At 69.0% G+C, this 54,860-nt stretch carries 58 protein-coding genes (2 of these 58 cut by a window edge); 16 read left to right on the forward strand and 42 right to left on the reverse strand.

All coding sequences use genetic code 11. The features are described from left to right. From bglX to AC3A57_RS04260, 6 genes are all read right to left on the reverse strand, one after another. Nucleotides 1-584: the beginning of a beta-glucosidase BglX gene (gene bglX, locus AC3A57_RS04235; RefSeq protein ID WP_487577751.1), read on the reverse strand. It extends 1,597 nt beyond the left edge of the window; 584 of the gene's 2,181 nt are visible here — the first part of the coding sequence; the start codon lies at nt 582-584; its stop codon lies off the left edge, out of view. 347 nt (nt 585-931) lie between these two features. Continuing rightward, nucleotides 932-1,477, reverse strand: a complete 546-nt coding sequence (locus AC3A57_RS04240; RefSeq protein ID WP_487577752.1) for a DUF2867 domain-containing protein — start codon at nt 1,475-1,477, stop codon at nt 932-934. Nucleotides 1,478-1,610: 133 nt separating this feature from the next. Next, entirely contained in the window at nt 1,611-1,910 is a 300-nt protein-coding gene (locus AC3A57_RS04245; protein WP_221672694.1) for a hypothetical protein, read from the reverse strand. Nucleotides 1,911-2,036: 126 nt separating this feature from the next. Next, the gene (locus AC3A57_RS04250; protein ID WP_487577753.1) at nt 2,037-4,631 is read right to left on the reverse strand and encodes a prealbumin-like fold domain-containing protein; all 2,595 of its coding nucleotides are present in this window, start codon (nt 4,629-4,631) and stop codon (nt 2,037-2,039) included. Nucleotides 4,632-4,928: 297 nt separating this feature from the next. Next, a complete protein-coding gene (locus tag AC3A57_RS04255) occupies nt 4,929-7,505 on the reverse strand; it encodes a beta strand repeat-containing protein (RefSeq protein ID WP_487577754.1) in 2,577 nt (858 codons plus the stop codon). Nucleotides 7,506-8,002: 497 nt separating this feature from the next. Then, nucleotides 8,003-8,917, reverse strand: coding sequence for a LysR family transcriptional regulator (locus AC3A57_RS04260; protein WP_487577755.1), 915 nt, complete (start codon nt 8,915-8,917; stop codon nt 8,003-8,005). Nucleotides 8,918-9,038: 121 nt separating this feature from the next. Here AC3A57_RS04260 and AC3A57_RS04265 point away from each other — a divergent pair, with 121 nt between their 5' ends. The 3 genes from AC3A57_RS04265 (at nt 9,039) to AC3A57_RS04275 (ending at nt 11,466) form a co-directional block, all read left to right on the forward strand. Continuing rightward, nucleotides 9,039-9,740: a pirin family protein gene (locus tag AC3A57_RS04265; RefSeq protein ID WP_487577756.1), complete on the forward strand. Its 702-nt coding sequence runs from the start codon at nt 9,039-9,041 to the stop codon at nt 9,738-9,740. A gap of 121 nt (nt 9,741-9,861) precedes the next feature. After that, nucleotides 9,862-10,461 (forward strand): NAD(P)H:quinone oxidoreductase, encoded by a 600-nt coding sequence (wrbA, locus tag AC3A57_RS04270; protein ID WP_487577757.1) that lies wholly within the window; start codon nt 9,862-9,864, stop codon nt 10,459-10,461. A gap of 174 nt (nt 10,462-10,635) precedes the next feature. After that, the gene (locus AC3A57_RS04275) at nt 10,636-11,466 is read left to right on the forward strand and encodes an alpha/beta fold hydrolase (protein ID WP_487577758.1); all 831 of its coding nucleotides are present in this window, start codon (nt 10,636-10,638) and stop codon (nt 11,464-11,466) included. 247 nt (nt 11,467-11,713) lie between these two features. On the opposite strand, the gene AC3A57_RS04280 is transcribed toward AC3A57_RS04275, so the two are convergent. Beyond that, the gene (locus AC3A57_RS04280; protein WP_487577759.1) at nt 11,714-13,042 is read right to left on the reverse strand and encodes an MFS transporter; all 1,329 of its coding nucleotides are present in this window, start codon (nt 13,040-13,042) and stop codon (nt 11,714-11,716) included. A gap of 326 nt (nt 13,043-13,368) precedes the next feature. Here AC3A57_RS04280 and cyoA point away from each other — a divergent pair, with 326 nt between their 5' ends. The 7 genes from cyoA to AC3A57_RS04315 all read left to right on the forward strand — a co-directional run bounded on the left by cyoA (nt 13,369) and on the right by AC3A57_RS04315 (nt 20,429). Further along, a complete protein-coding gene (gene cyoA / locus AC3A57_RS04285; protein ID WP_221672681.1) occupies nt 13,369-14,421 on the forward strand; it encodes a ubiquinol oxidase subunit II in 1,053 nt (350 codons plus the stop codon). Nucleotides 14,422-14,537: 116 nt separating this feature from the next. Further along, a complete protein-coding gene (gene cyoB / locus AC3A57_RS04290) occupies nt 14,538-16,514 on the forward strand; it encodes a cytochrome o ubiquinol oxidase subunit I (RefSeq protein WP_221673678.1) in 1,977 nt (658 codons plus the stop codon). After that, nucleotides 16,507-17,136: a cytochrome o ubiquinol oxidase subunit III gene (gene cyoC, locus AC3A57_RS04295; protein WP_487577760.1), complete on the forward strand. Its 630-nt coding sequence runs from the start codon at nt 16,507-16,509 to the stop codon at nt 17,134-17,136. The genes cyoB and cyoC overlap by 8 nt, the downstream gene beginning before the upstream one ends. Continuing rightward, on the forward strand, nt 17,133-17,567 hold the full coding sequence (cyoD, locus tag AC3A57_RS04300) for a cytochrome o ubiquinol oxidase subunit IV (RefSeq protein WP_487577761.1): 435 nt from the start codon (nt 17,133-17,135) through the stop codon (nt 17,565-17,567). The genes cyoC and cyoD overlap by 4 nt, the downstream gene beginning before the upstream one ends. 182 nt (nt 17,568-17,749) lie before the next feature. Then, on the forward strand, nt 17,750-18,514 hold the full coding sequence (locus AC3A57_RS04305; protein ID WP_487577762.1) for an SURF1 family protein: 765 nt from the start codon (nt 17,750-17,752) through the stop codon (nt 18,512-18,514). An 84-nt stretch (nt 18,515-18,598) separates the two neighbouring features. Next, nucleotides 18,599-19,891: an ATP-binding protein gene (locus AC3A57_RS04310; RefSeq protein ID WP_487577763.1), complete on the forward strand. Its 1,293-nt coding sequence runs from the start codon at nt 18,599-18,601 to the stop codon at nt 19,889-19,891. Continuing rightward, nucleotides 19,884-20,429 (forward strand): response regulator transcription factor, encoded by a 546-nt coding sequence (locus AC3A57_RS04315; RefSeq protein ID WP_487577764.1) that lies wholly within the window; start codon nt 19,884-19,886, stop codon nt 20,427-20,429. Before AC3A57_RS04310 ends, AC3A57_RS04315 begins: the two co-directional genes overlap by 8 nt. 199 nt (nt 20,430-20,628) lie before the next feature. On the opposite strand, the gene AC3A57_RS04320 is transcribed toward AC3A57_RS04315, so the two are convergent. The 30 genes from AC3A57_RS04320 to AC3A57_RS04465 form a co-directional block, all read right to left on the reverse strand. Next, nucleotides 20,629-21,066: a hypothetical protein gene (locus AC3A57_RS04320; RefSeq protein WP_487577765.1), complete on the reverse strand. Its 438-nt coding sequence runs from the start codon at nt 21,064-21,066 to the stop codon at nt 20,629-20,631. 7 nt (nt 21,067-21,073) lie between these two features. Further along, nucleotides 21,074-22,492, reverse strand: a complete 1,419-nt coding sequence (locus AC3A57_RS04325) for a hypothetical protein (RefSeq protein WP_487577766.1) — start codon at nt 22,490-22,492, stop codon at nt 21,074-21,076. Nucleotides 22,493-22,660: 168 nt separating this feature from the next. Next, nucleotides 22,661-23,347, reverse strand: coding sequence for a sigma-70 family RNA polymerase sigma factor (locus AC3A57_RS04330; RefSeq protein WP_487577767.1), 687 nt, complete (start codon nt 23,345-23,347; stop codon nt 22,661-22,663). 4 nt (nt 23,348-23,351) lie between these two features. Continuing rightward, nucleotides 23,352-24,122 carry a flagellar type III secretion system pore protein FliP gene (gene fliP / locus AC3A57_RS04335; protein WP_487577768.1) on the reverse strand — a complete coding sequence of 257 codons (771 nt, stop codon included), beginning with the start codon at nt 24,120-24,122 and terminating at the stop codon, nt 23,352-23,354. After that, complete coding sequence (locus tag AC3A57_RS04340) at nt 24,115-24,573, reverse strand: hypothetical protein (protein ID WP_487577769.1); 459 nt, start codon at nt 24,571-24,573, stop codon at nt 24,115-24,117. Before AC3A57_RS04340 ends, fliP begins: the two co-directional genes overlap by 8 nt. Continuing rightward, complete coding sequence (locus AC3A57_RS04345) at nt 24,570-24,863, reverse strand: FliM/FliN family flagellar motor switch protein (protein ID WP_487577770.1); 294 nt, start codon at nt 24,861-24,863, stop codon at nt 24,570-24,572. The genes AC3A57_RS04340 and AC3A57_RS04345 overlap by 4 nt, the downstream gene beginning before the upstream one ends. 13 nt (nt 24,864-24,876) lie before the next feature. Then, the gene (locus AC3A57_RS04350) at nt 24,877-25,638 is read right to left on the reverse strand and encodes a hypothetical protein (RefSeq protein ID WP_487577771.1); all 762 of its coding nucleotides are present in this window, start codon (nt 25,636-25,638) and stop codon (nt 24,877-24,879) included. Then, nucleotides 25,638-26,792, reverse strand: coding sequence for a flagellar hook-basal body complex protein (locus tag AC3A57_RS04355; RefSeq protein WP_487577772.1), 1,155 nt, complete (start codon nt 26,790-26,792; stop codon nt 25,638-25,640). The genes AC3A57_RS04350 and AC3A57_RS04355 overlap by 1 nt, the downstream gene beginning before the upstream one ends. 12 nt (nt 26,793-26,804) lie before the next feature. Next, nucleotides 26,805-27,230 (reverse strand): flagellar hook assembly protein FlgD, encoded by a 426-nt coding sequence (locus tag AC3A57_RS04360; RefSeq protein WP_487577773.1) that lies wholly within the window; start codon nt 27,228-27,230, stop codon nt 26,805-26,807. Then, the gene (locus tag AC3A57_RS04365) at nt 27,230-27,985 is read right to left on the reverse strand and encodes a hypothetical protein (protein WP_487577774.1); all 756 of its coding nucleotides are present in this window, start codon (nt 27,983-27,985) and stop codon (nt 27,230-27,232) included. Before AC3A57_RS04365 ends, AC3A57_RS04360 begins: the two co-directional genes overlap by 1 nt. Continuing rightward, nucleotides 27,982-28,431, reverse strand: a complete 450-nt coding sequence (locus AC3A57_RS04370) for a hypothetical protein (protein ID WP_487577775.1) — start codon at nt 28,429-28,431, stop codon at nt 27,982-27,984. The genes AC3A57_RS04365 and AC3A57_RS04370 overlap by 4 nt, the downstream gene beginning before the upstream one ends. Then, nucleotides 28,428-29,774 (reverse strand): FliI/YscN family ATPase, encoded by a 1,347-nt coding sequence (locus tag AC3A57_RS04375; RefSeq protein WP_487577776.1) that lies wholly within the window; start codon nt 29,772-29,774, stop codon nt 28,428-28,430. Before AC3A57_RS04375 ends, AC3A57_RS04370 begins: the two co-directional genes overlap by 4 nt. After that, nucleotides 29,771-30,466, reverse strand: a complete 696-nt coding sequence (locus AC3A57_RS04380) for a FliH/SctL family protein (RefSeq protein ID WP_487577777.1) — start codon at nt 30,464-30,466, stop codon at nt 29,771-29,773. The genes AC3A57_RS04375 and AC3A57_RS04380 overlap by 4 nt, the downstream gene beginning before the upstream one ends. Beyond that, a complete protein-coding gene (locus tag AC3A57_RS04385; RefSeq protein ID WP_487577778.1) occupies nt 30,466-30,912 on the reverse strand; it encodes a hypothetical protein in 447 nt (148 codons plus the stop codon). Before AC3A57_RS04385 ends, AC3A57_RS04380 begins: the two co-directional genes overlap by 1 nt. Next, nucleotides 30,909-32,303, reverse strand: coding sequence for a flagellar basal-body MS-ring/collar protein FliF (gene fliF, locus AC3A57_RS04390; protein ID WP_487577779.1), 1,395 nt, complete (start codon nt 32,301-32,303; stop codon nt 30,909-30,911). The genes AC3A57_RS04385 and fliF overlap by 4 nt, the downstream gene beginning before the upstream one ends. 43 nt (nt 32,304-32,346) lie before the next feature. Further along, a complete protein-coding gene (gene fliE / locus AC3A57_RS04395; protein ID WP_487578394.1) occupies nt 32,347-32,685 on the reverse strand; it encodes a flagellar hook-basal body complex protein FliE in 339 nt (112 codons plus the stop codon). Next, a complete protein-coding gene (locus AC3A57_RS04400) occupies nt 32,685-33,074 on the reverse strand; it encodes a flagellar basal body rod protein FlgC (protein WP_487577780.1) in 390 nt (129 codons plus the stop codon). Before AC3A57_RS04400 ends, fliE begins: the two co-directional genes overlap by 1 nt. A gap of 2 nt (nt 33,075-33,076) precedes the next feature. Next, nucleotides 33,077-33,445, reverse strand: coding sequence for a hypothetical protein (locus tag AC3A57_RS04405; RefSeq protein ID WP_487577781.1), 369 nt, complete (start codon nt 33,443-33,445; stop codon nt 33,077-33,079). 46 nt (nt 33,446-33,491) lie between these two features. Beyond that, nucleotides 33,492-34,634 carry a flagellar basal body P-ring protein FlgI gene (locus tag AC3A57_RS04410; RefSeq protein WP_487577782.1) on the reverse strand — a complete coding sequence of 381 codons (1,143 nt, stop codon included), beginning with the start codon at nt 34,632-34,634 and terminating at the stop codon, nt 33,492-33,494. Between the two features lie 2 nt (nt 34,635-34,636). Then, complete coding sequence (locus tag AC3A57_RS04415; RefSeq protein WP_487577783.1) at nt 34,637-35,245, reverse strand: flagellar basal body L-ring protein FlgH; 609 nt, start codon at nt 35,243-35,245, stop codon at nt 34,637-34,639. Then, nucleotides 35,238-35,924 carry a flagella basal body P-ring formation protein FlgA gene (locus tag AC3A57_RS04420; protein WP_487577784.1) on the reverse strand — a complete coding sequence of 229 codons (687 nt, stop codon included), beginning with the start codon at nt 35,922-35,924 and terminating at the stop codon, nt 35,238-35,240. Before AC3A57_RS04420 ends, AC3A57_RS04415 begins: the two co-directional genes overlap by 8 nt. 8 nt (nt 35,925-35,932) lie before the next feature. Beyond that, nucleotides 35,933-36,721 carry a flagellar hook-basal body protein gene (locus tag AC3A57_RS04425; protein ID WP_487577785.1) on the reverse strand — a complete coding sequence of 263 codons (789 nt, stop codon included), beginning with the start codon at nt 36,719-36,721 and terminating at the stop codon, nt 35,933-35,935. A 17-nt stretch (nt 36,722-36,738) separates the two neighbouring features. Further along, nucleotides 36,739-37,428 (reverse strand): flagellar hook-basal body protein, encoded by a 690-nt coding sequence (locus AC3A57_RS04430; RefSeq protein WP_487577786.1) that lies wholly within the window; start codon nt 37,426-37,428, stop codon nt 36,739-36,741. A 21-nt stretch (nt 37,429-37,449) separates the two neighbouring features. After that, a complete protein-coding gene (locus tag AC3A57_RS04435; protein WP_487577787.1) occupies nt 37,450-39,513 on the reverse strand; it encodes a flagellar biosynthesis protein FlhA in 2,064 nt (687 codons plus the stop codon). Then, complete coding sequence (locus AC3A57_RS04440) at nt 39,510-40,583, reverse strand: EscU/YscU/HrcU family type III secretion system export apparatus switch protein (protein ID WP_487577788.1); 1,074 nt, start codon at nt 40,581-40,583, stop codon at nt 39,510-39,512. The genes AC3A57_RS04435 and AC3A57_RS04440 overlap by 4 nt, the downstream gene beginning before the upstream one ends. A 2-nt stretch (nt 40,584-40,585) precedes the next feature. Continuing rightward, nucleotides 40,586-41,353, reverse strand: coding sequence for a flagellar biosynthetic protein FliR (locus tag AC3A57_RS04445; protein WP_487577789.1), 768 nt, complete (start codon nt 41,351-41,353; stop codon nt 40,586-40,588). 2 nt (nt 41,354-41,355) lie between these two features. Further along, on the reverse strand, nt 41,356-41,619 hold the full coding sequence (locus AC3A57_RS04450; RefSeq protein ID WP_487577790.1) for a flagellar biosynthetic protein FliQ: 264 nt from the start codon (nt 41,617-41,619) through the stop codon (nt 41,356-41,358). Between the two features lie 15 nt (nt 41,620-41,634). Next, complete coding sequence (locus tag AC3A57_RS04455; RefSeq protein ID WP_487577791.1) at nt 41,635-42,783, reverse strand: tetratricopeptide repeat protein; 1,149 nt, start codon at nt 42,781-42,783, stop codon at nt 41,635-41,637. Nucleotides 42,784-43,015: 232 nt separating this feature from the next. Then, nucleotides 43,016-43,396: a hypothetical protein gene (locus tag AC3A57_RS04460; protein ID WP_487577792.1), complete on the reverse strand. Its 381-nt coding sequence runs from the start codon at nt 43,394-43,396 to the stop codon at nt 43,016-43,018. 5 nt (nt 43,397-43,401) lie between these two features. After that, nucleotides 43,402-43,944 (reverse strand): hypothetical protein, encoded by a 543-nt coding sequence (locus AC3A57_RS04465; RefSeq protein ID WP_487577793.1) that lies wholly within the window; start codon nt 43,942-43,944, stop codon nt 43,402-43,404. Between the two features lie 361 nt (nt 43,945-44,305). Between AC3A57_RS04465 and AC3A57_RS04470 the strand changes: the two genes are divergently transcribed. After that, nucleotides 44,306-46,639: a glycogen debranching protein gene (locus AC3A57_RS04470; RefSeq protein ID WP_487577794.1), complete on the forward strand. Its 2,334-nt coding sequence runs from the start codon at nt 44,306-44,308 to the stop codon at nt 46,637-46,639. 145 nt (nt 46,640-46,784) lie between these two features. Further along, nucleotides 46,785-48,017: a hypothetical protein gene (locus AC3A57_RS04475; protein ID WP_487577795.1), complete on the forward strand. Its 1,233-nt coding sequence runs from the start codon at nt 46,785-46,787 to the stop codon at nt 48,015-48,017. On the opposite strand, the gene AC3A57_RS04480 is transcribed toward AC3A57_RS04475, so the two are convergent. After that, nucleotides 47,992-48,879: a helix-turn-helix transcriptional regulator gene (locus AC3A57_RS04480; RefSeq protein ID WP_487577796.1), complete on the reverse strand. Its 888-nt coding sequence runs from the start codon at nt 48,877-48,879 to the stop codon at nt 47,992-47,994. The two genes, AC3A57_RS04475 and AC3A57_RS04480, sit on opposite strands and share 26 nt — an antisense overlap. Nucleotides 48,880-48,961: 82 nt before the next feature. On the opposite strand from AC3A57_RS04480, the gene AC3A57_RS04485 reads away from it, so the two are divergent. Together AC3A57_RS04485 and AC3A57_RS04490 are read left to right on the forward strand one after the other, a co-directional pair. Beyond that, nucleotides 48,962-49,141, forward strand: a complete 180-nt coding sequence (locus AC3A57_RS04485; RefSeq protein ID WP_487577797.1) for a hypothetical protein — start codon at nt 48,962-48,964, stop codon at nt 49,139-49,141. Between the two features lie 200 nt (nt 49,142-49,341). Continuing rightward, entirely contained in the window at nt 49,342-50,028 is a 687-nt protein-coding gene (locus tag AC3A57_RS04490; RefSeq protein ID WP_487577798.1) for an alpha/beta hydrolase, read from the forward strand. 424 nt (nt 50,029-50,452) lie between these two features. Here AC3A57_RS04490 and AC3A57_RS04495 read toward each other — a convergent pair whose 3' ends face one another. Beyond that, entirely contained in the window at nt 50,453-51,226 is a 774-nt protein-coding gene (locus tag AC3A57_RS04495; protein ID WP_487577799.1) for an AraC family transcriptional regulator, read from the reverse strand. 297 nt (nt 51,227-51,523) lie between these two features. Between AC3A57_RS04495 and AC3A57_RS04500 the strand changes: the two genes are divergently transcribed. After that, nucleotides 51,524-52,666, forward strand: a complete 1,143-nt coding sequence (locus AC3A57_RS04500) for an MFS transporter (protein ID WP_487578395.1) — start codon at nt 51,524-51,526, stop codon at nt 52,664-52,666. Between the two features lie 27 nt (nt 52,667-52,693). Here AC3A57_RS04500 and AC3A57_RS04505 read toward each other — a convergent pair whose 3' ends face one another. After that, nucleotides 52,694-53,680, reverse strand: coding sequence for a mechanosensitive ion channel family protein (locus tag AC3A57_RS04505; protein ID WP_487577800.1), 987 nt, complete (start codon nt 53,678-53,680; stop codon nt 52,694-52,696). 104 nt (nt 53,681-53,784) lie between these two features. Beyond that, nucleotides 53,785-54,003, reverse strand: a complete 219-nt coding sequence (locus AC3A57_RS04510; RefSeq protein ID WP_487577801.1) for a hypothetical protein — start codon at nt 54,001-54,003, stop codon at nt 53,785-53,787. Between the two features lie 182 nt (nt 54,004-54,185). Between AC3A57_RS04510 and AC3A57_RS04515 the strand changes: the two genes are divergently transcribed. Further along, a complete protein-coding gene (locus AC3A57_RS04515) occupies nt 54,186-54,764 on the forward strand; it encodes an alpha-ketoglutarate-dependent dioxygenase AlkB family protein (RefSeq protein WP_487577802.1) in 579 nt (192 codons plus the stop codon). Nucleotides 54,765-54,857: 93 nt separating this feature from the next. Here AC3A57_RS04515 and AC3A57_RS04520 read toward each other — a convergent pair whose 3' ends face one another. Then, a protein-coding gene (locus AC3A57_RS04520; RefSeq protein WP_064750196.1) for a hypothetical protein crosses the window boundary here: on the reverse strand, nt 54,858-54,860 show its 3' end. Its footprint extends 189 nt past the window's final position; the window shows 3 of its 192 coding nt (coding positions 190-192); the start codon falls outside the window, past its right edge; its stop codon occupies nt 54,858-54,860.

The following is a 54,860-nucleotide window of genomic DNA, read 5'->3' on the forward strand; positions in this document are numbered from 1 at the left end:
CCGTAGGCGGCGAAGTGCTTGAGCGTGGCCAGCAGCGAGTCGTCGGCGGTCAGGTCTTCGCCCTGGAAGCCGCGCACCCGCGCGCGGGCGAACTCGCACGACAGATAAGTGTCTTCGCCGCTGGTTTCGGCGACCCGGCCCCAGCGCTGATCGCGGGCCACGTCGACCACCGGAGCGAAGGTCCAGTGCAGGCCCTCGCGGGTGGCCTCGATCGCGGCCGCGCGGGCGGTGCGCTCGGCCAGTTCCGGCTCGAAGCTGGCCGACTCGCCGAGCGGAATCGGAAACACGGTGCGCATGCCGTGGATGACGTCGGCGCCGAGCAGCAAGGGAATGCCGAGCCGGCTCTCTTCGACCGCGACGCGCTGCAGTTCGCGCCCCTCGGCCGCGCCGACGCCGTTGAACAAGGCGCCGACCTGGCCGGCGCGGATCATCTCGCGGGTGCGCTCCGGCCCCCATTGGAACGAGTCGGGATTGACGTCGAACGCGAAGGGGCGGATCGAGTCGGCGAGCACCGACAGCTGACCGATTTTTTCCTCCAGCGTCATGCGCTGGAGCAGCGCATCGACATCAACGCGGCCAGTCATTACGGCTTGCACCCTAGCGTGAAATTATCGTTCAGCATCATATGTAACCGGTTACATGCGTGTCAATGCGAGGTTTCGCTCGCGGCATGCGGGCCGGCGACGCGCACCTGTGCGAACCCGCACCGCGTCCGATACGCATTATGAGGCTTCACCCGACCGGCCCTTGCCGGCGCGATCGCCGGCGATACGCCGATGGGACGCCAAGGTGTGACGGCGCACTCATCCGGGAAACAACAGCCCTCTCCCGTAAGGGCTCGTCCGCCGGGTCGACGCGGCTGCAGTGGGTGGCCGCGAAGCGAGCGTTTCGCCGCTCCGCCCCAAACCGCATTGCGCCGCTCAGCGCATCGTCAACCGGCTGCGGCCGCCGGCCAGCCGATCCGCGCCGCACGACGCAGGCAGGCGCGGACGATGCGGCGATGGAACGGCGCGATCACGAAGATGTAGGCGCGACCGAGCCGATTATGGCAATGCACCACCGTCGACAGGGTCAGGCGCCGTCCGCGCGGGGTCGCCGTCGACGGCGAGCACAGCATCGACAGGCGGAAGTCGAGGTGCTTGTCGTCTTCGCCGAGCACGATCTCGTCGGCGCGGCGGGTATAGATCCTGAAGAAGCCGACCCGCTCCACCGCCTGCGCGGGCGTCGTCGCGGTCAGTTGCGCTCCGGTCTTGAGGCCGAGCCCGGCGACCAGCAGGTCGCGCAGACCCATCAGGGCGCGCGACCAGCCCGGTACGTGGGCGAATACGAAACGGGCCAGCTCCTCCGGATTTTGCGAGGTTCCGGGCGGCAGTTCGATCGAATAAGCATCGGCCAGATCGGGATGCGGATAGCGGTCGGCCACGCTGCATTCGCGCGGCAAGGGCACGGCGTGGACGGTATGGCTGGGCAACGGCATGTTCGCTCCTGGCGGGCCACGCCCCATGCGTGGCGTCGGGCGCGGCGTCGGCGGCGCCCGACACCAGTCTGCGCCGGGCCGGCCGGTGCCGGCTGCGACCGAAGCGCGCAGGCGCCGTCGCCGCGGTCCCGCCCTACTTCGCCGGCGACGGGAAGCGTCGCGCCAGTTCCTTGGCGATCTTCCAGCCCAGTTGCTGTGCGGTGCGTTCGCTGACCGCATCCGGGTTCGCCGCCAGCCAGGCCAGGGCCTGGCACAGGATGCCGGTCTCGGCGCCGGCCGGGTCGCTCCAGGCCGCATCGAAACGATCGGCCTTGCGTCGCCGATAGCGGCGGGCGCGTTCGGCCGGAGTCAGCGCGCTGGTGTACAGCGTCGGCCGGCCGCGTTTCTTGGGCAGATCCAGTTCCAGGGTGCCGGGGTCGTCAGCGTGCTTCATGGCGGCGGGCGGGCTACGCGGCGCGCTATGGTGATGCGTCACGAAGCGTCTATGAAGACTTGAAATAAAACACCAGATCTGCCTCGATCGGACCCTGCCATAGCGAGCGGCGACGGCCACTGCCGGCTAGGGAATATTGCATTGGAACACCAGGGTCAGCCGATTGCTTCCCGCAGTGGCCGGCAAGGTCCCGAGGGTAAGGCCGCTGGTCAGCCCGGCGACGGTCAAAGGTCCGGCCGGACAGGCGCCGGCCGGCCCGTTGCAGGTCACCGCGTTTCCAGCCGGGCAGACGATGCCGGCGCCGGGCGTGTCGCGCACCACCGCACCGGTGACCGGGTCGGGGCCGAGATTGGTGATCGCGATGGTGTAGGTGGTAGTGGTGCCGCGGACTACGGTGTCGTTGGCCTGGTCGGCATCGCCCGCGCCCGGCGTATTGGTCTTGGCGATCGTCAGGTCGGCCTGCTGGCGGGTATTGACGATGGTGCAGACGATCGCGGTATCGGCGCTGCCGACCGTCAACGTGCTGCCGGACAGTCCGCCGGTGCCGGTGCAGGACCAGGCGCTGGGGTTGTACAAGCCGACGTTGCCCGCCCCCAGGGTCTCGGACAGGATCAGCACCGCGCCGGCATCGACCACGACCGCCGTGCCGGTGTCGGTCTCGTTGGCGCTGTTGGCGATCGACGCCAGGCTCGGGTTGGTCGTCGCGCCGGTCGCGCTCAGGTTCGCCGTGTCGTTGACGACCGCGCCGACCCAGGTCTTGGCCAAGGCCACCGTGGCGGTGCGGATATTGGTGAAGCCGCAGATGAAGTCGGTACCCGGCAGGACATCGCCGGCGGCGATCGTATAGGTACTGCCGCTCAGGCTGCCGACCGTAGTCGTGCCGTTGCTGCAGGTCGCGCTGCCGAGCCGGTAGTTGGCCGCCAGCGTCGATTCCTGGATCGTGATCGCCGTGTTCGGCGCGACGGTGCCGAACGGCTGCACCCCGGCCGCCGCCGCATTGCCGTCCACCTGTGCCGTGCCCGAGGCCGGCGTGGTCACCGAGGCGGACGTCAGGGCGGTATTGGTCAGAGTGAAGCCGAACGTGGCGGCGGCCGCTGGGCTGGTGGTCTTGCTCAGCGTCACGCAGCCGGGATCCACGACCGCGGTCGCGGTGTTGTTGGCGCTGCCGCCCGGCACCGGCGTGACGAAGCCGGCCTGCGCGCTGGTGCCTTCCTGCATCGGCGCGGTCACCGTCACCGTGCTGGTGTTGGTCGTCGCCGCGCACTGCGCCGGGTCGAGCGTGCCGGTGACGGTGTAGGTCAAGGTGCCGCCGGCGGTGGCGTTGCCGGCCGGCAATGTCGCCGTCGCGTTGACCGCACCGGTGCCGCTGGCGGCCGGGCACGTCGGCGCTGGCGTACCGCTGGCGGCGCAGGTCCACGAGAACGCGGTGAAACCGGTCGGCAAGGCGTCGGCGAGCGTGGCCGGCGCATCGTGCACGTTCAGGTCGGCGCCGGTCCCCACGGTCGGCCGCGCGGTGTTGTTCTGGTAAGTCACCGTGAACACGGTGTTGCCGCCGGGCACCGGGTTGGCGTTGCTGACCGTCTTGGTCGTGCGCAGGTCGACGTCGTTGTCGAGAATGGTATAGGTCGAGGTCGGTATCGAAGGCGGGCCGCAGGTGGTGGTGCTGGCGATGGTGTAGGCCGACGGGTTGGGCTGCACCGTCATCGCGATCGTTTCGTTGTTCTCGATCACCGTATCGTTAATGACGACGATGCCGGTGGCGAACTGGCTGCCCGCGCCGCCGTCGTAGTTGCCGGCCGGGATGCTCATGGTGAAAGTGTTGCTGCCCGACGGCGTGGTGTAGTCGCTGCCCAGGGTCGCAGTGCTGGCGGCCGAGACCTGGATCGTCACGGTGATGGCCGTCGCCAGGGTGCCGGAAACCGAAATGGTCGGGCCGGCGCCGGCGCCCACCGATTCGGATCCCGAACTGGAGGAGGTCCTGAACTCCAGGTAGGGGGTCAGGAAGATCTGGATCTCATCGAGCAGATTGCCCGCGCTGTTGTTGCCGGTCGAGGTGCTGATCGCCTCGAAGCCGAAATTGTGCACGCCGGACGTGCCGTTCCAGGTAAAAGTGCCGGTGTAGTCGGCCCAGGTATTGGTCGTGGTCGGCGCCGCGCAGCTGGCGCTGCCGACCAGCCCGCCGCCGCAGGCCTGTACCGTGCCGCCGCCGGCGGTATTGGTCGCGAACAGGCCGACCTGGTTGGCCGCGGAGTCGATGTTGAACGACATCACGTCGATACCGGTGCCGAAAGGCTCTCGGGCGCGATGGCTCAACTGCCAACGCACCTGCTCGCCTGCGGCCAGGCACACGCCCTGGAACAGCCGCGATGCCTGTTGGGCGTTGAGTTCGGCGAAATTGCTGCCCGCACGCGACGGCGTGCCATTGAAGCCGTTGCTCCACAGCTCGATCAGAGGCCCGGCTTCGCCGCTCGGCGGACTGACGCAGGTGCCGTTGGAGATGGCGCTGAAGTGGGTGGTGGTCCAGCCGGTCACCCGCGAATCGATGGTCTGCTTGAAGCAGCCCAGCGGCGACAGCACCGGTTCTTCGAAGCCCAGATTGATGAAGCTGCGCTGGATCTGCGCGGCGGCCGGCCCTGCCAGCAGCGACAGCAGCAGCGCCGATCCCAATGCGAGCCCGCGGCCGACGCGCGCACCGCGGACCCCGTTTCGACGATCGTTCAACAAGCAGCCCCCTTCGCGCAAAAGAATCGTCGAGGATGGCTGCGGGGCGATACGCTCCCGTGCCGCGAAATCGCTGGCCCTGCCCTTCGCTCCGCGGCCCGGACCATCGCTGCGCACCACCGGAACGAATGCCCCAGCAATACGCTTTCCTCGATTACTGGGGCACATTACTGGCTTCGTGTCGGGCTGGCGTGAATATCGCGCCGCGGGCTCGGCCGCGGTCGTGCCGGGACAGCCGCGGGGCCTATGCGCCGCGGCGGCGCATGATACGAGCCCGGACCTCGCGTGCGCCGGTCGCTATGGAACGGCGCACTGGAAAACGAACCGCACCTGATTGCCGCCCGCCGTCGCCGGCAAGGTTCCCAGGATGACCCCAGCCGCCAGGTCGCCAAAGGTCAAGGCCCCAGCGGGACAGGCCCCGGTCGGGCCGGCGCAGCTCACCGCGTTCGCGGCCGGACAGACGATGCCGGGGCCGGCCGTATCGCGGACCAACGCATTGGTCACCGTATCCGGGCCCAGGTTGGTCACCGTAACGGTGTAGGTCGTGCTCGCTCCGCGCGTCACGGTGTCGTTGGCCTGGTCGACATCGCCATTCACGCCCGGGGTATTGGTCTTGGTGATCTGCAGGTCGGCCCGTCGGCGGGTATTGGCGATGGTGCAGACGATCGCGCTATCGGTCGCGCCCACCGTCAGCGTATTGCCGGACAGGCCGCCGGTGCCGCTGCAGGACCAGGCGCTGGGGTTGTACAGCCCGGCGTTGCCCGCGCCCAAGACCTCGGACAGGGTCAGCACCGTTCCGGCATCGACGGCGACCGCGGTGCCGGTGTCGGTCTCGTTGGCCGCATTGGCGACCGAAGCCAGGCTCGGGTTCGTGGTGGCGCCGGTCGCGCTGAGGTTCGCCGTGTCGTTGAGCGCGGCGCCGGCCCAAGTCTTGGCCAGCGCCACCGTGGCGGTGCGGATATTGGTGAAGCCGCAGGTGAAATCGGTGCCCGGCAGGACGTCGCCCGCGGCGATCGTGAACGTGGTGCCGCTCAGGCTGCCGACGTTGCCCGTGCCGTTGCTGCACACCACGCTGCCGAGCCGGTAGTTGGCCGCCAGCGTCGACTCCTGGATCGTGATCGCCGCGTTCGGCGCGACGATGCCGAACGGCTGCACGCCGGCCGCGGCGGCGTTGCCGTCGACCTGTGCCGTGCCCGAGGCCGGCGTGGTCACCGAGGCCGATGCCAGCGCGGTATTGGTCAAAGTGAAGCCGAACGTGGCGGCCGCGGCCGGGCTGGTGGTCTTGCTCAGGGTCAGGCAGCCGGGGTTCACCGCAGCCGACGCGCTGTTGTTGGCGCTGCCGCCCGGCACCGGCGTGACGAAGCCGGCCTGGGCGCTGCTGCCCTCCTGGATCGGCGCCACCACCGTCACCGTGCTGGTGTTCGTCGTCGCCGCGCATTGCGCCGGGTCGAGCGTGCCGGTGACGGTATAGGTCAGGGTCCCGCCCGCGGTGGCGTTGCCGGCCGGCAACGTCGCCGTCGCGTTGATCGCACCGGTGCCGCTGGCCGCCGGGCAAACCGGCGTCGGCGTGCCGCTGGCGGCGCAGGTCCACGAGAACGCGGTGAAACCGGTCGGCAAGGCATCGGCCAGCGCGGCCGAGGCGTCGTGCACGTTGAGGTCGGTGCCGGTGCCCAGGATCGGCCGCGCGGTGTTGTTCTGGTAAGTCACCGTGAACACGGTGGTGCCGCCGGGCACCGGGTTGGCGTTGCCGACCGTCTTGGTCGTGCGCAGGTCGACGTCGTTGTCGAGAATGGTGTAGGTGACGATCGGCGTGCTTGCGGCCGCGCAAGTGGTGGTGCTGGCGATGGTGTAATCGGTAGGGCGCGGCACCACGCTCATCACTATCGTTTCGTTGTTCTCGACGATCGTGTCGTTGACGACGGTGATGCCGGTGGCGAATTCGCTACCCGCACCGCCGTCGTAGTTGCCGGCCGGAATGGTCAAGGAAAAGCTGCTGCCGCCACCTGGCGTGGTGTAGTCGGTGCCCAGCTCCGCTGTACTGGCAACCGCGTTGACCTGGATCGTCACGGTCACTGCGATGGCCAGAGTGCCGGACACCGCGACGACGGGCCCCGCACCGGTGCCTACCGCCTCCGACGCCGAATTGGAAGCGGTGCTGGAGGAGGTTCTCAGTTCCAGATACGGGGTCAGGAAGATCTGAATTTCGTCGAGGAAGTTACCGAAGCTGTTGTTTAGGCTGCCCGTGCTGATCGCCTCGAAACCGAAATCCTGATTGCCCGAGGGGCCACCCCAGACGAAGGTGCCGGTGTAGTCGGCCCAGGTATTGGTCGTGGTCGGCGCCGCGCAGATCGAACTGGCGATCGCTCCACCGCTTCCGCCGCAGGTTACGACCGATCCGGCTCCCGTTATCGAGGTCTCGAATCGGCCGATCTCGTTGGCGACGCTGCCGATGTTGAAGGACATCCTGTCGCTCCCGAGATTCGATCGCCCCCGGTGACTGAGCTGCCATCGGACTTGCTCGCCGGTCACCAGGCACACGGACTGATACAGCCGCGACGCCTGCTGGGCATTGAGCTCGGCGAAATTGTTCCCGGCGCGCGATGGCACCACGAAGGCAGGGCCGCTTCCGCCGTCGAACCCGCTGCGCCACAGTTCGATCAAACGCCCCGACTCATTGGTCGGCGGCAGTTGGCAAGTGCCGTTGGAGGTCGCGACAGCATGGGTTGTGGTCCAGCCATCGACCCTCGTGTCTATGGTCTGCGTATGGCAGGCCGTCGCCGGCGCGAGCGGGACCAGCGCCGGCACCTCGAAACCGAGATTGATGAAACTACGCTGGATCTGCGCCGCCGCCGGCATTGCGGTCAACGACAACATCGCCAACGCCGCAGCCCAGGCGAGTCTCCCGGCGCGACATGCCGGGCTGCGACCTTGCCGATGGAGAGCGACGAACATGCGACACCTCTTGCGCAGATCATTCAATGCATTCGGCACCGAGCAGCTAGACGCTCCCTTGCCCGATGCGCGAGTTCCCGAACAACGCTGCGGCGCCCCCAGCGGGCTCTGCTCTTGGTTGGCGGCTCGCCCCCCGGCATCCCTACCTGGAATTTTGTGACTTATATACCAAAAATAAACGCCCCTCAATCAGCGCAGCCGAGCCCTTAGGCAAGGCCTTGTTTAGCCCGAAAAACGGCGGGCAAGAGACGAAATAACTGATCACCGAGGCACACTAATCAAGCGATGAGCGCGGATCGATCGCACGCGCCGCCGCCCTGCTTCCGTCGAAGACTCCGAGCAGTCGCCGCCGATCCATGCAAGCGGACCGCTGCGATCGCCGCGTCTATGCCGCCGGCGCCGCGACGCCAACCGCGAATCTAGGGCTCCGCCCAAGGCGCCTTCTCGAACTTGCGCACCAGATAGTCGATCAACGCCTGCACCCGCGCCGGCCGCACCCGGCCGGGCGGCGTGACCACGTGCAACGCGATCGGCGGCGGCGCCCACTCGGTCATCGTCGCTTCCAGTTTGCCGCTGCGCAGCTCGCGCCAGACCAGGAATTCGGGTTGCAGCGCCAGGCCGAGGCCGGCGATCAAGGCCGGATTCAAGGCTTCGGCGTTGTTGACCCGCAGCGGCGACGGCACGGCGATGGAGAAGTCGCCGTGGCGCTTGTGCTGGAAGCGCCAAGCGCTGCCGAAACGCGAATAGGTGTAGGACAGGCCGTGATGCGCGGACAGTTCGCGCGGGTGGCGAGGACGGCCGTGGCGTTCGAAATAGGCCGGCGCACCGACCAGCAGGACGCGCACGCCGCACAGGCGCCGCGCCAACAGGCTGGAATCGGCCAGGGCCGAGATCCGCAACGCCAGATCGTAGCCGCCGCCGACCAGGTCGGTGACGCCGTCGTCGAAGGCGATCTCCAGGGCGATGTCCGGGTACTTGGCCATGAACTCCGGCAGCAGCGGCGACAGGTGGGCGACGCCGAACGACATCGGCGCGGCGATCCGCACCATCCCGCGCGGGTGCTTGGCCTGGGCGGTGATCTCGGCCTCGACCGCCTCGCCCTCGGCGAGGATGCGGCTGGCGCGCTCGAGCGCGCCGCGGCCGCTCTCGGTCAGCGACATGCGCCGCGAAGTGCGGTGGAACAGCACGGTCTTGAGCCGCGCCTCCAGCCGGCCGATGGCCTTGGATACGGTCGCCTGGGCGAGGCCGAACTCGGCCGCGGTGCGGGCGAAGGAGCCGGTTTCGGCGACCTTGGCGAAGATCGCCCAGGCTTCGAGGTCGGGGAGTTTCTGCATGGCTCGGCGACTATAACGTTTTTGGAATGAATATTATTCGATTGGTTCCATTCTAAAGCCGCCCGGCGAGGTCTATCGTGCCGTCCATCGACCACGCAACCACGACTTCGGGAGCCACGACATGATCCAGCATCGCCCCTACGCCAGCCTCGGCGGCGCCAACCACGGCTGGCTCGACGCCAAGCACCACTTCTCCTTCGCCAACTACCACGACGCCGAGCGCATGGGCTGGGGCGCGCTGCGGGTGTGGAACGACGATGCGATCCAGGCCAACACCGGCTTCCCGCCGCATTCGCATGCGGACATGGAAATCATCACCTACGTCCGCGACGGCGCGATCAGCCACCAGGACAACCTCGGCAACCGCGGCCGCACCGAGGCCGGCGACGTGCAGGTGATGAGCGCCGGCAGCGGCATCCAGCACGCCGAATACAACCTGGAAGCCGACACCAGCCGGATCTTCCAGATCTGGATCATTCCCGATCAGCGCGGCGGCACCCCGACCTGGGGCAGCAAGCCCTTCCCCAAGGGCGAGCGCGCCGGCCGCTTCGTGATCCTGGCCAGCGGCAAGGCCGGCGACGACGACGCCCTGCCGATCCGCGCCGATGCGCGCGTACTCGGCCTGACCCTGGCCGCCGGCGAGTCGGCCGACTACGCGCTCGGCGCGGACCGCTACGGCTATCTGGTGCCGGCCAAGGGCGCGGTCGAGGTCAACGGCGTGCGCATCGACGCCCGCGACGGCGCGGCGATCCGCAACGAGGCGCAACTGCGGGTGACCGCGCTGGAAGACGCCGAAATCGTGTTGGTCGACACCGCCCCCTGAGACCGGCGTCGCAAGTCGGCAGGCAGACACACGACGCGACTCACGCTTTCGAACCCAACGCCGGCAAGGTGGCCGGCGTTGCCGATCCCGAGCAACGCTTTTCTACCCTGGAGAAACGATCATGGCCAAGATTCTGGTGCTGTACTACTCCGCCTACGGGCACGTCGAAACCATGGCCCAGGCCGTTGCCGAAGGCGCGCGCGGCGCCGGCGCCCAGGTCGACATCAAGCGCGTGCCCGAACTGGTGCCGGAAGAAGTCGCCCGCCGCTCGCACTACAAGCTCGACCAGGCCGCACCGATCGCCAAGGTCGAAGACCTGGCCGACTACGACGCGATCGTGATCGGCACCGGCACCCGTTTCGGCCGAATGTCCTCGCAGATGGCTAACTTCCTCGATCAGGCCGGCGGGCTGTGGGCGCGCGGCGCGTTGCACGGCAAGGTCGGCTCGGCCTTCACCTCGACCGCGACCCAGCACGGCGGCCAGGAAACCACCTTGTTCTCGATCATCACCAATCTGCTGCACTTCGGCATGGTGGTGGTCGGCCTGGACTACGGCCATGCCGGGCAGATGCGCCTGGACGAGGTCACCGGCGGATCGCCCTACGGCTCCACCACCATCGCCGGCGGCGACGGTTCGCGCCAGCCCAGCGAGAACGAACTGGAAGGCGCGCGCTATCAGGGCCGCGTGGTCGCCGAGACGGCGCTACGGCTGACCCGCTGAGGCGGCAGCTGCGGGCACGCGATTGAGCGGGCTGGCGCATAGAAGCAAAAAGCAAATCCCCCTCCCCCTTTTTCAAAGGGGAGAACGGCAAGAGCAAGGCGGATGCGGGCGCGGCGTCGACTCGCCTTCGCCTTGACTCGACCTACCCACCCCCACCGCAACAGGAGCGACACCATGGGCACCTTCACCACCCAAGACGGCGTGCAGATCTATTACAAGGACTGGGGCCCGCGCGACGGCCAGCCGGTCGTCTTCAGCCATGGCTGGCCGCTCAACGCCGACAGCTGGGAAGCGCAGATGCTGTTCCTGGCCGATCGCGGCTACCGCACCATCGCCCACGACCGCCGCGGCCACGGCCGCTCCAGCCAGCCCTGGCACGGCAACGACATGGATCACTACGCCGACGACCTGGCCCAGTTGATCGAACACCTGGATCTCAAGGGCGCCGCACTGTTCGGCTTCTCCACCGGCGGCGGCGAAGTCGCCCGCTACATCGGCCGCCACGGCACCGGCCGGGTCGCCAAGGCCGGGCTGATCTCGGCGGTGCCGCCGCAGATGCTCAAGACCGAAGCCAACCCCGGCGGCCTGCCCAAGGAGGTGTTCGACGGCTTGCGCGCCGGCTCGATCGCCGACCGCTCCAAGCTCTACCAGGACCTCGCCAGCGGCCCGTTCTTCGGCTTCAACCGCCCCGGCGCGACGCCGTCGCAGGGCAGGATCGACTGGTTCTGGATGCAGGGCATGCTGGCCGGGCACAAGAACACCTACGACTGCATCGCCGCGTTCTCGGAAACCGACTTCAGCGAAGACCTGAAGAAGTTCGACGTCCCGACCCTGATCCTGCACGGCGACGACGACCAGGTGGTGCCGATCGACACCGCCGCCCACGCCGCGGCCAAGCTGGTCAAGAACCACAAGCTGGTGGTCTACCCGGGCGCTCCGCACGGCCTGACCGACACCCACAAGGACAAGCTCAACCAGGATCTGCTGACCTTCCTGCAGTCCTGAGTCCGGACCGGTCGCGACGGCGACCGCACCGATCCAGGCTTCATCCCGCAACGGCCCCGGCGACATCGTCCCGGGGCCGTTGTCGTCGCAAGGCCTGCGCTGCCGAGGCCGGCGCCGAGGAGGCGTTGCCGCACCGGCAGCTTCGCCGGCCTTGCGCCGTGCCTGCGGCAGGCGCGCAAAACACGACGGCCCGCGCAAGCGCGGGCCATCGTGGCGGACGCAGCCGGCGTCGCCGGCGTCGCGTCGATCAGCTGCGCAGCTTGAGCGCCCGGTTCACCGCCAGCGCCGCCATCGTGCAGATCGCGCCCGACAGCAGATAGACGCCGACGAAGGCCAGGCCGAAGCGGGCGCACAGGCCCAGCGCGACCAGCGGCGCGAACGCGGCGCCGATCAGCCAGGCCAGGTCGGAGGTCAGCGCGGCGCCGGTGTAGCGGTACTTGGAACCGAAATTCGCGGTCACCGAGCCGGCCGCCTGGCCGTAGGACAGGCCGAGCAGGACGAAGCCGATCAGGATGAAGGCGTCCTGGCCGATCGCGCCGCTGCCGAGCAGGGTCGGCGCGAAACCGCTGAACATCGCGATCGCCGCGGCCAGCGCGGCCAGGGTGCGCGGCCGGCCGAAACGGTCGGCGATGCTGCCCGAGGCGACTACCGCGCCGGCGGCGAGGAAGGCGCCGACGATCTGCACCGCCAGGAACTGCGGCACCGACTGGTCCGAGTACAGCAGGATCCATGACAGCGGGAAGATGGTGACGATATGGAACAGCGCATAGCTGGCCAGGGCGGCGAAGGCGCCGATCACCACGTGCCGGCCCTTGGCCCCGACCAGTTCCAGCACCGGGGTCGGCTCCAGCTCGTGCTCGCCCAGCTCGCGCTCGTATTCGTGGGTCACCACCAGGCGCAGGCGGGCGAACAGGGCCACCACGTTGATCGCGAAGGCGGCGAAGAACGGATAGCGCCAGCCCCAGTCGAAGAAGTCGGTCGGCGACAGCGCGCCGTAGAGGTAGGCGAACAGGGCCGCGGAGATGATGAAGCCGACCGGGGCGCCGAGCTGGCCGAGCATGGCGTACCAGCCGCGCCGCTCCTTGGGCGCGTTCAGCGCCAGCAGCGAGGGCAGGCCGTCCCAGGACCCGCCCAGGGCCACGCCCTGGCCGAGCCGGAACAGGGCCAGCAGCACGATCGACAGGCTGCCGATCTTGGCGAACCCGGGCAGGAAGGCGATGCCGGCGGTGCAGCTGCCGAGCAGGAACAGGGCCGCGGTCAGCTTGGTGCTGCGGTGCCAGCGCTGCTGGATCCACATGAACAGCACCGTGCCCAGCGGCCGCGAGACGAAGGCCAGGGCGAAGATCGCGAACGACCACAGGGTGCCCTCGAGCTTGTCGAGGAAGGGGAAGAACACCGAGGGGAAGACCAGCGCCGAAGCGATGCCGTAGACGAAGAAGTCGAAGTATTCCGAGGCCCGCCCGATCACCACCCCGACCGCGATCTCGCCCGGCTTGACCTCGCCGTGGGGCTCGGGGCCATGGACGGAAACGGTGCGGGACGACTCCGGGAGGGCATGGCTGGGCATAGGCATCATAGGCGGGCGCTCGGTACGGGTTGCGGTCCGTGGTCGGCGGCTGTGCCGGAACGGGCGGGTCGCTTAACCCGCCTCTCCGACGTTACTCCGGTCTGCGGACGCCGCCAATACCGTCCTGCGGACGCCCTGTTCAGCGCCAGGCCGCGCCGTTGTTGGGTTTCGTGAAGACGGCGCGACGACCCCGCCCTCGCCCGCCGCGCGCGCCGTCGATGCTGCAGCGCAGCGCATGGGACAAAACGTCCAATCGTGCGCGCCGCGCCCGGCCTTTAGGATCGCGCCCATCGCCGCGGCCGTCGCGGCCCCGCTCGTGCCTACGCGTCAGATTAATGAACGCTCTCAAGACTCTGTTCCGACCCTTGCTCGTCGCCGGCGCCGCGCTGGCGCTGGCCGGCTGCAACACCGTGGTGCTGAACCCGTCGGGCGACATCGCCCAGCAGCAAGGCAACCTGATCGTGATCTCGACCGTGCTGATGCTGCTGATCATCGTGCCGGTGATCGCGCTGACGCTGTTCTTCGCCTGGCGCTACCGCGCCTCGAACACCAAGGCCACCTACAAGCCGGATTGGGACCACTCCACCCAGCTCGAGCTGGTGATCTGGTCGGCGCCGCTGCTGATCATCATCGTCCTCGGCGCGATCACCTGGGTCAGCACCCACACCCTGGATCCCTACCGTCCGCTCGACCGGATCAAGCCCGGCCAGCCGGTCGCCGCCGACGTCAAGCCGCTGGTGATCGAAGTGGTGGCGATGGACTGGAAGTGGCTGTTCCTGTACCCGGAACAGAACATCGCCACGATCAACGAAGTGGCCGCGCCGGTCGACCGGCCGATCCAGTTCAAGATCACCGCCTCGACGGTGATGAACTCCTTCTACATTCCCGCCCTGGCCGGCCAGATCTACGCCATGCCGGGCATGCAGACCCAGTTGCACGCGGTGATCAACAAGCCCGGCGACTTCGAGGGTTTCTCCGCCAACTACAGCGGCGCCGGCTTCTCGCATATGCGTTTCCGCTTCCACGGCCTGGACCAGGCCGGCTTCGACGCCTGGGTGGCGAAGAACCGCGCCAGCGGCACGACCCTGGAGCGCGCCGGCTACCTGGAGCTGGAAAAGCCCAGCGAGAAGGAACCGGTACGCCGCTACGGCGCGGTCGCGCCGGGCCTGTACCAGGCGATCCTCAACCGCTGCGTCGATTCCAGCCGGATGTGCATGGACGAGATGATGGCGATCGACGCCGCCGGCGGGCTCGGCCTGAGCACCGACGCGCTCGCCCAGCGCCGCATCGGCGATCTGCGCGGCGGCCCGTACGTGGCTTCGGCGATGTGCCTCACCTCGCCCAACGCCGCGACCCCGAACTGGGGCGTCGCCACCCTCGCGCCCTAAGCTGCGCAGCCGCCGCTCAGCCACCGCATTCGTTTAGCCAGCGCGCCCGCGGGCGCCAGGTCCGGCAGCGGACCTTCGGAGTCAAGATGACAGAACAACCCCACCCCGCCCACCTGATCTTCGGCCGGCTCAGCTGGGAGTCGATCCCGCTGCACGAACCGATCCTGATCGCGACCTTCGCCATGGTCGCGCTGGGCGGCATCGGCGTGGTCGCCCTGCTCACCCGCTACAAGCTCTGGGGCTATCTCTGGAACGAGTGGTTCACCAGCATCGATCACAAGAAGATCGGCATCATGTACATCGTGCTGGGGCTGGTCATGCTCATGCGCGGTTTCGCCGACGCGATCATGATGCGCCTGCATCAGGCGATGGCGTTCGGCGACAACGCCGGCTACCTGCCGCCGCACCACTACGACCAGATCTTCACCGCCCACGGCGTGATCATGATCTTCTTCGTGGCGATGCCGCTGGTCACCGGCTTCATGAACTACGTGGTGCCGCTGCAGATCGGCGCGCGCGACGTGGCCTTCCCGTTCCTCAACAACTTCAGCTTCTGGATGACCGCCTGCGGCGCGGCGCTGGTGATGGTCTCGCTGTTCGTCGGCGAGTTCGCCACCACCGGCTGGCTGGCCTATCCGCCGCTGTCGGGCATCGCCTACAGTCCAGGGGTCGGCGTCGACTACTACATATGGGCGCTGCAGATCGCAGGCGTCGGTACATTGCTATCGGGCATCAACCTGATCGCGACCATCGTCAAGATGCGCGCGCCGGGCATGAGCATGATGAAGATGCCGGTGTTCACCTGGACCTCGCTGTGCACCAACGTGCTGATCGTGGCCGCGTTCCCGGTGCTGACCGCGGTGCTGGTGCTGCTGTCGCTGGATCGCTATGCGGGCACCAACTTCTTCACGAACGATCTGGGCGGCAACCCCATGATGTACGTGAACCTGATCTGGATCTGGGGCCACCCGGAGGTCTACATCCTGATCCTGCCCTGCTTCGGCATCTTCTCCGAAGTCGTCTCGACCTACAGCGGCAAGCGCCTGTTCGGCTACGCCTCGATGGTCTACGCGACGGTGGTGATCACCATCCTGTCCTACCTGGTGTGGCTGCACCACTTCTTCACCATGGGCTCGGGCGCCAGCGTCAACTCGTTCTTCGGCATCACCACGATGATCATCTCGATCCCGACGGGCGCGAAGATCTTCAACTGGCTGTTCACCATGTACCGCGGCCGGATCCGGTTCGAAGTGCCGATGCTGTGGACGATGGGCTTCATGGTCACCTTCGTCATCGGCGGCATGACCGGCGTGCTGCTGGCGGTGCCCCCGGCCGACTTCGTCCTGCACAACAGCCTGTTCCTGATCGCCCACTTCCATAACGTGATCATCGGCGGCGTGTTGTTCGGCCTGTTCGCCGGCATCAACTTCTGGTGGCCCAAGGCCTTCGGCTTCAAGCTCGATCCGTTCTGGGGCAAGTGCTCGTTCTGGTTCTGGCAGATCGGCTTCTTCTTCGCCTTCATGCCGCTGTACGTGCTCGGCCTGATGGGCGTGACCCGCCGGGTCAGCCATTTCGAGGACTCCTCGCTGCAGATCTGGTTCGTGATCGCCGCCTTCGGCGCGGCCCTGATCGCCCTGGGCATCCTCAGCTTCCTGATCCAGGTCGCGGTCTCGATCCGCAACCGCAAGGCGCTGCGCGACGAAACCGGCGATCCGTGGCAGGGCCGCACCCTGGAATGGTCGACCTCCTCGCCGCCGCCGGACTACAACTTCGCCTTCACCCCGGTGGTGCACGACAACGACGCCTGGCACGACATGAAGCAGCGCGGTTACCAGCGTCCGACCTCGGGCTTCCTGTCGATCCACATGCCCAAGAACACCGCCGCGGGCGTGGTCATCGCCGGCCTGAGCACGCTGTGCGCGTTCGCCCTGATCTGGCAGATGTGGCTGGTCGCCGGCGTCTCCTTCGTCGCCATGCTGATCGCCGCCATCGTCCACACCTTCAACTACAAGCGCGACTACTACATCCCGGCGGAGCAAGTCACCGCCACGGAGAACCAGCGCACGCAACAACTGGCCGCCGCCCATGTCTGACGCCATCGCCACCCAAACCGCCGACGGGCGCCCGGTCTTCTTCGACCTGAAGGGCAAGCACCATCCTCCCAACGGCACCCTGCTCGGGTTCTGGCTGTACCTGATGAGCGACTGCCTGGTGTTCGCGGTGCTGTTCGCCGTCTACGGCGTGCTCGGCCGCAGCTACGCGGCCGGCCCGTCCGGCGCCGACCTGTTCGACCTGCAACTGGTCGCGATCAACACCGCGATGCTGTTGCTGTCGTCGATCACCTACGGCTTCGCGATGATCGCAATGACCAAGCGCAAGCTGGCCGCGGTGCAGGGCTGGCTCGCGATCACCGGCCTGTTCGGCCTGGCCTTCCTAGGCCTGGAGCTGTACGAGTTCGCCCACCTGATCCACGAGGGCGCCGGCCCGCAGCGCAGCGCGTTCCTGTCCTCGTTCTTCGCCCTGGTCGCCACCCACGGCCTGCACGTCACCTTCGGCGTGATCTGGCTGGTGGTGCTGATGGTCCAGTTGGGCAAGCACGGGCTGATCCCGGAGAACCGGCGCCGCCTGCTGTGCCTGTCGATGTTCTGGCACTTCCTCGACGTCGTCTGGATCGGCGTCTTCACCTTCGTTTACCTGATGGGAGCGCTGCCGTGAGCCACCCGGTCGCCAATCAACACCACGACAACGGCCACGATCATCACGGCCATGACGGCCATGACGATCACGGCCACGGCCACGGCCACCACGACGGCGACGATTACCACGGCACCGTCAAGGGCTACGCGATCGGCTTCCTGCTGTCGGTGGTCCTGACCGCGATCCCGTTCTGGCTGGTCATGGCCAAGGTGATCCCGAGCTCGGGCACCACCGCCTTCGTGATCCTGGCCCTCGCGGTCGTGCAGATCGTCGTGCACATGATCTATTTCCTGCACATGAACACGAAGTCGGAGGGCGGCTGGAACATGCTCGCGCTGATCTTCACCTTGGTGCTGGTGGTGATCATGCTGGCCGGCTCGTTGTGGGTCATGCATCACCTCAACGTCAACATGATGCCGGTGCCGCACGATATGCGGGCCATGCCTTGAGGCGGTGAAACCGCGTAGAAGAGCTGGGATGCAATGGCTCTTCGCCGCTTTGGAACGACGCGATGCCCGGGCGGACGCACCGCTCCGGGCATCGCGTTTTCAGGGCCCGGGAAGGCCCGTGATGTTAGGATGAGCCCCGACGCAGTCGCGGCTTCGTACCCGTTGTTCGCGAGGTGGCACCCATGACGGCGACCCCGGCCCGGCGGCCGCGCGGCGTTTTCGCGCTGGTCGCGCTGTACCTGCTGTTCGCGGCCCTGTTCGCGGGCCTGATCGCGCTCGGCAGCTGGCAGGTCCAGCGCCGCGCCTGGAAGCTCGACCTGATCGAGCGGGTCGAAGCGCGCGTGCACGCGCCGCCCGGGGCGCCGCCGGCGCGGGCCGATTGGGCCAGCGTGAGCGCGGCCCGCGACGAGTACCGCCACGTGCGCCTGAGCGGCCGTTATCTCACCGGCCACGACACCTACACCCAGGCGGTCACCGAGCTCGGTCCCGGCTATTGGCTGCTCAGCCCCTTGCGCACCGACGCCGGCGAGATCGTGCTGGTCAACCGCGGCTTCGTCCGCGAGCGCAAGGCGCCGCCGCCCCCGCCCGCCGGCGAAGTGACCGGCCTGCTGCGGCTCAGCGAGCCCGGCGGCGGCTTCCTGCGCAAGAACGAACCGGCGCAGGAACGCTGGCACTCGCGCGACGTCGCCGCGATAGCGGCAGCCCGCGGCCTCGCCGGCGAAGCGGTGGCGCCGTACTTCGTCGACGCCGACCGCGCGCCCGGCGCCGATCCTGCGCGGGAGCCGGTCGGCGGACTGACGGTGATAAAGTTTCCCAACAGTCACCTGGTCTACGCGCTGACCTGGTTCGGGCTGGCGCTGATGGTCGCCGGCGCGGCCTGGCGCGTGGCCGTGGAGCAACGCCGGCGGCGCCGTGCCGTACCGCCGCCGACCGATGAGGTTCGTTGAGGCCCGCCGATGCAGGACACTTCGCCACCCCGCGCGACCGACGCCCGGCCTGCATCGCCGCCCCCTTCCGGGTCGCCTGCGCCGTTGCTGTCGCCGGCCCTGCGCGCCAGCGCCGGGGTGCGCAACATGCACCAGCTGATCCAGTTGCGCTGGATCGCGGTGATCGGCCAGGTCGCGACCATCGTCTTCGTCCATTTCGGCTTCCGCATCCAGCTGCCGCTGGCGCCGATGGCGATCGTGCTGACCTGCCTGGCGGCGTTCAACCTGGTCAGCACGCTGCGCTGGCGGCATCGCGAGAAGGTCACCAACGGCGCCCTGTTCCTGGCTCTGCTGATCGACGTGATGACCCTGACCGCCCAGCTCTACCTCAGCGGCGGCGCGGCCAATCCGTTCGTGTTCCTGTACCTGCTGCAGGTGGCCCTGGCCGCGGTGCTGCTGCGCACCTGGGCCAGTTGCGCGATGGTCCTGGTCACCACCGCCTGCTTCGTCGCCCTGACCACCTTCTCCGGCCCGGTGGTGATCCCGGCCGACCCGACCCGCGGCCTCGCCGATCCCTACGTGCAGGGGCTGCTGCTGTGCTTCGCTCTCAACGCCACCTTGCTGGTGGTGTTCATCACCCGCATCGGCCGGATCCTGCGCGCCCGCGACCAGCACCTGGCCGATCTGCGCCAGCGCGCCGCCGAAGAAGAGCACATCGTGCGCATGGGCCTGCTCGCCTCGGGCGCCGCGCACGAGCTGGGCACGCCGCTGGCGACGCTGTCGGTGATCCTCGGCGACTGGCGGCGGATGAAGCCGTTCACCGAGCAGCCCGAACTGCTGCAGGAGCTCGACGAGATGCAGACCCAGCTGCAGCGCTGCAAGTCGATCGTCACCGGCATCCTGCTCTCGGCCGGCGAAGCGCGCGGCGACGCGCCGGTGGAGACCACGGTCGGCGAGTTCCTCGACGACCTGGTCGCCGAATGGCGCAGCACCCGCCCGGTGCGCGGCTTCGACTACGCCAACGAGTTCGGCGCCGACGTCGCCATCGTCTCCGACTCGGGCCTCAAGCAGATGATCGGCAACATCCTCGACAACGCCCTGGAAGCCTCGCCCGACTGGGTCGGCCTGGAAGCCTGGCGCGACGAGGACCGGCTGGTGCTGCGGGTCAGCGACGCCGGCCCCGGCTTCGCCCCGGCCATGCTCAGCCAGTTCGGCAAGCCGTATCAGTCCAGCAAGGGCCGGCCCGGCCGCGGCATGGGCCTGTTCCTGTCCTTGAACGTCGCCCGCCAGCTCGGCGGCAGCATCGCCGCGCGCAACCGCGAGCCCAGCGGCGCGGTGGTCACGGTCAGCCTGCCGCTGTCCTCCCTGACCCTCAACGAGGCCCCCGCCGATGAGTGAGGACGCCGCCCCGCGCCGGCTGCTGATCGTCGAAGACGACGCCGCCTTCGCCCGCACCCTGAGCCGCTCGTTCGAACGCCGCGGCTACCTCGTGCACCACGCCGCCAACCTGGCCGAGGTCGGCGAACTGCTGCGCGAGCACTCGCCCGGCTACGCCGTGGTCGACCTCAAGCTCGCCGGCGGCGACTCCGGCCTGGCCTGCGTGCAGGCCCTGCACGCCCACGACCCGGACATGCTAATCGTGGTGCTGACGGGCTACGCCAGCATCGCCACCGCGGTCGAAGCGATCAAGCTCGGCGCCCTGCACTACCTGGCCAAGCCGTCCAATACCGACGACATCGAAGCCGCCTTCACCCGCGCCGAAGGCGACGCCTCGGTCGAACTGACCGAACGCCAGACCTCGATCAAGACCCTGGAATGGGAACGCATCCACGAGGTGCTGGCGGAGACCGACTTCAACATCTCCGAGACCGCGAGGAGGCTGGGGATGCATCGAAGGACCTTGGCCCGAAAGCTGGGGAAGCATCGGGTGAAGTGAGGACTTCCCGCTCCCAGTTGGGCGTGCGACGAAGCCGCCTTGAAAAAACGGGGGAGCACTTCGGCGCAGATCAACATTCAGCACTTTCGGGCATCCAACTCAAGCGAGCATAGATCCGCGTAGAACATCGGAAGCCCCCTTCTACAGGCACCTGAAAATGCGGAAAGGCCTGAGCCCCGGCACATCAGTTGCCTACGCATCACTCTTCGATCGACAGCTCGAGCAGAATGTCCGCATAGTCGGGCGAGCCGTCCGGGCGCGGCGCTTTGAGCTCATCCAAGACGTATGCCATTTTCACCCGCTTGCCGATCTGGAATAGCTCCAGATCTTTTGGGTCATTCGCATACCGGCTCGAAATGTGAACCTCACCGTCATCCGAAATGCACTCGAAATCCGGCTCAGTAATGTCGTCTCCCGGCATTCCGGGAATAAACATCCTTCGAATCACCCCCGAGAAAAAAACGACTTCGAGATCGCCATCGACAATAGCCTGCCACCATTCTTTACTGGCAAACAGCCCTGCCGCCCCCTTGAGGCCGAGATAGGGCTTAGATTCATCAAGAGTGGTGGCCCGGACCCTTTCCACCCTTTTTGGGTTGTCTCTCAGATCTTGCGAGAGTGCATAAACAACCTTCATGGCCGCCTCAGAATCTGTCATGGCCAACCAGGCCTTCCCTAATACGCTCAATCTTGAGCACATTATCATTGAATAGATTGAGAGCTCGTCCGCCCTCTGCACCGAGTTGGATTGTAATCACGCCATTGCCACCGTTGAGCGCAGGGATATTCGACTTCTCAAGCTTCAATCTAGCATGGGTCATCCCCCAATTGCCGTCGCGCACTTCTAGCCCCGGGATCCGGCCCACCGTAGCTTCGTTACCGGCCACAGCAATAGCTCTCAAGGCGTCGGAAGTTCCAGGGCGCACGGTTATGCGAACAAGTACGCCGTCGTACTTATTCGCATAGCTCTCGATGGGAGACAGCGAAGTCTCACCCGTTCCTACGAGTGCCAAGTCGCCCTCAAGTATCCTCTTGTAATGTGACTCCGGCATCGCCCTGTAAAAGATCTCATTCCCGAAGACGTCGTGTTCGACGACGGGCCCAGCAGAGCCGACGTCCACCCTCCACGGCACTCCGACTCTCGGATCCAGATCTTGGATAGGACTGCGCTTGAGACGTACGGACTCGGCCTCGTCCCTACTGCTTTCCGCCAGTCGCAGGATCCGATTCATTTCCTCCATCTGTTCCATCTCGCCCTTCGAGACGCCTCGCCCGCGCCTCGACCTGGATGCCAGTGCCCTGTGCTCCCGCACGATGCAGCCCGGCTTTGAAAGCCCAGGGTGAGCATCCAAAATCGGGCTAGTGAAGTCATCGTTCTTGATCATCGCCCGTTGCGCATCTTCGTCGCTTCCGCCTAGCGCATAGGTCAGCAGACCGGCCATGGCGGCAAACGGATTGTTGGCGGCCGCTTCGATCGCACGTTGGTTGAGTTCGCGCTTGGCTTCAATCGTAGGATCCACGGGGTAGTAGCCCGGCAAGCGCGTAAAGCCGGTCTTACGATAGTGATCAAGTTGCTCCTGAGTCACTTCGGGAATATCAAGATGGATTTTTTCATCCACGCCGAGCGGCCGAACTCTCTCGTAATCGGCCTGCATCTGGCGCATGAATTGATCGACGGCCAGCCGTTGCTCGGGGCTCGCCAACGGCCGCTGGCCGATCACAGTCACTCCCGGATCCACGCGCGCAGTCAAATCCGGCGTGCCGCTCAACGCCGGAGCGTAGTCCTGTTCCAGACGCACGAGTTCTTCGTCGCTGATGTTCCATGCGTCGCCGCCGACCTGGGACAGCTGGCCTTGGCTGTTGTAGGTACGCACCTGGCTCAGCGACAGGCCGCGGAACACCAGCGACTCGTCCTGGCTGCGCAGGAGCAAGTTGCCGTTGGCGATGTTGACGTACTGGCTGTCGCGGCCCTGGCCCAGGCGCCCGCTGCCCAATCCCTGGCCGAGCTGACTGAACGAACCGTTGAACAGCCCCAGACCGTTACCCGAAATCACCGCCGCCATCGCTAACCCCTTTGGATAGACGACCGGCCCATCCCAGGCCGGTCCTGTTTGTCTAGCCCGGGCGGCGACCGCTGGGTTTAGTGCGATCGGACGGCCATTTGTTGTCGACGTTCACAAATACCGAAAGGTGCGACAGGGCACGCGCCCGGTCGCACCGGTCGGCGCGGGTCAGTGCTCCCCCATCAGCCCACGCAGACGGCTCAGCGCCTCGTGGTGCAGTTGAGACACCCGCCCCTTGCTGAGGCCGAAGCGCTGGGCCAGATCGATGAAGGGCACATGCTGGAAATAGTGCGCCTTGACGATCAGCCGAAGCCGCGGCGGCAACGCATCGACCGCTTTCAACAGTCGCGCCCGGGCTTGGCCGAGCCGGGCGTACTCGTAGGCCGAACCCGCGCCGCCGCAACCGTCGCCGAGGGTCTGCGCGGCATCGTCGAGCATATAGCCCAGGCCGAGGCCGACCACCGCATTGATGACCTGTTCGAACGCGGCGCCTGCGCCGCCCTCGCGCAGGGCTTCCAGGCGCGCCTGCTGCCGGTCGGCGGCGGCGGTCGGGCGCTCGCCGATGATCGCGCGCAGGCCGTTGAACACCGCCCCGCGGATGCGCGGGGTGGCGAAGCTGCGGAAGGCGACGCCGCGCTGCGGCTCGAAACGCGAGATCGCTTCGATCAGGCCGATGGTCGCGTTCTGGACGAAATCGTCGCGGTCCACCGCATAGGCCGGCACGCGCCGATGCACGTTACGCGCGATCGCCGCCGCCCAGGGCATGTGCAGCAGCACCAGGCGGTCGCGCGCGTCCTCGTCGGTACGCTCGCGAAAACGCTGCCACAGCTCCGCTTCGGCCGCCTCGCTCGCCATTGCGTTAGGACCAATAGCTTCCAAGCAACGCGCGCGAGATGAGCACCCAACCGTCGATCAGCACGAACAGCAATATCTTCAGCGGCAAACTGACCGTCGCCGGCGGCACCATGATCATGCCCAGGGCCATCAGCACCGCGCCCACCACCAGGTCGATCAGCAGGAACGGCAGGAAGATCACGAACGCGATCTGGAACGCCGTCTTCAGCTCGCTGAGCAGGAACGCCGGCAACAGATGGCGGAACCGGATGTCCTCGATGCGCTGCGGCGGCGGCTGCTTGGCCATTTCCATGACCGCGCGCAGATCCGACTCGCGAGTCTGGCCGACCATGAATTCGCGCATCGGCACCAACCCCTTGGCCAAGGCCTCGCCGCCGCCGATCTGTTGCGCCAGATACGGCCGCAACGCCTCGTCGTTGACCCGGTCGGCGACCGGCGCCATCGAGAAATAGGTCAGGCATACCGCCAGGGTGACGATGACCGCATTGGGCGGCGTCTGCGGCAGGCCCAGCGCATGCCGCAGCACCGACAGCACGATCACGATACGGGTGAACGAAGTCATCGCCACCAGCATCACCGGCACCAGCGACAGCATCGACAAGGCGACTAGGTTGCGGATCGCAGGCGAGTAGTCCTGCTTGAGCACGCCGTCGATCAACTGCGCCGGCTCCGCCGCCATCGCCGGGGCTGCGGCGCAAGCCAACACCGTCGCCAGCGCCGCCAGTCCGGCCAGGCGGATCGGTGCGGCCGTCGCGCGGAAGCGGAACTCAGCCATCGTTCCCGCCCTCCGGCGCAGTCGCCTCCCGGCCCGACGCCTGGTCGGGCGCGAGCGGCGCGAGTTGCGCGTGCACGGTCGATTCGATCACCAGATAGCGGTCTTGCCCGTCGCCGACCCGATACAGGACCGTCCTCGGGCTGAGCCGAAGCGTCTGTTCGACCCGCAACGCGGCGCCGCCGCTGCCGACGACGCCGGCGCCGGAGCGGGCGACCCAGCGATCCAACCAGCCCTTGCGCTTGGCCACCAGCGCCAAGGCCAGCGCTGCCGCCAACAGCAGCGCCAGCACCAGCAGCACGCCGGTGGCTTGGTCGGCCAGCGTGCCCGACTCCGACCGGTAACGGATCGGCGGCGTCGACGCGCTCGTCTGCGTCGCGCTTGCCTGCATCGCGCCAGCCGACGAGCCCGACGGGCCCGCACCGCCCGCGGCGAGCGAAACGGACTCGGTCACGCCAGTTCCAGGATGCGGATGCCGTAGTGGTCGTCGACCGCGAGCAGTTCGGCCCGCGCCACCGCCTTGCCGTTGAGCAGCAGCGTGACCGGCGCGTCCAGCGCCTCGCTCAGGCCGACCACGTCGCCGGGCTTGAGCCCGAACAGACGTTCGACCGACATCGTCACCGTGCCGATCTGCGCGGTCAGCGCGACCTGGACATGGCCGATCAGGCTGATGTCCTGGGCGGAGCCAGCCGCGGTACCGGCGGCGGCGTTGCGCGGAAGTTCCATCGCGACGTTAGTGCTCATGAGTACTGCTTCCTCAAGTCTGTTGCCGGAACGGCGCGACGACGCGCAACGCGCGTGCGCCGTCGCGCTGGATCAGAGTGGCGTCGAGCACTGGCTCGCCGCTGGGGGTGCGCAATCGCACGGGCGCGTCCAAGCGCAACCCGGTCTTGATGATCTCGCCCGGACGCAGGCTCAGGGCCTGTTCCAGCGGGCTGTACCCGAGGTCCAGGGTCGCGACCAGGGCGATCTCGCCGGCGCCGATCGCGGCGCTGCGCGGAATCAATGCGACCGCCGCCGGCGCCGGCAGCGGAGCCAACCGGTCGCAGGCGCGAGCATCGAAGTACAGGCCGATCCGGACGCCCGCGACCAGCGCCTGCAGCGCCGCCACGCCGTGCCGCGACGCCAGTTCGGCCGATGCGGGGCGCTCGATCGCGACCGGCATCTGACCCTGCACGCCGAGCAAGCCCTGCGCCAGGGCCGCAAACGCGCGCCGGCCGATGCGTTCGGCCAACCCGGCCGCCTCGTGTTCGCGGGTATCGAGCAGCCGCCGGCCCCATTCGGCGAAGGCATTGGCCGGCAGCCGCAGGCGCAGGCAGGCATCGCCGGCGCGCAGTTCCTGCCACTGCTCTGAGGCGGACGCGCACGCGCCCTCGTCGGCGGCATCGGCGACCTGAACGCTGCGATCGCGCGCCCCCGCCGACCATTCGCCGAGCCAGCTTTCGCAACGGCCTTCGACCTCGGCGCGCACCCGCTCCAGGCGGCTGCGGCTCTGCCAGCGCAAGGGCAATACGGCCATCAGCCGCCCCTCGTGCTGTTGTACAGCTGCTCGATCATTTCGTTGCTGACCGTCATCACCCGCGAACTGGCCTGGTAGCCGCGCTGGATGATGATCATGTCGGCGAACTCGCGGGTCAGATCGATGTTGGACAGCTCCAGGCTGCCGCCGCTGATCCGCCCGAACCGGCCCTGCGCGGCGCGGCCGTGCTCGACGTCGCGGATGCTGCCGTTGTCGAGCAGCCGGTTGCCGGCCAGGCGCAGATCGCCTTCGTTGGGAAAGATGGCCAGGGCGACGCGCGGCCCTTCCTTGGACTCGGTGCTGGAGTAGTTCAGCCGCAGGATGCCCTTGTCGTCGAAGGACATGCTGCTGATGCCGAGCAGGCCGTGGCCGTCCTCGACGGTCAGCTTGAGCGGCTCGCCCGCCGGCTGCGCGGTCAGGCCCGAATTGGTCGTGCCGAAATCCAGGGTGATCTGCTGGCTGTTGCCGGCGAAGCTGAGGTCGAAGCTGACGCTGTTGGGCAGCACGGTCTGCGAGCCGACGAAGCGCACCTTACCCGAGTAGACGGTGAACGAAGACTCGTCCTTGATCGTCAGCGCGTAATCGCCGAGGTTGTTCTCCTGCAGGAAGCTCACCGTCAGGGTGCGGCCTACGCCTTGGGTATCGAATACCGTCATATTGGCGGTGATCGGCGTGGCCGGCGAAGTGCTGGTGACCGTGCGCGAGGTCAGGTTGCCGCGCACTTTCACCCGCGTGGTCGGCGTCGCCTCCAGGGTACGGTAGGCGGTGATGTCGATCGGCGCCAGGTTGCCGTCCGCACCGACCGACATCACCTCGAAGCCGCTTACGGTGTCGATCAGCACGCCGCTGTCGTTGAAGCGGAACTGGCCGGCGCGAGTGTAGTGCAGCTCGCCGGAGCGGTCGCGCAGTACGAAATAACCTTCGCCCTCGATCGCCATGTCGGTCGGCGTGCCGGTCTGGCGCAGGTCGCCGGGTTGCGGGCGCAGGCCCTCGCCGGCGATGCCGGTGCCGTAGCCGCCGTCGAGGTTGGCGAAGAATGAATCGCTGCCGCGGAACCCCGGCGTGTTCATGTTGGATACGTTGTTGCTGACGGTATCCAGACTCCGCGAGAAGCTGAACAAGCCGGACAGCGAGTTGAACAAGGCTTGGAACATGGCGGGCTCCGATTACTGGTTGCTCTTGACCAGACTGACCTGGGACAGGGCGATACCGGTCTGCACCGGTCCGCTGCCGTTGCGCACGCTGAGCTTGGGCCCGGCCGAAGTGAACTCGACCGCGATCACCGTGCCGGTGAGGGTGTTGCCCTGCACCTGCGCGTCGACGGTCTTGCCGATCAGCCCCACGGCCTGGTCGGCAGCGTTCATGGTCAGCATCGAGGCCAGGTTCTCGCTGGTCTGGCGCGATTGCTCCAGCGCCGAGAACTGGGCCAGCTGGGCCAGGAACTCGCGGTTGTCGACCGGCTCCAGCGGGTCCTGGAACTGCAGCTGGGCGAGGAACAACTTGATGAAATCGTCCTGGCTGATCGAGTTCTTGCGGGTGATCGCCGAGGCGTCCTGCGGGGTCGGCACGCTGCCGATTGCGTCGATGGCCATCAGTATTGCTCCTTGCTGGCGCCGCCGGCGGCGCTCCAGATTTCGTTTGCGTTGACGACGATGCGATCCAGCCGCATGCCGTGTTCTTCGGCCAGTTCCCGGACCAATGCCGCCAGGCGCTGCGCGCCGTCCGCGTCCAGGGCGTAGTCGCGCACCCAGACCGCCGCCGGAGAGCCGTCGCGCTCGACCCAGCGCAGCAAGCGGCTCAACCAGACCGGCACGGTCGCGGCCGATGCCGCGGACCCGGCCGCGGACGCCTCGCCGCCGGCCTCGATCCGCAGGGCCTCGCGCGACGAACCGGCCACCAGCGCATCCGGCCTCGGCGCAACCAGCGACGGCGCCTGCACGGCGACGAACGCCGGGGTTGCGCCGGGGTACGGCGGAACCGGCGGCGGCAGCGTCTGCAGCACGCCCTGCAGAGATGCCGGAGCCGCGGATGTCGCTTCGCCGCCGCGGCGCAGCTGCAGCGACAGGCGGCCGCTGGCCAGCAGTCCCCAGGGAATCGAGATCAACTGTTCGGCGCCGTCCGCCGTCGCCAGGTGCAACTCCAATGCCGTTCCGGGACCGGACCCGGCCGCCAGCTCGGCCGGCGCGACCGGCAACGCATCGGCCGCGGCTTCGCCCGGCTCGGCGCTGGCTTGCGCGGGCGGCGGCGCGCTGCGCAGCCATTGGTTGAAGTCGTTGCGCGCGCTGCTGGCGCCGGTGGCCTTCTGGCCGAGCATCGGCGCGATGCCGCTGGGCAAGGTGGTGATCACGAACGCAGCCCCCGGGTCTGGTTGAACAAGTCGGCCATCAGGTCGAACTGGCGCTTCTCGGCACGGTCGCGCTCTTGCGCGGCCAGGCGGTCCAACCGCGATTGCGCGACCCGGGTGTCGGCCCGGGCGGCGATGTGCGCCTGGCGAGCCGCATCCTGCGAACGCTCGGCCGCGCGTTGCGCGGCTTGCGCGTCCTGCAGCCGGGTCCAGGCCGTCTGCTCGATCGCGGCGAGCGCGCGCAAGCGCTCCAGGTCGAGTTCGCCGGCGGCCAGCAAGGCGTCCTGCGCGCCGTGAATCTCCTGCACATGAGCCTGCGCCTGCCCGCAGCGCTGTTCCGCGCGCAGGGTCTCGGCGGCACGGCGGCGCAGCGCGTCTTGCGCGCGCCCTTCGTGGAACTCGCGCCAGCGCAACAGGGTCGCCACCGCCTCCAGGCTCTTGCCACTCATGCGCTCCTCCCCAACCCGCCGCTGCCGGCCGCGCCCACCGCCGCCGCCATCCGGGCCAGGGCGTCGGCGCGCGAACTGGCCTCGTCCGCGGCCTGGCGCAACACTTTGTCGATCGCCGGCTTCAGCTCGACCGCCCGGTCCAGGGCCGGATTGGCGCCGCGCTGATGCGCGCCCAATTCGATCAGGTCGCGCGAGGCCTCATAGCTGGCCAACTGGCGCCGGACCTCCGCGACCAGCGCATTCTCGTCCTTGCCCGCGATCTGGCCGATCAGGCGGCTCACGCTGTGCAGCACATCGATCGCCGGGTGATGGCCGCGGGCGGCGAGTTCGCGGGTCAGCATCACGTGGCCGTCGAGGATGGCGCGCATGTGGTCGGTGACCGGCTCATTGGTGTCGTCGCCTTCGACCAGCACGCTATAGATGCCGGTGATCGAACCGGCGTCGCGCAAGCGGCCGCAGCGTTCCAGCAAGCGCGGCAACTGGCTGAACACAGACGGGGTATAGCCGCGGAAGGTCGGCGGCTCGCCGATCGCCAAGCCGATTTCGCGCTGCGCCATGGCGAAACGGGTCATCGAATCGACGATCAGCAGCACCGAGCGGCCCTGGTCGCGAAAGTATTCGGCGATCGCGTGCGCGGCATGGGTGGCATGCACCCGGACCAGGGCGGACTGGTCCGAGGTCGCCGCGACCACCACGGCCTTCTTCAGCCCCTGCTCGCCCAACGAATGGGTCAGGAACTCGCCGACCTCGCGTCCGCGCTCGCCGATCAGGCCGACCACGGTTACGTCGGCCCGCACCTGCCGGGCCAACATGCCCAACAGCGTGCTCTTGCCGACGCCGCTGCCGGCGAACACGCCGATGCGCTGGCCGGCGCCGAGAGTCAGCAGCGCATCGATCGCGCGCACGCCGGTTTCCAGCACCGTCTCGATCGGCGCGCGGCGCAAGGGATTGATCGGCTCGCGATACAACGGATAGTGCGCGGTCGCGGCGATCTCGCCGAGGCCGTCCAGCGGCCGGCCCAGCGCATCAACCACCCGGCCGAGCAGAGAGTCGCCGACCGGCAGGGTCACCGGGCGTCCGCTGGCGCGGATCCGGCTTTCGGTGGAGATGGCGCCGACATGGCCGTAGGGCATCAACAGCACGCGTTCGTCGCGGAAACCGACCACTTCGGCGACGACCGCCGCCTCGCCCGCGGCGCCGTCGATCTCGCACAGCTCGCCCAGACGCGCATCGGGCCCCTCGCCTTCGACCACCAGGCCGTTGAACGACACGATGCGGCCGAGGCGGCGGCTCATCGGCGCCGCCTGGATCTCGTTGCGCAGCCGCGCGGCGAAGGCCTTCACCGTTCGTCCTCCGCGCGCAAGGCGGCCAGGAAGGTCCGCTTGAGCGTTTCCAGCCGGTCTTCCAGGCGCGTGTCGTAGCTGCCCTTGCGGGTCTCCAGCCGGCATTCGCCCGGGCGCAGGGACGAATCGGCGACCACGCGCAGTTCCTCGTTGCCGGCCAGCCCCTCGGCCACCGCGGCCAGGTCTTCCGGCCCGACCCGCAGCACCGCCGGCCGGTGCCGATGTTCGGCCAACAACTGCTCGCAGATCCGTGCGGTCAATCCGCGCCTGGCCGCGTCCGGATCGTCGCCCAGCACGCGCAGCACTGCGGCATAGGCGATCTCGACCGCCGCCGAACGCAGTTCGGCTTCGTGTTCGGCGTAACGCTGGCCGATCTGGGCCGACAGCTGGCGCAGACCGTCTCGGGCCAGTTCCAGTTGCTCGATTCGGTCGGCGCAAGACTGCTCGATCTCGTCGCGGATGCGCAGGCGCGCCGCCGCCAATTCTTCCTCCGCGTGCGCCAGCCCCTCGGCATGGCCGTCGCGCCGGGCCTGCGCCAGGACGCGCTCGCGCTCGCGCTGCAAAGCCTGTGCCTGGACTTCCGCGGTTTGCTCCGGCGCCGGCGCGGCGATGGGCGCCGACGGCGCGTCGCGGCGCGCCAACGCCGCCGCCAGCCCGACGATCTGCGCCTGGGTGGGCTTGACCCGTTCCATCACGCGGCCTCGTCGCGGCGTTCGGCCAGCGCGGCGGACTCTTCGCGCAGGGCTTCGAGCAGGCGCGCAGGCAGACGCTGCAGACGCTTCAGCTCCTCGCGCACCGCACCGGCCCGGCGCTCGTCGAGCAAGGCCAGGCAGAAACCGGGGTCGACGCCGTTCCAGGCCGCCAGCACGCGCGCGAACCAGGCCGGCGGCAGGACCGACGCCAACTGCAGCAATTGCTCCACGGTCAGCGAGGTACTGGCGGTCAGGCCGCGCACCTCGTCGGCCAAGGCGGCTTCGGCCAGTTCGGCCGCCGGCAGGCGGGCGCGGTTCAATTCGTCGATGAGGCCGCGCAGGCGCCGTGCGGTCTGCGCCGGCAGTCTTGCCAACAGATGGCGCCGATCGGCCGGATGCAGCGACATCAGCAGCAATGCGCTCTTGCGCTCGCCCGAAGTGCTCATGTCGGCGTACCGCCCTCGGCCAGCCAGCCGCGCAGCTTGGCCAGCACGGCTTCGCGCTCGTCGGGCTTGAGCTTGCGCGGGCCGCGCTGGGCCGCCATCGCGACGATGACCCCGATCAGTACGCCGATCAGCGCCACCACGCCCCATAGCCACCATTGCTTGCCCGCGGCCCGGCTCGTCGCCGCGACGGGAATGGCCGCGGCCGCGGAAGGCTCGTCGCCAGCCGCGGCGGCAGGCGTTGACGAGGGCCTGGGCATCGCCGCCGCGCGCCAGGCGCCGCCGCGCGCCAGCCGCGACACTTCCAGACGGTCGCCGCGATCGAGGTCGATGCCGGCTGCCGCTGCGACCAGCGAGTGGATCCGCGCGACCTCCTGCTCGTCCAGGTCGGGCGGCAGGATCACCGCCACTGACAGGCGCTCGACCCGGCCCGGCGCGCGCGAGACCTCTTCGCGCGCCGTGCCGTGCAGGAATTCGGATTCTTCGTTGTTCTGGGTGCGGCCTTCGGCGCCGTTGCTGCCGGCGCTGTTGACCCGGCGCCGCAACAGCAGGCCGTTGCCGTCGTCGCCCTGGCCCAGGGGCCGTTCGCTGACTTCGCGCACCGCGTCGAAGTTGAGGCTCGCATCGACCGAAACCCGGAACTCTTCGCTGGTCAGGACCTGGCCGAGCAATTCGACCACCCGCGCGCGGATCCGTTCTTCGATCTTGCTCTCCTCCTCGTGGCGCCCCTCCAACCCGGCCGCCTCGTCGCCGTCGCCGCCGGCCAACAAGGCGCCATCGGAATCGAGCACCGACACGTCCTGGCTCGACAGACCTTCCACCGCGGCCGCGACCAGGCTGCGCACGCCGCGCAACTGCTGCCGGCTCAGCGCCTCGCCAGGACGCAGGGTCAGCGCGACCGAGGCCTTGGAGGTTTCCTTCTGGCCGACGAACAGGCCCGGGCGGCGGATGGTCAGGTGCACCCGGGCGGTCTGCACCCCGGGCATCGCGGCGATCGTGCGTTCGATCTCGCCCTGCAAGGCGCGCTGGTAGTTGACCCGCTGAGCGAACTCGGTGACGCCGAAGTCCGAATCGTCGAACAGCTCGAAGCCGACATGGCCGCCGCGCGGCACGCCTGCCGAGACCAGGCGCATGCGGGTCTGATAGACCAGATCTTCGGGCACGGTGATGCCGCCCCCGCCCTCGACGATGCGGTGCGGCACCTTCCACTCGTTCAGCGACTGCACGATCTCGGCCGCGTCGTTTTCGCGCAGCCCGCCGAACAACAGCTGCTGGCGCGGAGTCAGCAGCCACCAGAACGCCAGGCCGGTGAGCCCGGCGAGCAGCAGCGCCCCGACCAGCAGTCCGGCGCGCGCGCCGGCGGAAAGCGATGCGAGGAAATCCAAAGGTTTCATCGGAGTAGTTCTTCGAATACGACGGTGTCGGGAACGCAACCGGTCACAGCTGCATGCGCATCATTTCCTGATAGCTCTCGATCAGGCGGTTGCGCACCTCGACCACCAGCATCAGATCGAGGCGGGCGCGCTCCATCGAGATCATCACCTCGTGGATCGGCACGTCCTGCCCGGCCGAGAGGGCGCGCAGTTGCGCGTCCGCGGCCTGCAGGCTGTGATCGGCGCGGGTCAGTCCCGCTCCCAGCGCATCCAGGAAATCGGCCCGGCCGCTGGCCTGACCGGAAGCCAGGGCGGAGCCGGGCAGGACGCCGGCCGCAGCGCCGGGTTCGGCCAGCGCGATCGAAGGCGCTGCAGCGAGCGCGGGTATCGCCGGAATCGTCATCACTTGGCCCCAATCTCGAGCGCGCGCAGGATCATGCCGCGCAACAGGTTGAACGAACGCACGTTGGCCTCGTAGCCGCGGCTGGCGGTCATCAGGGTGGTCATTTCCACCACCATGTCGGTGCGCGGATAGCGCACCATGCCGGCGGCATCGGCCAGCGGATGGCCGGGATCGTGAACCTCGCGCACGCCCGCCGGCTGCCGCGACAGTCCGGATGGCGCCCCGACCAGATCGGCGAAGGCGGATCCGCCGGCGTTGTAGCGCATCGCGTCCTGGCCCTGGGCGAGGGCCACGTTCGCCCCGGCGATGTTGCGGCTGGCCGCGTCCATGCGCAGTCGCTCGAAGGCCAGGCCGGCCCGCGCCGCATCGAGAATTCCGTCGACGGCCATGCTCAGCTCCTGCCCGCGATCGACAGGCGCAGCAGGCCGAAATGCCGACCGAGCGCCTCGCTCAGGGATTGATAGTTGACGCTGGCGCCGACGATGTCGGCGACCTGCTCGTCGAGCTGGATCGGACCGGACGCGGTCACTTGCGCGGCCTGAGGGCCGGACGCGGCGGCCGCACGCACGCGCTCGGCCAGGTCCGGGCCTGCGCCCTGCGCGACCTCGCCGAGCAGCGATTGCAGTTGGGCGAAGTCGGCGCGCAATGCGCTGGCGCCGGGGCTGTTCGCGCCGGCGATGTTGCGGCTGGCCAGGCGCGCCTGGGTTTCGTTGATGCCGAGCGCCAAACGGACGGCGTCGACGGTGATATCGCTGCTCATGCTTTCCCCTTTTCTGCCTGCTTGCCCGCTGGGCCGGGTCGATGCGTCACTGGATCACCAGTTCGCCGTCCAACGCCCCTGCGGCCTTGACCGACTGCAGTACCGCGATCACGTCGCGCGTGCCGAGGCGGATCGCGCGCAGCGACCCGACCAGGTCGGCCACGGTGGCGCCCTCGGCGACGCTGACCAACGGCGCCGGCCCTTCCTCGGCGCGGATCTGCGTGCGCGGCACCACCACCGAGCCGATGCTGTTGCCGGGACGGACGAACACGCCTTCGGGCTGCGACACCAGATAATCGGTGCGCACCTCGACCTTGAGATCGCCGTGCGAAATGCTGACCCGCCCCAGGCGCACGTCGCCGCCCGCGACCACGGTGCCGGTGCGCTCGTTGACCACCACCCTGGCCTTGCGCTGCTGCTCCACCGACAGGTTTTCCAGCCGTGCGACTTCGGCGACCAGATTGGCCGGCGGCGCGGCGAAAGCCACCACCACCTTGCCCGCATGTTCCGCTTGCGCCGTCGCTCCGGGCAGCGCCGCGGCGATGGCGGTAGCGATGCGGCTGGCGTTGGTGAAGTCCGGCTCGTTCAACAGCACGCTCAACGAACGCCCGTCGCCCGCGACCCGCAACGGCGACGCCTGCTCGACGCTGGCGCCCGAAGGAATCCAGCCCACGGTGGGGTGGTTCTTCTGCAGCGATGCGGTGACGCCTTCGAACTGGTAGCCGCCGACCGAGATCGCGCCCTGGGCGATCGCGTACAGCTTGCCGTCGGGGCCCGACAAGGGCGTCAGCATCAAGGTCCCGCCGGTCAGGCTGCGCGCGTCGCCGGCGGAGGCGACCTGCACGTCGAGCAACTGCCCGGGCTCGGCGAAGGCCGGCAATTTGGCGGTGACGATCACCGCCGCGACGTTGCGGCTCGACAGCTCGGCCTCGCCGACGTTGACCCCGAAGTTGCGCAGGGTATTGGCCACCGACTGCAGGGTGGCGCGATTGCGTTGCGAATCGCCCGAGCCGGACAGGCCGAACACCAGGCCGTAGCCGGTCAGCGGATTCTCGCGCACGCCGGCCACCCGGGCGACGTCCTTGATCCGCGCGCCGGCGGCCGACGCCGCCGTCGGCGCGGCCGCCAACAGCGCCAGGATCCACCAGCCCGCCAGCGCTCGTGCGCCATTGCGTACCACGATCGGCATGCTCACATCAGCCTCAACCATTTGAACAAGCGATAGAACAGGCTCTGGCGTTGCGACTCGCTGACCACGCCGACGCCCGCCAGTTGCAGGTCGGCATTGGCGATGCGGTGCGAGAGCACGACGTTGTCGGACGAGATGTCTTCCGGCCGGACCAGGCCGCGCAAACGGATGTGCTGCTCTTCGCCGTTGACGGTCAGGCTTTGCGCGCCTTCGATCCACATCGAGCCGTCCGGTTCGACCTCGGTGACACGGGTCGAGATCTGGGTGCGCAGCTCGCCGACCCGGGTGGTCTGCGCGCCGCCGCTGTTGCCGGCGCCGATGCCGAACCGCGCGTCGTAATCGGTACTCGGCGAGCTCAGGCCGGCGCGCATGTCCAGGTCGCTGTTGGCGTCGGTGGCCGCCTGCGATTTGGCCTTGGTAGCCTCCAGCACGTAGACGGTGACCACATCGCCGAGGCGGTAGGCGCGGTGATCCGCGGCCAGGGCGCGGAAGCGGCCGGGGTCGACCAGGCTTTCGCGCGCGGAGCCCGCCTCGCTCTGGGCCCAGGCCGGAAACGGCCCGGCGGCGAGCAGGGCCGCGCACAGCCAGGCGCTGCGGAGGAAATCAGCCATCGATCTGCACCTTCTGTTTGGCGACGACGCGCGCGTCGACGATTTGCTGCGACGCGTCCGAACGCACCGGCACCGTCTCGCCGATACGGCCGTCCTTCAGCGCCGTTCCCCAACTGTGCAAGCGCACCGGGCCGTGCACGACTTCGATCGCGACCCGTTCGCGCACCGCCACTTCGGGCCGGAGCTCGAAGTCCGCCGCCATCGCCGGAGCGCCGGCCGCGACCCGGCGCGAAAGCCGGCCGACGTCGCCGCCAACCGCACCGCCCCACTGCGGGCCGGCGCAGCAGGCCATGTCCACCGTCGCGCTCGCCATGCGCACCTGCTCGGCCGGCGTGCCGGCCGAGTAAGCCTCGGCATACACCGGGACCTGGCGCGGGGCGCGGATCGCGAACCAGGCGTTGACCGTACGCACCGGGCGTCCGTCGACCAGCATCTGCACCCCGACCGGCACCCGCGGACGCGGCCAGGGGCCGGCGACGTCGAGCACCCGCAGGCTCGATCGTCCGGCCGGGACGCGCTGGTCGCCGACCCGGGTCAGCAGCTCGACCGCTGCGTTCGGATGCGTCGCCCGCAGGCGTTCGACCAGCGCCGCGCGCGCGGCGTCGGCGATGCGGTCGGCGGCCACGGTCTGCGGCGGCTGGGCCGCCACGGCCGCGGCCCACAGCAGGGGCCAGGACATCGTCGGCATCAGCGGCGCAGGTTGTTGATCGTTTCCAGGATCTGATCGGATGCCTGCAGCACCCGGGCGTTGAGCTGGTAGGCGCGCTGCGCCAGCACCAGCGCCGACATCTCGTCGATCATTTCGACGTTGGCCATCTCGATCTGCCCCTGCTGCAAGGTGCCGAAGCCGGTTTCGCCGGGACGCCCGTAACTCGGCGCGCCGGCTCGGTCGTCGGCGCCGAACTGGTTGTCGCCGAGCGAGATCAGCGCATCGGGCACCGCGAACGCGGTCAGCTCGAGCTGGCCGAGCAGGCTGCGTTCCTTCTCGCCTTCCAACAAGGCGGTGACCTCGCCGTTCTCGGCCACGCGCACTTCCTTGGCGCCCTCGGGGATGCGCAGGTCCTGGGCCAAGCGCGGGCCGTGGATCGATTTCAGGCTGCCGTCGGCATCCAGGCGGAACTGGCCGTCGCGGGTGTACACCGCGCGCCCGTCTTCGGTCATCAGCTCGAAGAAACCGGCGCCGTCGATGGCCAGGTCGTAGGTACCCTGGGTCGAGCGCAGTTCGCCGGGGGTGAACAGGGTCGAGGTCGAAAGCACCCGGGCGCCGTTGCCGCCGGCCTCCACCGCCGCGTACGGCTCGGCGGCGGCCGCGTCCGCCCCGCCCGCGGCGGCCGGCCCGGCGGCGACCTCGACGAAGTTGACCCGGCCCTTCTTGAAGCCCGGCGTCTGCAGGTTGGCGACGTTGTTGGAGATCACATCGAGCTGCTTCTGCTCGCTGCGCAGGCCGCTGGCCGAAATATAGAGTGCGTCGATCATCTGCGTGCTCCTGGGAATCAGTTGTCGCCGAGGCGGTTGACGCCGGCGTCCATGGCTTTGTCGTAGATCGAGATCGCCCGCTGCACCGACTCGGCGTGGCGGGTGGTCTCGATCAGGCGGATCGTTTCCTGGGCCGGATCGACGTTCGCGCTTTCCAGCGCCCCCTGCAGCAGTCGTCCGCCCCACGCGCCGGCGGCGCCGTCGTAGGCGTAGGCGCCCTCGCCCACCGGCCGCAGCGCCGAGGCGTCGGCGGCCGCGACCAAGTCCAGCCGGCCCAGGCTGCGGCCGTCGGCACCGAAGATTTCGCCGTCGGCGGCGAAACGCAGCCCGGCGGCCTGGGCGGGGTCGGCGAACAGCAACGGACCCGACTCGCCCAGCACGCGGTCGCCTACGGCATTGACCAGCGCGCCCTCGGCGTCCAAGCCGAACGCGCCGGCGCGGGTCAATAGCCGCTGTCCGTCGCGCTCCACGGCGAAGAAGCCTTCGCCCTGCAGCGCCAGGTCGAGCGGCCGCCCGGTCTGGATCAGGCTGCCGTCGCGCTGATCGATGCGCGTCGGGGTCGCCGCCAGCGCGGCGTCGAAGCTGGGCGCACTGCGCGCCGCGCGGTAGCCCGGCGTGTTGAGATTGGCGACGTTGTGGCTGATCGTCCCCAGTTGCTGGACGTCGGCGGACAGGGCGCGGGCGATGGCTTGCAAGGTATCGGTCATGGCGGCGGCTGTTTGACCTGGTCAGTTGACCTGTATCGCGGCGAAGGAACGCACCGGCGTGGTGGCGGGAATCTCGTTGAGGCCGAGCACGGCCACATACGGCATCGAGCGGTGCAACAGGCCGCGCAGGCCGCGCCTGATCGGCGACGGGCACAGGATCACCGGCGACAGGTTGCGGCTCATCATCGACTCGGCATGCCGCGACAGGTTCTTCATGAAGCCGTCCAGTTGGCCGACATCGGCGAACAATGTCCCGCGCGCGTCTCCCGGACGGAGATTGGCCATCAGCGTGCGCTCCACGTCCGGCGCCAGGGTCAGGACGTGCAGGTCGCCCTGGGCGTCGCGCAAAGGCTGGCAGATCATCGCGCCGAGGCGTTCGCGCACGCGTTCGGCCAATTCGTCGGCCGACTTGGTGCTCTTGCCGGCGTCGATCAGCACCTCCAGGATCGCCTCCAGATGGCGAATGCTGACCTGTTCGCGCAACAGCAGCTGCAAGACCCGCTGCACATCCGAATAGGTCAGCACCGTCGGCACCAGGTCGTCGAGCAAGGAACCGTGCTGTTCGCGCATGCGCTGCAGCAGGCGCTCGGTGTCGGCGCGGGTCAGCAGGTCGGCCGCTTGGCGCTTGACCAGTTCGCTGAGATGGGTCATCAGCACGGTATCGGGATCGACCAGGGTGTAGCCGGCGCTGCGCGCCAGCGGGCGCTGTTCCTTGGCGATCCATTGCGCCGGCAGGCCATAGGCCGGATCGCGGGTCTGCGGCCCCTCCAGCGCGGCGCGTTCGCCGCCGGGGTTGATCGCCAGGATGCGGTCCATCGCCAGTTCGCCGTTGCCGACGCGGCTGCCGTGGAAGTGGATCTCGTAACCGTCGGCGGCCAATTCGGTGCGCGGGCCGGTCTGGATCTTCGGCAGCACGAAACCCAGGTCCTGGGCGAACTGTTTGCGCAAAGTGGAGAAGCGCTCGATCAGATCGCTGTCCGGCCCGGTCAGGCGGGCGGCCAGCTCGCTGCCGAGGCGGATTTCGATCGGCTCGATCCGCATCCATTGCTGCATTTCGTCGCCGGCCGGCGCGGACGCCTGGGTCCCCTCTTCGCCCGCCGCGTCGTTCTGCCGCGCCGCCGCTTCCTTGTAGACGCGCGCGCTGAGGAAGGCCAGCACGCCGAGCAGGGCCAACACCACCAGCACCGGCAGCTTCGGGAACCCCGGCAACAGCAGGATCGCGAACAGAGCCAGGCCGACCACCAGCAGCGCGCGCGGATTGGCCAGCACCTGCTTGGGGATTTCCGAGCCCAACTGGGCGTCGGCAGCGGCGCGGGTGATGATGATGCCGGTCGCGACCGCGATCACCAGCGAGGGAATCTGGGTGACGATGCCATCGCCGATGGTCAACAGGGTGAAGCGTTGCACCGCCTCGCCCCAGGGCAGGCCGAGCTGGGCGATGCCGATCGCCAGGCCGCCGACGATATTGGTCAGGATGATGATGATGCCGGCGATGGCATCGCCCTTGACGAACTTGGTCGCGCCGTCCATCGCGCCGTAGAAATTGGCCTCTTTCTCGATCAGGGCGCGGCGGCGCTTGGCCTCGTGCTCGTCGATCAGCCCCATGTTCATGTCGGCGTCGATGCTCATCTGCTTGCCGGGCATGCTGTCCAGGGTGAAACGCGCGGCGACCTCGGCCACGCGCTGCGCGCCGCTGGTCACCACTACGTACTGGACCACCACCAGAATCAGGAACACCACGATGCCGACGACGTAGTTGCCGCCGACCACGAACTCGCCGATCGCGTTGATGACCCGGCCGGCGTCGGCCCCCTCCAGGATCAGGCGCGTCGCCGATACGTTCAGCGACAGCCGGAACAGGGTCGACAACAGCAGGATGGTCGGGAAGGTGGAGAACTTCAGCGGCGTCTCGGTGAAGAACGTCACCAGCAGGATCAGCAGCGCCAGGCTGATGTTGGTCACCAGCAGGAAATCCAGCACCGGCGCCGGAACCGGCACGAACAGCACGACCAGCACGCCGATCACCAGCGCCACCAACGCCAGGTCGCGCTTGCCGGCCCACAGCAGGTGCAACATCGATTTCATGCCGGCGCCCCGCCGCTGCGCGCGGCCCACAGTTCACGGTAGATCGGCGCCAGCTCGGCGTAGCGGCGCTCCGGCACCATCGCGTCGATCTCGCATTCGGCGTACAGGGCGCGCGCCAACGGCGGCACCCGCATGATCGGCACGCCATGGCGGGCGGCGAGGCGGCGGATACGATGGCTCAGCACGCCCGCGCCTTTGGCCAACACGACCGGCGCCAGGGTCTGGCCGGGCCGATAGCGCAGGGCCACCGCGACATGGGTGGGGTTGGTCAGGACCACGTCGGCCTGCCCCACCCGGCCGATCGCCCGCGCTTTCTGCAGCAACTCGCGCAGCTGCTGGCGCTGCTTCGACTTGACCTGCGGATCGCCGTCGCGGCGCTTGATTTCGTCGCGCAGTTCGCGCCGGCTCATGCGCATCTTGCGCATGAACTCGCGACGGGTGAACAGCAGGTCGACCAGGGCGACCAGCGCCAGCACCATCAGGGTATAGATCGAGGCCTTGACGAAGCTCGCCAGCACCAGCGAGCCCAGCCGCTGCGGCAAGGTCATCGCCACCGCTTCGGCCAGCGCCCGCGCCTTCCACACGAACAAGGCGCAGATCGCGGCCAGCAGCAGGCACTTGACCACCAGCTTGCCCAGTTCCCACAGCGTGCGCAGGGAAAAGATCCGCTTCAGCGCAGCGGCCGGATTCATCCGCTTGAAGTCGGGCTTGAGCGGATGGGTGGTGAACATCGGCCCGGTCTGGATCAGGTTGGCGAGCACCGCCGCGACGACCAGGGCCAGCGCCAACGGCGTCAGCGACTGCCATACCGGCGCCCACACTCCGCCCAGCCAGCGCACGAAGGCGCCGTTGAGGCTGGGCGCGCCGCCGGCGAGCTCGATCGTGCGCCGGGTTGCCGCCGCCACCGCGTACGCGGCCCAGCCGGCGCTGGCGGCTGCGACCGCCGCGAACACGATCATCATCACCGCGCCGACCGCGTCGGCGCTCTTGGCGACCTCGCCGCGCTTGCGCGCCTCCTCCAGCCGGTACGGGGTAGGCTGCTCGGTCTTGTCCTGGTCGCCCTGGGACATGCTCAGCCTCCCAGCAACGCCGGGACGCGCTCGAACGCATCGCGGAACAGGCGGCCGATCAGGCTCGGCATGAACGGCAGCGTCGCCGCGAACAGCAGCACGGCGACGACGATCTTCAGCGGCAGGACAAGGAAATACACATTGGCCTGCGGCATCGAGCGGGTGGCGTAGGCCACGCCCACGTCCACCGCGAACAGCCCCAGCACCACCGGCGCCACCACCATCAGCGCGAGCAGGAAACTGCTGCCGACCAGGCCGAACAAGGCGCCTGCGTCGAGCCGCAGTCCGGCACCGCCCAGCGGCAGCACGCCGATGCTGGCGACCAGGGCGCGGTACAGATCCAGGTGCAGGTCCAAGGCGAAGAACAGCACCGTCCCCAGCAACATCAGGGCGGTGCCCAGCGCCGATTGGGCGTCGCCCTGGCTGCCCGGACTGAACAGCGTCGACGCGCTGAGTCCGGCCTGCACGTCGACCAACCAGCCGGCCTGATGCAGCGCGCCCTGCGGAATCATGATCACCAGGCCGAACACCAGGCCGATGGCCAGTTCGAGCGCGGCCGCGACGACCCAGCCCAGGGCCTGGTCCGGCATCGCGGCCAGGTCGGCGCCGGGCATCGCCAGCACCGTGGCCCAGGCCAGGCATAGGGCCAGGACGATGCGCACCATCGGCGGCGCCCAGCGCAACGGCGACAGGCCGCCGATCACGATCGGCGGCGCATAGCGCAGGAAGGCCAAGCCCAGGGCGCCGGCATAACGTTCGATCGGCTCCATCGCTACAGCCCCGCCGCGACTTCGAACATGCGTTTGGCCAACTCGGTGGCGACCGACAGCATCCATCCGCCCATGAACACGCATACCGCGACCACCGCCGCGAGCTTAGGCACGAACGTCAGCGTCATCTCCTGCACCTGGGTCACGACCTGCACGATCGAGATCGCCAGGCCGATCACCAGCGTCGCCAACAGGATCGGGGCGGACATCTTGACCGCCGCGAGCAGCGTTTCCGTCAACAGACGGACCGCATAATCCGCGTCCATGGAGGCTTCTCGGGCTCAGGTCGGCTTGGCGTCGAGCAGGCGCTTGAGCCGGGCGGCGAATTCTTCGACCGGCATCGGCGCGGCCACGCTCGTTCCCGAGCGCAGCAGATCGTCCATCACCGCCCGCGAAGCCTCGCGCTGGTCGCGGGCATCGAGCACCAGGGTCTGCGCGTAACGGGCGGTGATCGCCTGCGGGTCCAGGCGCAGGGCGCGCTTGATGCCCTGCTCGGCCAGGTCGTAGTTGCCGCGCAAGGCATCGATCAGGGCCAGTCCGCCGTGGGTGTCGGCGAAATTGCGATCCGATGCGTAGGCGCTACGGTAACTGGCTTCGGCCGCATCGCGCCGACCGTCGAGCAACTGGCTCCAGGCCAGCGCATGCCAGGTGCCGATATGGTCCGGCATCGCCTGGGTGGCGCGCTCGAGCACCTCGCAGGCTTGCGGCACCTGGTTGCGCAGCATCAGCAACTGGCCGAGGCCGGACAGGGCCCGGCCGGAGCCGGAGTGCCGGCGCAGCGCGCGCTCGAAAGCGTCCTGGGCGAGGTCCAGGTCCTGCCGCCACAAGGCCAGGGTTCCGGCGACCAGCAGCGCTTCGTGCTGATCCGGGTCCAGAGATTGGGCCCGGGCGGCCGCGGCGGCGGCCTCGTCGAAGCGGCTGGCGTCGAACAAGGCCAGGGCCAGCACGCCGTGCGACGACGGTTCGCCGCTGTCCAGGGCGATGGCTTCGTGGGCGAAAGCGATGGCGTCGTCGTAGCGCTCCTGCATCAGCGCGATCCGCGAACGCAGCAGGACCAGCGGCGGTTCCGGGCCGAAACGCTGCAGCGCCGATGCCAGTTGGATTTCGGCCTGTTCCGGCCGGCGCAGGCAAAGCAGGCTGAATGCTAAGTCGTGGCGTATCGCCGGCGCATCCGTGCCGGCCGCCAACAGGGCCGAGCCGGCGCGCTCGGCGGCCGCGTAATCGCCCTGCAGCAAGGCGATGCGCATGCGCCTGAAGCCGACGCCCGCGGTCTCGGCGGCTGCGAGCGGCAGGGTTTCGAGCGTTTTCAGCGCGTCTTGAGGCCGACCGGCGACCGACAAGGCGTCGGCGAGTTCGCAGGCGAGATCCGCATTGGCGGGGTCGGCTTCGAAGTAGGTCTGCAGGCGCGCAATCCGTACGTCCGTGTCCATTGAATGCTGTGCCCAATCGCTTACCGGCACGGCGGCCCGTGCCAACTACCGAACGCCGTTCCTCCCCGACACCTGCGCCCGCCCCTTGTGCCTTCGTCGCACACTGTGATGAGCGCCCGATTGCAACGAGACGCACTCTACAGCCCGATTTTGAAGTCAGTCAACCGACTTTCGGAGCATGGCGAAGCAGAAAAATGTGCCAACCCCGAATGAAGATGAACATGCTGAAGCGCTAGCCGCGGCGCAGTTCCTCGATCAGCTCGGACAGGGCTTTGCATTGCTCGGCGTCCCTCCGGATGGTCTCGACAATGCTGTCGATCATCGCCTGCCATTCGCCGTACTCGCGCAACTCCGGGCCGAACTCCCACAACAGGATCGCGCGCACCAGCCGCGGGCGCGCAGCGTCCATGGCCTGCTCGTCGCCCGGCGGCACCCGCGCAGCGATATCGGCCAGTTCGCGGCGCAGAACCGCGATGTCGCGCCGCGACGCGGCCGGCCCGCCCGCTCCGGACGCGGAGTTTCCCGATCTTGCCGCGCGCTCGCGCTTGCTCGCGACCTCCAGCCGCAAGGCCGAGATCAGCGCAGCGGTCGGCCCGAGACGTTCCACCGCCATCGCGCTCAGCCTTCGTAGCCGTAGCTGGACAGGAACCGCGGCGCAGCGGCGGCCAGCGGCGCGATCGTATCGGCCGGCGCCGCGATGCCGTCGAGCAGGCGCTGCATGTCGGCCGCCAACGCCGGCACCGGCTGGGCCAGGGCCAGTCCCGCGCGCAGCTCGCGCGCCGCCGCGACCGAATCTTCGCCGACCAGGGCCGACAGGCCGCGCGCATAGGCGGCCAGCGCATCGTCGCCGCCGCTCAGCGGCGCCAGCACCGCTGCGGCCTGATCCGCATCGCCCTTGCCGAGCAGCAACTGGCCGAGCTGGAAACGCGCGATCGCCAGTTGCGGCGCCGCCGCGACCACCGCCCGGAAACCGGCTTCGGCCCGATCCATCAGCCCCATTTGCGCGTACTGCGCAGCCAGCAGGTAGCGGGCGTGCACCTGTCCCGGCTCGCGCTCCAGCAAGGTCTTGAGCAGCAACAAGGCCTCGGCGTCGCGGCCGCCGTTGATCGCCGCCAGCGCCAGGACCAGCAGTTCGTCGTTATCGAGTTTCTCGTAGTTCATGCGAATTCCCGCCGCACGCAGATCCGTGCCGCATCCAGGCCATGGGTAGGGGCGGATTGTCCGCCCGCGCAGCGGCCTGGGCAAACCCCGTCAGCCGCCTGGTTGGTTATCCGCCCGGCGGGGACGATGGTTTAGGGCGGCGGCCCCGACCACCCGCGACTGGACCAGGCAGCACACTGCAACCGCGAGGATTGCGCGGCCGGCGCGACCGGGCGCCCGGCCGCGCCGCGGCGGCCGCAATTCGTTCCGCGTCACGAATCGCCGCGTGAATACGATTGCAGCCGCTCCGGAGCGCCGCAGCATCGCGCCTAGAGTGCCTGCAGGCGCCGATCCGGCGCATCCGACCCCGGGGAGCAGGACGATGCGGACAACGCGGCAATGGCGACACACCACCTCCGGCCTGGCCTGCGCGGCCGCTGTCGCGCTGGCGACGGCCTGGCCGCTGGCCGCATCGGCCGCGATCGACGCCCAGCAGCTCGGCGCGCGCTACGACGCCGCGCAGGCCAACCTCGCCTTCCGGGTCTGGTCCTCGCGCGCGACCCGGGTCGAGGTCTGGCTGTACAAGGCCGGCTCGGGCTCGCAGGAGGTCGCACGGATCGCCCTGAGCAAGGACGCGGCCAGCAACGTCTGGTCGACCACCCTGCCGGTGACCACGATCAAGAACAGCTACGGCATCACCGGCGCGGTGTACTACGGCTACCGCGCCTGGGGGCCGAACTGGCCGTATTCGGCCTCGTGGACCAAGGGCAGCAGCACCGGTTTCGTCAGCGACGTCGACGCCGCCGGCAATCGCTTCAATCCCAACAAGCTGCTGCTGGATCCCTACGCGCGCGAGATCAGCCAGGACCCGAACACCGCCGCCTGCCCCGACGGCACGATCTACGCCAGCGGCGCGTCGCACCGGCACAAGGACAGCGGCGCCTGCGCGGCCAAGGGCATCGCCCTGGCGCCGCAGTCCGGCTCGATCGGCAGCAAGCCCAGCCGTCCGCTCAAGGACGAGGTGGTCTACGAAGTGCACGTGCGCGGCCTGACCCGCAACGACGACAGCGTGCCCGCGGCCGAGCGCGGCACTTACGCCGGCGCGGCGCGCAAGGCCGCCCACCTGGCCTCGCTCGGGGTCACCGCGGTCGAGTTCCTGCCGGTGCAGGAGACCCAGAACGACCAGAACGACATCGCCCCGAACTCGACCGCCGGCGACAACTACTGGGGCTACATGACCTTGAACTACTTCGCCCCGGACCGTCGCTACGCCGCCGACAAATCGCCGGGCGGGCCGACCCGCGAGTGGAAGGCGATGGTCAAGGCCTTCCACGACGCCGGGATCAAGGTCTACATCGACGTGGTCTACAACCACACCGGCGAAGGCGGCCCCTGGGGCGGCAGCGACGGCCTGACCGTGTACAACCTGCTGTCGTTCCGCGGCCTCGACAACCCGGGTTACTACTCGCTCAGCAGCGACTACCAGCACCCCTGGGACAACACCGGCGTCGGCGGCAACTACAACACCCGCCACCCCGCGGCGCAGAACCTGATCGTCGACTCGCTGGCCTATTGGCGCGACACCCTCGGCGTCGACGGTTTCCGCTTCGACCTGGCCTCGGTGCTCGGCAACACTTGCCAGCACGGCTGCTTCAACTACGACAAGCTCGACCCGGGCACCGCACTGAACCGGATCGTCGCCGAGCTGCCGCCGCGTCCGGCCGGCGGCGGCGCCGGCCTGGACCTGATCGCCGAGCCCTGGGCGATCGGCGGCAACTCCTATCAGGTCGGCAATTTCCCGGCCGGCTGGGCGGAGTGGAACGGCCTGTACCGCGACGCGCTGCGCAAGAAGCAGAACAAGCTCGGCCAGGAAACCGTCACCGCCGGCACCCTGGCCACGCGCTTCGCCGGCTCCAGCGACCTGTACGGCGACGACGGCCGCAAGCCCTGGCATTCGGTCAACTTCATGGTCGCCCACGACGGCTTCACCCTCAACGACCTGTACGCCTACAACAGCAAGCAGAACAACCAGCCCTGGCCTTACGGCCCCTCCGACGGCGGCGAAGACCACAATCTCAGCTGGGACCAGGGCGGCGCGGTCGCCGAACAGCGCAAGGCCGCGCGCACCGGCCTGGCCTTCGTGATGCTCAGCGCCGGGGTGCCGATGATCACCGGCGGCGACGAAGCGCTGCGCACCCAGTTCGGCAACAACAACAGCTACAACCTGGATTCGCCGGCCAACTGGCTGTACTGGACCCGCAGCGCGATCGAAGCCGACCACGAAACCTATACCCGCCGCCTGATCGCGTTCCGCAAGGCGCACCCGGCGCTGCGCCCGGCCGGCTTCTACTCCGGCGCGGACAACAACGGCAACGTGATGGAGCAGTTGCGCTGGTTCAAGCCCGACGGCGCCCAGGCCGATGCGGCCTACTTCAACGCGACCGACAACCACGCCCTGGCCTGGCGCATCGACGGCAGCGAGTTCGCCGATCCGGCCAGCGCGATCTACGTCGCCTACAACGGTTGGTCGGGGCCGGTGAACTTCGTCCTGCCCTGGCCGGGCAACGGCAAGCAGTGGTATCGGGTGACCGACACCGCGACCTGGAACGAGGGCCCGAACGCGGTCGCCCTGCCCGGCTCGGAAACCCTGATCGGCGGCGAAAACACCAGCTATGGACTGCAGGCGCGCTCGCTGCTGTTGCTGATCGCCAAATAGCCCGCACCCCGGAACGCGACCGCGGCGAATCCCGACCGCGGTCGCAGTTGCGGCCGGCGGCCGCGGCGGGCTGGCCTCGCCGGCGGCGGCTTGGCGTTGGGCGGAATATCGGCGGGCGCCCCGCCCCGCCGTCGTCGAGGTCCGCATGTGGCAGCTGCGCACGATCGACAACCCCAGCGGCGCGGCGCTGTGGTTCAGCGACGGCCAGCCGTTGACCGCGATGCGCGGCGGCAGCGGCGCGTCGAGCCGGCTGATCGTCGACGGCCTGGGCTTTTTGGACATCACCGACTTCCAGAACGGCTTTCCGAACGGACCGGTGATGGATCTGGTCGACTGCAACGGGATCAGCCTGGACTACACCCCCAACCCCAGCGTGCAGTTGGACCTCAGCCTGAGCGCGGACGCGCGCTTCGCGGCGACCGCGGTCGGCAGCGGCCAGAGCGGCGCCGGCGCGCTCAAGCCGCTGCCGGCGATCGCCCCGGCCGATGCGGCTTACCTGGAAGCGATGATCGCGCAGAAGTACGTGCCGTATCAGGACATCCCGGATGCGCCGGGCAAGAGCACCGCCGAAATCCGCGCGCTGGGCGAACGGCTGTTTCCGTTCACGCCGTATTCGTTCCAACTGGCGATGTCGATCTACGACTGGACCACGGCCTCGTTCACCCGCCTGGTGCTGATGAAGATCTTCGGCTACACCGCGATGGGCCACTCGCCGCCGCCGCTGGACCAGCCCAGCATCGCCGATGCGATCTGGGAATCGAACTGGAACACCTACAACCCGCAGAACCCCGATTACATGCGCTCGTTTCTGATGGCGCCGGCCGATTCGCTGCAGAGCGTGCAGACCCAGCTGGCCGCGGTGGCGACCCAGCTGCAACGCTTCAGCGACGTCGAGAACCGCCTGCTCGCGGCCGGCTTCCAGGCCATGCCGCGCACCAGCGTCCTCGACCAGGCGCAGCTGTTCAGCGGCCAGGTCGACATCTACCAGCTCGGCACCGAGCATTTCGGCATCGAGTTCCTGCAATGCCCGCTCAACGCCGGCCCGGCCACCGTGCCGCTGCAGATTCCGCTGCAGCAGGCGCTGGACGACTACATCCAGCCCGGCGACACCTTGACCACCAAGATGGTGTGGAGCTTCGGCAGCACCTACGACGAGGCTCTGCAGTACCAGAACGGGATCGTGCTGATCGCCAATCCGCCGCCGGGCGCCTGGGTCTGGGACGCGGCCAGCTACATCACCCCGCTGTCGGACGGGCCGGACAAGATCGAGTACACCTTCGCCCCGGGCACGAGCTTCCTGGTCCAGTCGGTGGAATGGAGCCAGGACAGCAAGGGCGACCCGCTGTGCGTGATCACCCTGCAGGTGTTGCCGGGCTGAGCGGCTCGCGCACGCGCCGGCGGTACTCGCTCGGGCTCAGGCCGAAGGCGCGGCGGAAGCTGCGGCTGAAGGCGGGTTCGGAGCCGTAGCCGACCTGGGCCGCGACCAGCGAGACCAGCGCATCGGTGCGCGCCAACAGATCGGCCGCCAACTGCATGCGCCAGCCGGCCAGATAGCGCATCGGCGGCTCGCCGACGCGCTCGGCGAAGCGCTGGCCCAGCGCCGAACGCGATTGATGCAGGCGCGCCGCCAGCGCGTCCACCGTCCAGTCGCGCGCCGGCTCGGCATGCAGCAAGGCCAACGCGCGGGCGACCAGCGGATCGCGCAGGGCGAGGATCCAGCCGCGCTGCTGCGCCGGCGCTTGCGCCAGCCAATGCCGCACCGCCCAGATGAAGACCATGTCGATCAGGCGCGCGATCATGATCCGGCTGCCGATGCTCGGCTGCCGGGTCTCCTTGCGCATCGCCTCGAACGTCAGCGCCAGCCACTGCGCCGGCGACTCGTCGGCCGCGCCCTGCAGCGCCGTGCGCACGTGCAACAGGCCGGGCAAGGCGCGCATCAGCGCGGCGCCGCTGAGCGCCTCGAACACGAACGCGCCGCTGGTCAGCTGCGGGCCCGCGCCGGCGCCGGCCTCGATCCGGTGCGCGCAGCCCTGCGGCAGGATCAGCAGATCGCCCGGCTGCGCCTGCACGCGGCTGCGCCGGCCCGGGCCGGCTTCGATCGCGAAGCTGCACGGCGCCTCACGCACGAAATGGAACATCGCCCGGCCGCGCGGATAGCGCAGCGGCTGGCCGGCGAGCAGCGCGCCTTCGCGCACCAGTTCGCCGTTCAGGCGCGCCAGGCGAAAGGCTTCGAAGAACACATCGGTTTGCAGCGGGTCGGCTTGCAGCGGGTCTGTCCGCCGCGGGTCGAACTGCGACGATTCGCTCGGTCGCGAGTCCGTTTTGGAGCCGTCGGCCGGCGCCGACCGCTCGCGCGGCGAACGCTTCGGCGCCGCGAGCGATGCCGGCTCGACGGCCGCGACCGGCTCGGAAGAGCGGGAAGATCGGGGGCTGCGGGCGGTCTGGCGTTTCGGCATCGGATGGCGGCGTTTCGGTCACGCCACGGCAGCGGCGGCCGGCTAAGTTAAGCGCTCGGGCCGGCACGGCCACAAGCCCGGGCGCAGGCGTTGCGGCCGCGCAACGCCTGCGCCCGGCTTCACGGCGGCCAGCGCGCGGACATGAAACCCTCGCGCTCGCACCGGCCGGGCACCGGCCGTACGGGATCCCCGCCAACGGGCTCCCTACGCTCCCCTTCGTTGGCGCCTTCATTCGGAACCACCATCATGAGCAGTCAGCCGACCATCGTCCTCGTCCACGGCTTCTGGGGCGGCGCCGCCCACTGGAGCCGAGTCATCGTCGAACTCGCCCGCAAGGGCCATCGCCTGCGCGCGGTCGAGCTGCCGCTGACCTCGCTGGCCGACGACGTCGAGCGCACCCGCAAGATGGTCGCCCAGGTCGACGGACCGGTGCTGCTGGTCGGCCATTCCTATGGCGGCGCGGTCATCACCGAGGCCGGCAATCAGCCCAACGCGGTCGGCCTGGTCTACATCGCCGCGTTCGCGCCCGACGCCGGCGAAAGCCCCGGCGGCATCACCCAGCAGAGTCCGCCGCAGGCCGCGCCGGACCTGGCCCCGGACAGCGACGGCTATCTGTGGCTGAGCCCGGACAAGTTCCACCAGGATTTCTGCCAGGACCTCAGCGCCGAGGAAGGCCTGGTGATGGGCGTGACCCAGAAGGCGCCGCTGGCCGGTACCTTCGGCGACGCCATCTCGGCTCCGGCCTGGAAGAGCAAGCCGAGCTGGTACCAGATCTCCAGCCAGGACCGGATGATCTCGCCGGACAACCAGCGCCGCATGTCGGCCCGGCTGGGCGCGAAGAAGGTGATCGAACTCGACGCCAGCCACGCCTCGCTGGCCTCGCGCGCCGCCGAAGTCGCCGCCCTGATCGACGAGGCGGCCGGGTCGGTGTAGTCCGCCCCCAGCGCGGCGCCTGCCCTTGCAGGAGCGGCGTCCCACGGGGATTTCCTCCGGTCACAAGCCGCGACCGCGGACTGGCGGGAGACGGCGAAAGCAACGGCAACGGCAAATCCCCCCTCCCCCCCTTTTTCAAAGGGGGGAACAGCAACGGCGCGGCGCGTTCCCTTGCGCGGCACGTGCCCTTGTAGGAGCGGCGTAAGCCGCGACCGGAGGCCGGCGCCAGACCACCCACTGGGCTTGCTCCCCAACCGCCACGCCCCCCAAGGGTAGGAGCGGCGCAAGCCGCGACCGCGGACTGGCGGGAGACGGCGAAAGCAACTGCGAAGGCAACAGCAACGCCCCCCGCCCCCTCTTTTTCAAAGGGGGGGAACTGCAAGCGGGGACGGCAGCGACGTGCGCCCTGGCCGCGGCAACGACGTTATGCGGCGTTGCCCAGGTATCGGCTCGGCGGCAGGCCGACGATGCGCTTGAACATGGTGCTGAAGGCCGAGGCGCTTTCGTAACCCAGGTCCAGCGCCAGGGCGGTGATCGGCTCGCCCGCGGCCAGGCGCGGCAGCGCAGCGAAGATCGCCGCTTGCCGGCACCACTGGGCGAAGCTGATCCCGGTCTCGGCGCGGAAACGGCGGGTGAAGGTGCGCCGGCTCATCGCCAGGTCGCGGCACCAGTCGTCGATGCCGTCGTGCGGCGAGGGATGCGCCAGATGGGCGCGACAACGCTTGGCCAGGCGCGGCTCGGCCGGAAACGGAATGTCCAGCGGCAACACCGGGGCGCGCTCGATCTCCTGCACGATCAGCGCGTAGATCAGCTGGGCGCGCGCGTCGGCTTCGCCCGGCAACGGCAGATCGCGGGTCTCCAGCAGCAATTGGCGCAACAGCGGCGCGACGCCGAGCACCCGGCAATCGTCGGGCAGGCCGGCGCTGACCCCGGGCTCGATGTAGACGCTGCGAGTGCTGATCCGCACCAGCACCTGCACCTCGTGCTCGACCCCGGCCGGTATCCACACCGCTCGCTCCGGCGGCACGATCCAGCGCCCGGCCACGGTGGTGACCAGCATCAAGCCGTGCGCGGCGTACAGCAGTTGGGCGCGGCGATGGCTATGCGCGGGAATGCGGTGGTCGGTCGGGTGGTCGTTCGCGGTCGCCACGACCCGGCCCGGCAGGGCGTCGACATGGGTCGCCAAGACATTGCGCATTGGCCCGAACTCGAAGACTGTTGACCTGAACAATAATGCGGGCAGCGCCGCCGGGGCGTCTACTGAGCCACGACTTCCCTCCCCGACGCCTCGCGACACGCACGCCGGCCCCGCGCCGCCGCGCCCGCGCCGCCGTCCCTGCGACGGGCCGACGGCCCGCACTGCCGCATGAATTCCCTAGACGCCGCCCGCACCGAATCCAGCCTGTCCAACGACGCCATCGAGCCGGCCGCGGTGCCGGAATTCGCGCAACCCGCCGCCGCCGAGCCGGCGCGGATCGCCTTGCCGATCCTGGCGATGCTCAGCGTCTGCCACCTGCTCAACGATATGATCCAGTCCTTGCTGCCGGCGATCTATCCGCTGCTCAAGGACGCCTTCGCGCTCGACTTCGGCCAGATCGGCCTGATCACCCTGACCTTCCAGCTCACCGCTTCGCTGCTGCAGCCGCTGGTCGGCATCTACACCGACAAACGGCCGATGCCGTATTCGCTGGCGATCGGCATGGGCTTCACCCTGGTCGGCCTGTTGCTGCTGTCGCGCGCGTCGAGCTTCCCGACGCTGTTGCTGGCCGCGGCCCTGGTCGGCTCGGGCTCTTCGGTGTTCCATCCCGAATCCTCGCGGGTGGCGCGGATGGCCTCCGGCGGCCGCCACGGCCTGGCCCAATCGCTGTTCCAGGTCGGCGGCAACGTCGGCTCGGCGCTGGGGCCGCTGCTGGCGGCGTACATCGTCATGCCGCACGGCCAGGGCAGCGTCGGCTGGTTCGCGCTGGCGGCGCTGACCGCGATCGTCATCCTGAGCCGGATCGGCGTCTGGTACCGCGCGCAGATTCCGGCCCAGCGCCAGCCAAGCGGCCGCGCCGCGAACGCGGCGCCGCTGCCGCGGCGGACCGTCGCCGCGACCATGCTGGTGCTGGGCGTGCTGATCTTCTCCAAGTACTTCTACATGGCCAGCCTGTCGAGCTACTACACCTTCTACCTGATGGAGAAGTTCCACCTGGCCGCGCGCGACGCGCAACTGCACCTGTTCGTCTTCCTCGGCGCGGTCGCCGCCGGCACCCTGCTCGGCGGCCCGATCGGCGACCGCATCGGCCGCCGCTACGTGATCTGGTTTTCGATCCTCGGCGTGCTGCCCTTCACCCTGCTGCTGCCGCACGCGAACCTGTTCTGGACCACGGCGCTGACCGTGGTCATCGGCCTGGTGCTGTCCTCGGCGTTCTCGGCGATCCTGGTCTATGCGCAGGAACTGGTGCCGGGCCGCACCGGCGTCATCGCCGGGCTGTTCTTCGGCTTCGCCTTCGGCATGGGCGGACTGGGCGCGGCCGCGCTGGGCCAGTTGGCCGACCGGATCGGCATCGAGGCGGTGTACGGGCTGTGCGCCTACCTGCCGGCGATCGGTCTGCTGGCCTGGTTCCTGCCCAAGCTGGAGCGCCGCGCCGGCTGATCGCGCCGTGCGAGCGCGGGCGCCCGCTCACTCCTGCGGCGCGCCGGCGTCGAGCAGGTCGGCCGAGCCTTCGCCCGCCCTTTCGCTGCGCGCCGACTCGGCACGCAGCTGCCGTTCGACTCGGACCTGGGCCGGCTCGCTGGGCCGCGACGCGCTCGGCGGCGCCGGCGACGGCGCTTGCTGCGCTCGCGCCACCGCCGCGGCCAGGGCGCACGCGCTGCGCGCCAGGGCCTCGCCGCGCACGCCGTCGAGGTCGTGGCTGCGCTGGTCGACCCAGCCGCGCACCCGCCAGGTGAACTTGCCGGGCGCGGCGGCGACCACAAAGGCTTCCGGCTCGGGGTCGGCGAGCACGCCCTGCGCCGCCGTCAGCGCCGACAGCAAGGCGCGTTGCCCGCCGCCGGCGTCGAGCGCGGCGGCGGCCTCCAGGTCGAACTCGAAACGGCGCTGCGGATTGCGGCTGAAGTTCAAGGTGGTGTTCTTGAACACCAGCGCGTTGGGCACGCGCAGATGATTGCCGTCCAGGGTCACCAGCACGGTCGCGCGCGCGCTCATCGAAGCCACCAGACCTTCGTTGTCGGCGATGCGCACATGGTCGCGCGGGCGGAACGGCTGGCGCAGGCTCATCAGCACGCCGGCGACGTAGTTCTCGATGATGTCCTTGAAGGCGAAGCCGAGCGCGACGCCGATCACCCCGGCGGTGCCGAGCAAGGCGCCGGCGATCGCGGTTGCGTTCATCACCTGCAGGGCGCAGACCAGGCCGACCAGGCCGACGCCGCCGCGGATGGTGCTGGCGGCCAGGTCCTGCAGCAGCGGATTGCGCCGCGACAGCCGGCCGAGCATGCGCCGCCGCGCCAGCCAGCCGCCGAACTTCCACGCCAGATAGACGATCAGCACGCCGACCAGCAGCAACGGAATCGCGCTGACCAGCCGGTACAGTTCGTCGAGCAGGCGCTCGCCGATCGCGGCCCAGTCGAAACCCGGCGACGGCGGACGCGCCGCGGCCGGCGCGCTCATCGCGCCACCTGCCGGGCCGGCGCGCATTGCGGCCGGTGGCGGATGCGGGAAGCTGCGGATCGCAGGAAATGCATGAAGACTCCGGTTCGGGGGACGACGGCGGCTCAGCCCGCGGACATCGACGGCAGTTTGCCCGCGACACGGGCGTTGTTCGCCTGCAACCCGGGCTGCGGCGATATGCGGCCGTGGAACTGCGGACAGATGCGCCGCGTCAGAACCCAGCCATCCGCGCACCCGGCCATCGGAAACACGGCCATCGGAAACACGGCCTCGAAGACCTGGCCATCGGAAACCCGGCTATTCGAGACCAGCCATCCGAACACCAAGCAATCCGCGTGCCAGCCGCCGGCTCACCGACGGCAGCCGCTGCAGACGGGTTCGTCCGGCCGCTCGCAACGCTTCATGCGATGGCGCGAGCGGACTCAAAAACTGCCGCCGGCGGAAACTTGTTCGGTGCGGCGCATCGCGTCTCGCAGGCTGAGACGGCCGATGGCGACAATGCGTCATGCACCAGACCTCGCTGTTCGCCCCGACGCCGCAACAGTTCATCGCCGACGCCGAAGGCGGCGTGCGTTATCTTCCGGGCGTATTCGGCGCGGACGAGGCCGCGCAGCTGTTCGACAGCCTGCTGGCGCAGGCCGACTGGAACGCGCACACCCGGATGATGTACGAGCGCCTGGTCGACGTGCCGCGACGCATCGCCTGCTACCGGCTCGACCGCGACCGTTTGCCGCCCTTGCTGGCGCAGACCGCGCAGCGGGTCGGCGAACGGCTCGGGGCGCGCTTCAACAGCGTCGGCCTGAATCTCTATCGCGACGGCGCCGACAGCGTCGCCCTGCACAACGACAAGCTGCACGACCTGATCGCCGGCCAGCCGATCGCGGTGCTGTCGCTGGGCGCGACCCGGCGCATGCTGCTGCGCGCCAAGCGCCCGCCGCACCGGCAGTGGCAGGTCGAGCTGGAGCCCGGCAGCCTGCTGGTCATGAGCCACGCCTCGCAGCGCCACTACGACCACGGCATTCCGAAGACGCCCGGCGTGAGCGAAGCGCGGATCAGCCTCGCGTTCCGGGTCCGGCCGGGGTGAGTGGAGAGGAACGAGTGAAGAGGAACGATCAAAGAGCAACCGGTACGGCTTTCGCCCGTTACTCGCTCCTCGGCACTCGCTGCTCGCTTCCGCTCA

The organism is Lysobacter sp. Soil_C_15, assembly GCF_057657315.1.

What these genes read in the sequence shown, in the direction of transcription:
- AC3A57_RS04240 (WP_487577752.1), bottom strand. Translation starts at nt 1,477, where the DNA reads ATGCCGTTGCCCAGCCATACCGTCCACGCCGTGCCCTTGCCGCGCGAA.
- AC3A57_RS04245 (WP_221672694.1), bottom strand. Translation starts at nt 1,910, where the DNA reads ATGAAGCACGCTGACGACCCCGGCACCCTGGAACTGGATCTGCCCAAG.
- AC3A57_RS04255 (WP_487577754.1), bottom strand. Translation starts at nt 7,505, where the DNA reads ATGTTGTCGTTGACCGCAATGCCGGCGGCGGCGCAGATCCAGCGTAGT.
- AC3A57_RS04260 (WP_487577755.1), bottom strand. Translation starts at nt 8,917, where the DNA reads ATGCAGAAACTCCCCGACCTCGAAGCCTGGGCGATCTTCGCCAAGGTC.
- AC3A57_RS04265 (WP_487577756.1), top strand. Translation starts at nt 9,039, where the DNA reads ATGATCCAGCATCGCCCCTACGCCAGCCTCGGCGGCGCCAACCACGGC.
- wrbA (WP_487577757.1), top strand. Translation starts at nt 9,862, where the DNA reads ATGGCCAAGATTCTGGTGCTGTACTACTCCGCCTACGGGCACGTCGAA.
- AC3A57_RS04275 (WP_487577758.1), top strand. Translation starts at nt 10,636, where the DNA reads ATGGGCACCTTCACCACCCAAGACGGCGTGCAGATCTATTACAAGGAC.
- AC3A57_RS04280 (WP_487577759.1), bottom strand. Translation starts at nt 13,042, where the DNA reads ATGATGCCTATGCCCAGCCATGCCCTCCCGGAGTCGTCCCGCACCGTT.
- cyoA (WP_221672681.1), top strand. Translation starts at nt 13,369, where the DNA reads ATGAACGCTCTCAAGACTCTGTTCCGACCCTTGCTCGTCGCCGGCGCC.
- cyoC (WP_487577760.1), top strand. Translation starts at nt 16,507, where the DNA reads ATGTCTGACGCCATCGCCACCCAAACCGCCGACGGGCGCCCGGTCTTC.
- AC3A57_RS04305 (WP_487577762.1), top strand. Translation starts at nt 17,750, where the DNA reads ATGACGGCGACCCCGGCCCGGCGGCCGCGCGGCGTTTTCGCGCTGGTC.
- AC3A57_RS04315 (WP_487577764.1), top strand. Translation starts at nt 19,884, where the DNA reads ATGAGTGAGGACGCCGCCCCGCGCCGGCTGCTGATCGTCGAAGACGAC.
- AC3A57_RS04320 (WP_487577765.1), bottom strand. Translation starts at nt 21,066, where the DNA reads ATGAAGGTTGTTTATGCACTCTCGCAAGATCTGAGAGACAACCCAAAA.
- AC3A57_RS04325 (WP_487577766.1), bottom strand. Translation starts at nt 22,492, where the DNA reads ATGGCGGCGGTGATTTCGGGTAACGGTCTGGGGCTGTTCAACGGTTCG.
- AC3A57_RS04330 (WP_487577767.1), bottom strand. Translation starts at nt 23,347, where the DNA reads ATGGCGAGCGAGGCGGCCGAAGCGGAGCTGTGGCAGCGTTTTCGCGAG.
- fliP (WP_487577768.1), bottom strand. Translation starts at nt 24,122, where the DNA reads ATGGCTGAGTTCCGCTTCCGCGCGACGGCCGCACCGATCCGCCTGGCC.
- AC3A57_RS04345 (WP_487577770.1), bottom strand. Translation starts at nt 24,863, where the DNA reads ATGAGCACTAACGTCGCGATGGAACTTCCGCGCAACGCCGCCGCCGGT.
- AC3A57_RS04350 (WP_487577771.1), bottom strand. Translation starts at nt 25,638, where the DNA reads ATGGCCGTATTGCCCTTGCGCTGGCAGAGCCGCAGCCGCCTGGAGCGG.
- AC3A57_RS04355 (WP_487577772.1), bottom strand. Translation starts at nt 26,792, where the DNA reads ATGTTCCAAGCCTTGTTCAACTCGCTGTCCGGCTTGTTCAGCTTCTCG.
- AC3A57_RS04360 (WP_487577773.1), bottom strand. Translation starts at nt 27,230, where the DNA reads ATGGCCATCGACGCAATCGGCAGCGTGCCGACCCCGCAGGACGCCTCG.
- AC3A57_RS04370 (WP_487577775.1), bottom strand. Translation starts at nt 28,431, where the DNA reads ATGAGTGGCAAGAGCCTGGAGGCGGTGGCGACCCTGTTGCGCTGGCGC.
- AC3A57_RS04380 (WP_487577777.1), bottom strand. Translation starts at nt 30,466, where the DNA reads ATGGAACGGGTCAAGCCCACCCAGGCGCAGATCGTCGGGCTGGCGGCG.
- AC3A57_RS04385 (WP_487577778.1), bottom strand. Translation starts at nt 30,912, where the DNA reads ATGAGCACTTCGGGCGAGCGCAAGAGCGCATTGCTGCTGATGTCGCTG.
- fliF (WP_487577779.1), bottom strand. Translation starts at nt 32,303, where the DNA reads ATGAAACCTTTGGATTTCCTCGCATCGCTTTCCGCCGGCGCGCGCGCC.
- fliE (WP_487578394.1), bottom strand. Translation starts at nt 32,685, where the DNA reads ATGACGATTCCGGCGATACCCGCGCTCGCTGCAGCGCCTTCGATCGCG.
- AC3A57_RS04400 (WP_487577780.1), bottom strand. Translation starts at nt 33,074, where the DNA reads ATGGCCGTCGACGGAATTCTCGATGCGGCGCGGGCCGGCCTGGCCTTC.
- AC3A57_RS04405 (WP_487577781.1), bottom strand. Translation starts at nt 33,445, where the DNA reads ATGAGCAGCGATATCACCGTCGACGCCGTCCGTTTGGCGCTCGGCATC.
- AC3A57_RS04410 (WP_487577782.1), bottom strand. Translation starts at nt 34,634, where the DNA reads ATGCCGATCGTGGTACGCAATGGCGCACGAGCGCTGGCGGGCTGGTGG.
- AC3A57_RS04415 (WP_487577783.1), bottom strand. Translation starts at nt 35,245, where the DNA reads ATGGCTGATTTCCTCCGCAGCGCCTGGCTGTGCGCGGCCCTGCTCGCC.
- AC3A57_RS04420 (WP_487577784.1), bottom strand. Translation starts at nt 35,924, where the DNA reads ATGTCCTGGCCCCTGCTGTGGGCCGCGGCCGTGGCGGCCCAGCCGCCG.
- AC3A57_RS04425 (WP_487577785.1), bottom strand. Translation starts at nt 36,721, where the DNA reads ATGATCGACGCACTCTATATTTCGGCCAGCGGCCTGCGCAGCGAGCAG.
- AC3A57_RS04430 (WP_487577786.1), bottom strand. Translation starts at nt 37,428, where the DNA reads ATGACCGATACCTTGCAAGCCATCGCCCGCGCCCTGTCCGCCGACGTC.
- AC3A57_RS04435 (WP_487577787.1), bottom strand. Translation starts at nt 39,513, where the DNA reads ATGAAATCGATGTTGCACCTGCTGTGGGCCGGCAAGCGCGACCTGGCG.
- AC3A57_RS04440 (WP_487577788.1), bottom strand. Translation starts at nt 40,583, where the DNA reads ATGTCCCAGGGCGACCAGGACAAGACCGAGCAGCCTACCCCGTACCGG.
- AC3A57_RS04445 (WP_487577789.1), bottom strand. Translation starts at nt 41,353, where the DNA reads ATGGAGCCGATCGAACGTTATGCCGGCGCCCTGGGCTTGGCCTTCCTG.
- AC3A57_RS04450 (WP_487577790.1), bottom strand. Translation starts at nt 41,619, where the DNA reads ATGGACGCGGATTATGCGGTCCGTCTGTTGACGGAAACGCTGCTCGCG.
- AC3A57_RS04455 (WP_487577791.1), bottom strand. Translation starts at nt 42,783, where the DNA reads ATGGACACGGACGTACGGATTGCGCGCCTGCAGACCTACTTCGAAGCC.
- AC3A57_RS04460 (WP_487577792.1), bottom strand. Translation starts at nt 43,396, where the DNA reads ATGGCGGTGGAACGTCTCGGGCCGACCGCTGCGCTGATCTCGGCCTTG.
- AC3A57_RS04465 (WP_487577793.1), bottom strand. Translation starts at nt 43,944, where the DNA reads ATGAACTACGAGAAACTCGATAACGACGAACTGCTGGTCCTGGCGCTG.
- AC3A57_RS04470 (WP_487577794.1), top strand. Translation starts at nt 44,306, where the DNA reads ATGCGGACAACGCGGCAATGGCGACACACCACCTCCGGCCTGGCCTGC.
- AC3A57_RS04475 (WP_487577795.1), top strand. Translation starts at nt 46,785, where the DNA reads ATGTGGCAGCTGCGCACGATCGACAACCCCAGCGGCGCGGCGCTGTGG.
- AC3A57_RS04490 (WP_487577798.1), top strand. Translation starts at nt 49,342, where the DNA reads ATGAGCAGTCAGCCGACCATCGTCCTCGTCCACGGCTTCTGGGGCGGC.
- AC3A57_RS04495 (WP_487577799.1), bottom strand. Translation starts at nt 51,226, where the DNA reads ATGCGCAATGTCTTGGCGACCCATGTCGACGCCCTGCCGGGCCGGGTC.
- AC3A57_RS04500 (WP_487578395.1), top strand. Translation starts at nt 51,524, where the DNA reads ATGCTCAGCGTCTGCCACCTGCTCAACGATATGATCCAGTCCTTGCTG.
- AC3A57_RS04505 (WP_487577800.1), bottom strand. Translation starts at nt 53,680, where the DNA reads ATGAGCGCGCCGGCCGCGGCGCGTCCGCCGTCGCCGGGTTTCGACTGG.
- AC3A57_RS04515 (WP_487577802.1), top strand. Translation starts at nt 54,186, where the DNA reads ATGCACCAGACCTCGCTGTTCGCCCCGACGCCGCAACAGTTCATCGCC.